General features: G+C 69.0%; 46 protein-coding genes and 3 pseudogenes (1 of these 49 running past the window's edge). 32 read left to right on the top strand and 17 right to left on the bottom strand.

Annotation, left to right across the window (positions count from 1 at the left end; all coding sequences use genetic code 11):
* Positions 1–120, bottom strand: the 5' portion of a protein-coding gene (locus tag FJ694_RS03395) for a methyltransferase domain-containing protein (RefSeq protein ID WP_157264320.1). 663 nt of this gene lie to the left of the window's left edge; the window shows 120 of its 783 coding nt (coding positions 1–120); the start codon lies at positions 118–120; the stop codon falls past the left edge of the window.
* Positions 121–869: 749 nt separating this feature from the next.
* Between FJ694_RS03395 and gcvA the strand changes: the two genes are divergently transcribed.
* A complete protein-coding gene (gene gcvA / locus FJ694_RS03390; protein ID WP_157264430.1) occupies positions 870–1,763 on the top strand; it encodes a transcriptional regulator GcvA in 894 nt (297 codons plus the stop codon).
* Here the strand turns inward: gcvA and FJ694_RS03385 are convergent.
* The 7 genes from FJ694_RS03385 to FJ694_RS03355 all read right to left on the bottom strand — a co-directional run bounded on the left by FJ694_RS03385 (position 1,726) and on the right by FJ694_RS03355 (position 8,197).
* Positions 1,726–2,976 (bottom strand): CaiB/BaiF CoA transferase family protein, encoded by a 1,251-nt coding sequence (locus FJ694_RS03385; protein ID WP_157264319.1) that lies wholly within the window; start codon positions 2,974–2,976, stop codon positions 1,726–1,728. The genes gcvA and FJ694_RS03385 overlap by 38 nt on opposite strands.
* Positions 2,977–3,018: 42 nt before the next feature.
* Complete coding sequence (locus FJ694_RS03380) at positions 3,019–4,014, bottom strand: tripartite tricarboxylate transporter substrate binding protein (protein ID WP_157264318.1); 996 nt, start codon at positions 4,012–4,014, stop codon at positions 3,019–3,021.
* 26 nt (positions 4,015–4,040) lie between these two features.
* Complete coding sequence (locus tag FJ694_RS03375) at positions 4,041–4,844, bottom strand: enoyl-CoA hydratase/isomerase family protein (protein ID WP_157264317.1); 804 nt, start codon at positions 4,842–4,844, stop codon at positions 4,041–4,043.
* Positions 4,845–4,855: 11 nt separating this feature from the next.
* On the bottom strand, positions 4,856–5,620 hold the full coding sequence (locus FJ694_RS03370; RefSeq protein WP_157264316.1) for an SDR family oxidoreductase: 765 nt from the start codon (positions 5,618–5,620) through the stop codon (positions 4,856–4,858).
* A gap of 2 nt (positions 5,621–5,622) precedes the next feature.
* Positions 5,623–6,768, bottom strand: a complete 1,146-nt coding sequence (locus tag FJ694_RS03365; protein WP_157264315.1) for a thiolase family protein — start codon at positions 6,766–6,768, stop codon at positions 5,623–5,625.
* A 21-nt stretch (positions 6,769–6,789) separates the two neighbouring features.
* Entirely contained in the window at positions 6,790–7,143 is a 354-nt protein-coding gene (locus FJ694_RS03360; protein ID WP_157264314.1) for a Zn-ribbon domain-containing OB-fold protein, read from the bottom strand.
* Between the two features lie 151 nt (positions 7,144–7,294).
* Positions 7,295–8,197 carry a LysR family transcriptional regulator gene (locus tag FJ694_RS03355; protein WP_157264313.1) on the bottom strand — a complete coding sequence of 301 codons (903 nt, stop codon included), beginning with the start codon at positions 8,195–8,197 and terminating at the stop codon, positions 7,295–7,297.
* A gap of 123 nt (positions 8,198–8,320) precedes the next feature.
* On the opposite strand from FJ694_RS03355, the gene FJ694_RS03350 reads away from it, so the two are divergent.
* The 10 genes and pseudogenes from FJ694_RS03350 to FJ694_RS03305 all read left to right on the top strand — a co-directional run.
* Positions 8,321–9,172 carry an oxidoreductase gene (locus tag FJ694_RS03350; protein WP_157264312.1) on the top strand — a complete coding sequence of 284 codons (852 nt, stop codon included), beginning with the start codon at positions 8,321–8,323 and terminating at the stop codon, positions 9,170–9,172.
* Between the two features lie 133 nt (positions 9,173–9,305).
* Positions 9,306–9,512 (top strand): hypothetical protein, encoded by a 207-nt coding sequence (locus tag FJ694_RS03345; protein ID WP_157264311.1) that lies wholly within the window; start codon positions 9,306–9,308, stop codon positions 9,510–9,512.
* Positions 9,513–9,618: 106 nt separating this feature from the next.
* Complete coding sequence (locus tag FJ694_RS03340; RefSeq protein WP_232539881.1) at positions 9,619–10,443, top strand: ABC transporter ATP-binding protein; 825 nt, start codon at positions 9,619–9,621, stop codon at positions 10,441–10,443.
* A complete protein-coding gene (locus FJ694_RS03335) occupies positions 10,436–11,149 on the top strand; it encodes an ABC transporter ATP-binding protein (protein ID WP_157264310.1) in 714 nt (237 codons plus the stop codon). Before FJ694_RS03340 ends, FJ694_RS03335 begins: the two co-directional genes overlap by 8 nt.
* Before the next feature lie 34 nt (positions 11,150–11,183).
* Positions 11,184–12,410, top strand: a complete 1,227-nt coding sequence (locus FJ694_RS03330) for an ABC transporter substrate-binding protein (RefSeq protein ID WP_157264309.1) — start codon at positions 11,184–11,186, stop codon at positions 12,408–12,410.
* 17 nt (positions 12,411–12,427) lie between these two features.
* Positions 12,428–13,315 (top strand): branched-chain amino acid ABC transporter permease, encoded by an 888-nt coding sequence (locus FJ694_RS03325; RefSeq protein WP_157264308.1) that lies wholly within the window; start codon positions 12,428–12,430, stop codon positions 13,313–13,315.
* Positions 13,312–14,286: a branched-chain amino acid ABC transporter permease gene (locus FJ694_RS03320; protein ID WP_157264307.1), complete on the top strand. Its 975-nt coding sequence runs from the start codon at positions 13,312–13,314 to the stop codon at positions 14,284–14,286. The genes FJ694_RS03325 and FJ694_RS03320 overlap by 4 nt, the downstream gene beginning before the upstream one ends.
* On the top strand, positions 14,217–15,185 hold the full coding sequence (locus FJ694_RS03315) for an NAD(P)-dependent oxidoreductase (RefSeq protein ID WP_232539887.1): 969 nt from the start codon (positions 14,217–14,219) through the stop codon (positions 15,183–15,185). Before FJ694_RS03320 ends, FJ694_RS03315 begins: the two co-directional genes overlap by 70 nt.
* A gap of 51 nt (positions 15,186–15,236) precedes the next feature.
* On the top strand, positions 15,237–16,673 hold the full coding sequence (locus FJ694_RS03310) for an aldehyde dehydrogenase family protein (RefSeq protein ID WP_157264305.1): 1,437 nt from the start codon (positions 15,237–15,239) through the stop codon (positions 16,671–16,673).
* A 143-nt stretch (positions 16,674–16,816) separates the two neighbouring features.
* Positions 16,817–17,039 (top strand): annotated as a pseudogene (locus FJ694_RS03305) (IS110 family transposase); the annotation flags it as partial.
* Positions 17,040–17,078: 39 nt separating this feature from the next.
* On the opposite strand, the pseudogene FJ694_RS03300 reads toward FJ694_RS03305, so the two are convergent.
* Positions 17,079–17,366: pseudogene (locus FJ694_RS03300) on the bottom strand (integrase core domain-containing protein); the annotation flags it as partial.
* On the opposite strand from FJ694_RS03300, the pseudogene FJ694_RS03295 reads away from it, so the two are divergent.
* Both FJ694_RS03295 and FJ694_RS03290 read left to right on the top strand, forming a co-directional pair.
* Positions 17,362–17,634: pseudogene (locus FJ694_RS03295) on the top strand (integrase core domain-containing protein); the annotation flags it as partial. The pseudogenes FJ694_RS03300 and FJ694_RS03295 sit on opposite strands and share 5 nt — an antisense overlap.
* Before the next feature lie 231 nt (positions 17,635–17,865).
* A complete protein-coding gene (locus FJ694_RS03290) occupies positions 17,866–18,837 on the top strand; it encodes a LysR family transcriptional regulator (protein ID WP_157264304.1) in 972 nt (323 codons plus the stop codon).
* On the opposite strand, the gene FJ694_RS03285 is transcribed toward FJ694_RS03290, so the two are convergent.
* Positions 18,825–19,757 carry a LysR substrate-binding domain-containing protein gene (locus FJ694_RS03285; protein ID WP_157264303.1) on the bottom strand — a complete coding sequence of 311 codons (933 nt, stop codon included), beginning with the start codon at positions 19,755–19,757 and terminating at the stop codon, positions 18,825–18,827. The genes FJ694_RS03290 and FJ694_RS03285 overlap by 13 nt on opposite strands.
* A 76-nt stretch (positions 19,758–19,833) precedes the next feature.
* Here FJ694_RS03285 and FJ694_RS03280 point away from each other — a divergent pair, with 76 nt between their 5' ends.
* Positions 19,834–20,499, top strand: a complete 666-nt coding sequence (locus tag FJ694_RS03280; protein WP_232539880.1) for a glutathione S-transferase family protein — start codon at positions 19,834–19,836, stop codon at positions 20,497–20,499.
* A 12-nt stretch (positions 20,500–20,511) separates the two neighbouring features.
* Entirely contained in the window at positions 20,512–21,561 is a 1,050-nt protein-coding gene (locus FJ694_RS03275; RefSeq protein WP_157264302.1) for a pyridoxamine 5'-phosphate oxidase family protein, read from the top strand.
* Positions 21,562–22,099: 538 nt separating this feature from the next.
* On the opposite strand, the gene FJ694_RS03270 is transcribed toward FJ694_RS03275, so the two are convergent.
* Positions 22,100–23,155 (bottom strand): ParB N-terminal domain-containing protein, encoded by a 1,056-nt coding sequence (locus FJ694_RS03270; RefSeq protein ID WP_157264301.1) that lies wholly within the window; start codon positions 23,153–23,155, stop codon positions 22,100–22,102.
* Positions 23,152–23,784 carry a nucleotide-binding protein gene (locus FJ694_RS03265; RefSeq protein WP_157264300.1) on the bottom strand — a complete coding sequence of 211 codons (633 nt, stop codon included), beginning with the start codon at positions 23,782–23,784 and terminating at the stop codon, positions 23,152–23,154. Before FJ694_RS03265 ends, FJ694_RS03270 begins: the two co-directional genes overlap by 4 nt.
* A 1,668-nt stretch (positions 23,785–25,452) precedes the next feature.
* Here FJ694_RS03265 and trfA point away from each other — a divergent pair.
* The 3 genes from trfA to wrbA all read left to right on the top strand — a co-directional run bounded on the left by trfA (position 25,453) and on the right by wrbA (position 27,458).
* Positions 25,453–26,307, top strand: coding sequence for a plasmid replication initiator TrfA (gene trfA / locus FJ694_RS03260; protein ID WP_157264299.1), 855 nt, complete (start codon positions 25,453–25,455; stop codon positions 26,305–26,307).
* A 185-nt stretch (positions 26,308–26,492) separates the two neighbouring features.
* Positions 26,493–26,723, top strand: a complete 231-nt coding sequence (locus FJ694_RS03255) for a cupin domain-containing protein (protein ID WP_157264298.1) — start codon at positions 26,493–26,495, stop codon at positions 26,721–26,723.
* Positions 26,724–26,858: 135 nt separating this feature from the next.
* Positions 26,859–27,458, top strand: a complete 600-nt coding sequence (wrbA, locus tag FJ694_RS03250; protein ID WP_157264297.1) for an NAD(P)H:quinone oxidoreductase — start codon at positions 26,859–26,861, stop codon at positions 27,456–27,458.
* 24 nt (positions 27,459–27,482) lie between these two features.
* Here the strand turns inward: wrbA and FJ694_RS03245 are convergent, their stop codons facing one another.
* Positions 27,483–29,201, bottom strand: coding sequence for an FAD-dependent oxidoreductase (locus FJ694_RS03245; protein WP_157264296.1), 1,719 nt, complete (start codon positions 29,199–29,201; stop codon positions 27,483–27,485).
* Between the two features lie 202 nt (positions 29,202–29,403).
* Here FJ694_RS03245 and FJ694_RS03240 point away from each other — a divergent pair, with 202 nt between their 5' ends.
* The 10 genes from FJ694_RS03240 (at position 29,404) to FJ694_RS03195 (ending at position 45,178) form a co-directional block, all read left to right on the top strand.
* A complete protein-coding gene (locus FJ694_RS03240; protein ID WP_198320707.1) occupies positions 29,404–32,100 on the top strand; it encodes a hybrid sensor histidine kinase/response regulator in 2,697 nt (898 codons plus the stop codon).
* A gap of 113 nt (positions 32,101–32,213) precedes the next feature.
* A complete protein-coding gene (locus tag FJ694_RS03235) occupies positions 32,214–35,195 on the top strand; it encodes a PAS domain-containing hybrid sensor histidine kinase/response regulator (RefSeq protein WP_157264294.1) in 2,982 nt (993 codons plus the stop codon).
* A gap of 112 nt (positions 35,196–35,307) precedes the next feature.
* Positions 35,308–36,354 carry a hypothetical protein gene (locus FJ694_RS03230; protein WP_157264293.1) on the top strand — a complete coding sequence of 349 codons (1,047 nt, stop codon included), beginning with the start codon at positions 35,308–35,310 and terminating at the stop codon, positions 36,352–36,354.
* Between the two features lie 174 nt (positions 36,355–36,528).
* On the top strand, positions 36,529–38,085 hold the full coding sequence (locus tag FJ694_RS03225; RefSeq protein WP_157264292.1) for a sensor histidine kinase: 1,557 nt from the start codon (positions 36,529–36,531) through the stop codon (positions 38,083–38,085).
* 37 nt (positions 38,086–38,122) lie between these two features.
* Entirely contained in the window at positions 38,123–39,613 is a 1,491-nt protein-coding gene (gene oxlT, locus FJ694_RS03220; protein ID WP_259373146.1) for an oxalate/formate MFS antiporter, read from the top strand.
* Between the two features lie 6 nt (positions 39,614–39,619).
* Positions 39,620–40,249: a hypothetical protein gene (locus tag FJ694_RS03215; protein ID WP_157264291.1), complete on the top strand. Its 630-nt coding sequence runs from the start codon at positions 39,620–39,622 to the stop codon at positions 40,247–40,249.
* A gap of 744 nt (positions 40,250–40,993) precedes the next feature.
* Positions 40,994–42,910, top strand: a complete 1,917-nt coding sequence (locus FJ694_RS03210; protein WP_198320706.1) for a sensor histidine kinase — start codon at positions 40,994–40,996, stop codon at positions 42,908–42,910.
* On the top strand, positions 42,885–43,526 hold the full coding sequence (locus FJ694_RS03205; RefSeq protein ID WP_157264289.1) for a response regulator: 642 nt from the start codon (positions 42,885–42,887) through the stop codon (positions 43,524–43,526). The genes FJ694_RS03210 and FJ694_RS03205 overlap by 26 nt, the downstream gene beginning before the upstream one ends.
* 177 nt (positions 43,527–43,703) lie before the next feature.
* Entirely contained in the window at positions 43,704–44,075 is a 372-nt protein-coding gene (locus FJ694_RS03200; protein WP_157264288.1) for a hypothetical protein, read from the top strand.
* Entirely contained in the window at positions 44,057–45,178 is a 1,122-nt protein-coding gene (locus FJ694_RS03195) for a GAF domain-containing sensor histidine kinase (RefSeq protein ID WP_157264287.1), read from the top strand. The genes FJ694_RS03200 and FJ694_RS03195 overlap by 19 nt, the downstream gene beginning before the upstream one ends.
* A 600-nt stretch (positions 45,179–45,778) precedes the next feature.
* Here FJ694_RS03195 and FJ694_RS03190 read toward each other — a convergent pair.
* The 4 genes from FJ694_RS03190 to FJ694_RS03175 form a co-directional block, all read right to left on the bottom strand.
* Positions 45,779–46,054, bottom strand: a complete 276-nt coding sequence (locus tag FJ694_RS03190; RefSeq protein ID WP_157264286.1) for a hypothetical protein — start codon at positions 46,052–46,054, stop codon at positions 45,779–45,781.
* Between the two features lie 49 nt (positions 46,055–46,103).
* Positions 46,104–50,588: a PAS domain-containing protein gene (locus FJ694_RS03185; protein WP_198320705.1), complete on the bottom strand. Its 4,485-nt coding sequence runs from the start codon at positions 50,586–50,588 to the stop codon at positions 46,104–46,106.
* A gap of 450 nt (positions 50,589–51,038) precedes the next feature.
* Positions 51,039–52,994 (bottom strand): putative bifunctional diguanylate cyclase/phosphodiesterase, encoded by a 1,956-nt coding sequence (locus tag FJ694_RS03180; RefSeq protein ID WP_157264284.1) that lies wholly within the window; start codon positions 52,992–52,994, stop codon positions 51,039–51,041.
* 101 nt (positions 52,995–53,095) lie between these two features.
* Positions 53,096–53,914, bottom strand: a complete 819-nt coding sequence (locus FJ694_RS03175; protein WP_157264283.1) for an alpha/beta fold hydrolase — start codon at positions 53,912–53,914, stop codon at positions 53,096–53,098.
* Positions 53,915–54,302: 388 nt separating this feature from the next.
* Here FJ694_RS03175 and FJ694_RS03170 point away from each other — a divergent pair, with 388 nt between their 5' ends.
* The 4 genes from FJ694_RS03170 to FJ694_RS03155 all read left to right on the top strand — a co-directional run bounded on the left by FJ694_RS03170 (position 54,303) and on the right by FJ694_RS03155 (position 57,218).
* Entirely contained in the window at positions 54,303–54,632 is a 330-nt protein-coding gene (locus tag FJ694_RS03170) for an MCP four helix bundle domain-containing protein (protein WP_157264282.1), read from the top strand.
* A complete protein-coding gene (locus tag FJ694_RS03165; RefSeq protein WP_157264281.1) occupies positions 54,616–56,058 on the top strand; it encodes a methyl-accepting chemotaxis protein in 1,443 nt (480 codons plus the stop codon). The genes FJ694_RS03170 and FJ694_RS03165 overlap by 17 nt, the downstream gene beginning before the upstream one ends.
* Positions 56,059–56,173: 115 nt before the next feature.
* Positions 56,174–56,461, top strand: coding sequence for a hypothetical protein (locus FJ694_RS03160; RefSeq protein ID WP_157264280.1), 288 nt, complete (start codon positions 56,174–56,176; stop codon positions 56,459–56,461).
* Positions 56,462–56,618: 157 nt separating this feature from the next.
* Entirely contained in the window at positions 56,619–57,218 is a 600-nt protein-coding gene (locus FJ694_RS03155; protein WP_157264279.1) for a hypothetical protein, read from the top strand.
* Positions 57,219–57,341: the final 123 nt, after the last annotated feature.

Here is a 57,341-nt window from a genome sequence, read left to right as displayed (position 1 = left end):
CTGCACCACCTGAGGCGTGACACCCAGCACCAGCAGCCGTGCCGGAAGCGGCGCGCGCGCGGCGAGCACTGGGCCGGCCAGCGCCAGGAGGTTGCGACCGTCCTCCGGTCCCGGACGCATAGGTGAGCCCAACTGCTGCCATTGCCGGGCATGGGCGCACCAGACGGCAGCCTGGGAGTGTTGCGTGGTCGCCGCTGAGAGAGACATGGCGGGAAAACCTTTCAGATCAAAAAGCACGGAGCGCAGGGCGGCAGCAATTCCGGATGGATTACCGGACCGGGTGCCTGCTACGGATGGGCAGCGAAGGTAACGCCCACCCGGCCAAGTCGGGCGCCGACTGCAGGGAGCTTCCCGGCGCTAGTGCCAACCAATTCCGCATTTCGGTCCGACTGACAGACCGCTGATGGCCTGGAGCAGAAAGGCAGTGCCTCCACTGCCGTTCCGAGGCTGCGTTTCAAGTACGTTTAGAACAGTTTCGGTAGGCACGCACGGACGCTGCCGACTGGAGCAAGCCGTGGCGGGCAGAGGAGCGTGGTGATATGCGCCGGCATAACCACGACGCGCGCTGCCCACGGGCAGTGCATCTCACTCTGTCGACAACATCACCATACTTGGCTGCTGATAACTTCAATCGGCCCAATTTATCCGCGACGGCACCTTGCGAATTGCCCCAGTTGAGCCAAGAGCTTTGTGTTTTGCCGCCGGGTAGCCCGTCCTCGTGTGGTCGAGGAAACAGTCACGGCTCGTCCTGGCCGAGCCCGATACGGCCCCGCCCCGCCGTGCCGTGCTGGCACGGCGGGGCGGGGCGGCGGCACGCGTAGTGGCTGTCTCGATTGATCCCGCCCCCCTTCACGCCTACCGTCACGGCCATGGACCGCCTGCCGCCGCTAAATGCCATCCGCGCCTTCGAGGCGGCCGCGCGCCACATGAGCATCACGCTGGCGGCCGATGAGCTGCACGTGACGCCCGGCGCAGTCAGCCGCCAGATCAAGACGCTCGAAGATGCCCTGGGCGTCCAGCTCTTCACCCGCGGCCATCGCAACGTCACGCTCACCCGTCAAGGGCAGGACTACTTCCGCGCCGTCACGCGCGCCATCGAGGTGCTGCGCGAGGGCACGCGCAAGCTCCAGCGCAGGCGCCAGCGCAAGCAGCTCAAGATCCGCGCCTACACCACCTTTGCCATGCGCTGGCTGATCCCGCGGCTCTCGGGCTTCCATGCCGCGCATCCCGACGTCGAGGTGCTGCTCAAGGCTTCGCTGGAGCCGGTGGACTTCCGCAACGAGGACATCGACGGCGCGATCCGCCTGGGCGACGGCAACTGGCCCGGCGCCCACGCCATCCGCCTGGTGGACAACGTCCTGGTGCCCGTGGCCAGTCCCGCGCTGCTCGGCGCCGGCCCGAAGCTCAGGCGCCCTGCGGACCTGGCCCACCACACGCTGCTGCACAGCAGCGCGCGGCCGGATGACTGGGGCTATTGGCTGGAGGCGGCCGGCGTGGGCGAGCAGATCGATGCCCGGGCCGGCATGACCTACGAAAGCTCGGCGATGAGCTACGCGGCAGCGGTCGAAGGCCAAGGCGTGGCCATCGCGCAGCGCTTCCTGGTCGAGAAGGACCTGCAGGAAGGCCGGCTCGTCACGCCGTTCAAGAAGGCCCTGGACATGGGCGACTTCACGTATTACCTGCTCACGCCTGCGCACCGCGAGGAGTCGCCCGACATGAAGCGGTTCAGGCTGTGGCTGCTGGAGCAGTTCCAGGCTGTTTGAGCGCCGTGCCGGCGGGCTCGGCGCAGTGCACCACCTGCGCGCAGTGCAGCGCCTCGATGTCCGCGTCGCTGAAGCCGCAGTCCTTCAACACCTGCCGCGTGTCCTGGCCGAGCGCGGGCGCGGCGCGATGCGCCTGCGCGTTGGCCTGGGCGCTGTTGACCGGGAAGCCGGGCTGCCTGATGCCGCCATGCCGCGCATGCCTCACTTCGGCCAGCATGCCGTTGGCGGCGACCTGGGGATGGCGCGCCACGTCCTCGTAGCTGGCCACGCGGGCGCAAAGGATGTCGGCGGCACCCAACAGCGTCAGCCACTCGTCGGTGCCGCGCGTGCGGAACGCGTCGGTGAGCAGAGGCACCAGGGCTTGCCGATGCGCCACGCGCAGCGGCGAGGTGGCAAAGCGTGCATCGGTGGCCAGGTGCGGCAGGCCCAGCAGCTCACACAGGCGCTGCCAGCGCTCGGGCATGTAGGCCGCCACCATCACCCAGCCGTCCCGCGTCTGGAACGCCTGGTTCGGCGCCGAATAGGGCGCGGCACTGCCGACCCTCTCGGGCAGCGCGCCATCGGCCAGCCAGCTCGTGAGCGAGGACTGCTGCAGCGCCAGCGCGCAGTTCAGCAGGTTCACGTCCAGGTGACCGCCCTGCCCGTCGCGCGTGCGCTGTGCCAGCTTGGCCAACACCGCCATGGCCGCCACGTAGCCCGTCATTACGTCCACCACCGGGGCCTGCACCTTGCACGGCTCCGAACCCTCCAGGCCGATCAGCCCCATCAGCCCCGAGTCCGCCTGGATGATGCCGTCCACGCCGGCATGTTCCGCACAGGGGCCGGACTGGCCATAGGCCGAGATCGAGCAGTAGATGAGCGCCGGATGCGCCTGCAGCAGTTGCTCGGCGCCCAGGCCCAGGCGCGCCATCACACCAGGGCGCATGCTCTCGACCACCACGTCCGCGCCGGCAACGAGGCGCCGCGCCACCGCCCGCCCCGCGTCACTCTTGAGGTCCAGCGCCACGCCCAGCTTGTTGCGGTTGAAGCCGTGGAACAACGCGGCGTCGTCGCCGATCCAGCCGGGCCCCAGGCCGCGGCCGAGCTCTCCTCCCGGCGGCTCGACCTTGATCACGCGTGCGCCCATGTCGGCCAGCAGCATGGTGCAGGTCGGGCCGGCGCCAATCTGCGTGAAGTCGATGACGGTCAGCCCGTCGAGTGCATTACGCAACATGTCGAGGCTCCTTCATGGGGGTGTCGTGCCGTGTCCTGGGCTTCATGGCGCCACCTTGATCCGGTTGTCGGCGATGACGCGCTCCCAGCGCTTGAGCTCCGTGCCGATGAAGGCCCTGAGCTCCGCAGGTGTCGAGGTCTGCGTCTCGAAGCCCTGCTGCGCCAGCTGCTTCGCCACGGCCGGGTCGTTGAGCGCCTGGACCATCGCCTCGTTGAGCCGGGCCACCACCTCCGGCGGCGTCCTTGCCGGCGCCAGCAGGCTGTACCAGAGGCTGGCGTCGTAGTTCTTCAGGCCGGCATCGCCGAAGGTGGGCAGCTCCGGCATGAGCGAAGTGCGCTTCTGGCCCGCGATGCCCAGCGCGCGCACCTTGCCGGACTGGACGTGCTGCGACACCGAGGCCAGCGTGGCGAATGACACCTGCACCTGCCCGGCGATCAGGTCCGTGATCGACAGGCCCGTGCCGCGGTAGGGCACGTGCAGCATCTCCGTCTGGTTGAGCTTGGCAAACACCTCGCCCGCCAGGTGCTGCGGCGTCCCGTTGCCGGGGCTGCTGTAGCTCAGCCTGCCGGGGTTAGCACGGGAGTAGGCCATGAACTCCTGCAGCGTCCTGTAAGGCTGCTCCGGGTGGCTCACCAGCACCATGGGCACCGAGGCCATGAGGCCCACGGGCTCGAAGTCGCGCTCGATGCGAAACGGCACCTTCATGCCCAGGAAAGGGTTCATCGTCACCTGGCTGGAAGCGACGACGAGGGTATAGCCGTCGGGCTCGGACCGAGCCACGAGCTCCGTGCCGAGGTTGCCGCCGGCGCCGGGCTTGTTCTCGATGACGATGGTCTGCCCCAGCAGCTGCCCCAGCCTGGGCGCGACGGCGCGCGCCAGGATGTCGTTGCCGCCACCGGGCGAGAAAGGCACGACGAGAGTGATGGGCTTGAGCTTCGGAAAAGCCGCCTGGCCCAGGGCCGGCAGCGCCAGGGACGCTCCCAGGCAGGCCGCGGCGGCGGCCAGGACGGTGCGGCGACGCAGTGTCGTGGTGGTCATGCTTGTCTCCTTCATCTCGTGCGGCCTCAGCGGCCGGTATAGACGGGCGCGCGCTTCTCGGCGAAAGCCTTGCGCCCCTCCAGGCGGTCCGCCGTGTCGCGCAGCACGCCCCAGGTCAGCTCGGTGAGCTGCTGGGCATCGGCGTCGCTCAGGTGCGGCGTCTGGCGCGACAGCCGCTTGACGGCCTGTACCGCCAGCGGCGCGTTGGCGGCGATGGCCTGCGCCAGCGCCAGGGCGCGCCCGCGCAGCGCCTCGGGCTCCAGCATCTCGCTGACCAGGCCGATGCGCCAGGCTTCGTCCGCGGCCACGCGCTCGCCCGTGAGCGCCATCTGCAGCGCGTGGGCCGACGGCACGGCGCGCAGCAGCCGGTGCAGCCCGGACACGGCCGGGATCGAGCCCACCCTCGCCTCCGGCAGCCCGAAACTGGCGTTGCTGGAAGCCAGGCGCAGGTCGCACTGCAGCGCAATCTCCAGCCCGGCGCCCAGGCAGTGGCCGTTGACGGCCGCGATCAGCGGCTTCCACAGGCTCAGGTCCGACAGGTCCATGAGCCGGATGTACAGGCCCAGGTCCGCGGCGCGCTCGGGGCTCTGGAACACCGCTTCCGGGTAGGTGGCCGGCGAGCCTTGCGTGCCCTTGAGGTCGGCACCCGCGCAGAAGGCCTTGCCGCCCTCCCCCGTGAGCACGGCCACGCGCAGGTCGTCGCGGTCCCGCACCGCGGCCAGGTGCGCGCGCAGTTCGCGCAGCGCCTCGACGTTCAGCGCATTGAGCGCTTCGGGGCGGGCGATGGTCAGCACCGCGACGGGGCCGATGGTCTCGAATCGGACGTTCATGGCCGCTCCCCTCACACGCTGGGCGAGGACAGGCTGCGCCCGCCGCACACGTACAGCACCTGCCCCGTGACATAGGACGCGGCAGGGTCCAGGAAGAAGGCCACGGCGTTGGCGATGTCCTCGGCCGTGCCGATGCGCTGCACCGGCACCGAGGCCTGCAGCCGCGCCTGCACTTCCGGCGCGAAGTTGCGGAACAGCGGCGTGTCCACGATGCCCGGCGCCACTGCGTTGACCGTGACGCCCTTGGCCGCGAACTCGATGGCCAGCGAGCGCGTGAGGCTGACCACGCCACCCTTGGCCGCCGAGTAGTTGGCCTGCCCGAAGCCGCCCAGCCAGGCGCGCGACGAGAGGTTGACGATGCGCCCGAAGCCGCGCTCGACCATGCCCGGCAGCACGGCGCGGCAGCACAGGAACTGCGAGCGCAGGTTGGTGTCGATGACGAAGTCCCAATCCTCGTCGCGCATCTTCAGGAAGCGCATGTCGCGCACGGCGCCGGCGTTGTTGACCAGGTGGTCGATGCGGCCGGCCTTGGCGACGACCTGCGCCATGGCGGCATCGACGGCGGCCGAGTCGGTGAGGTCCGCCGTGGCGCCCAGAACATCGAGATCCTGCGCGGCGAGCGCAGCAACCGCTTCCTGCAGCGCCGCGGCGTCCCGATCCAGCAGGGCGACGGTGAGCCCTTCGCACGCCAGGCGCCGTGCGATCCCCAGGCCGATGCCGCGGGCGGCACCCGTGACGACGGCCACCTGGCCGGCTTCGAATCGGTGGCTGCCCATGGTCAGACTCCCAGCAGGTGCACGGAGGAGGCCGCGTGGTCCACGCCGGCGATGCCGCCGCCGGTGCACTGCGTCAGGCCAATCCGGGCGCCCGGCACCTGGCGCGCGCCGGCACGCCCCTGCAGCTGCCACAGGATCTCCACCATCTGCGCCACCCCCGTGGCGCCCAGCGGGTGGCCCTTGGCCAACAGCCCGCCGCTGGGGTTGACCGGCACGCGGCCGCCCAGCGCCGTGGCGCCGGAGTGCAGCAGCGGCACCGCCTCGCCGCGCCGGGCCAGGCCCAGTGCTTCGTAGTACAGCAGTTCGGCAATGGTGAAGGCGTCGTGCAGCTCCACCACGTTCACGTCGCCCGGGCTCACGCCGGCCTGCTCGTAGGCCTGGCGCGCGGCGCGGGCCGTGATCTCGGCGTCCAGGATGTCGTCGCGCGCCTCCTCGCGCAGGCCCGACACCACGGACGAGGCCAGCACCTTCACCGGCCGGCGCTCGCCGCGCCGGCGCGTGCCCAGCACCACCGCCGCGGCGCCGTCCACCTGCGAGGGACAGCACTGCAGCAGCGTCAGCGGGTCGGCGATCATGCGCGAGGCCAGCACTTCCTCCAGCGTGGTCTCGCTGCGCTGCTGCGCGTACTCGTTGAGCGCGCCGTGGCGACGGTTCTTCACCGCGACGGCGGCAAGGTCTGCGGGCGTGGCACCGCGCTCGTGCAGGAAGCGCGTGCCGCGCATCGCGTACACCGCCGGCAGCACCATGCCGGCCCTGGCGTACAGCTCGGTCTTGTGGTCGTTGCGCTGCAACGGGATGGTGCCACCGCCCAGCGCCGTGAGCTGCTCGATGCCCAGCACCAGCACGGTGTCGTACTGTTGCGCCAGCAACGCATGGCGCGCCAGGTGCACGGCCGTTGCGCCGCTGGCGCAGGCGTTCTCGACGTTGTAGACGGGGATTCCCTTGAGCCCCAGGTCGCGCACGACGAGCTGGCCCAGGATCATGCCGCCCAGCACGTTGGCGCAATAGACGGCCTGGATCTCGCCGCGGGACACGCCCGTGTCCTCCAGCGCTTTGAGGATCGCCTGCTGCGCCAGCTCCGGGGCGAGTACGCCCGGGTGCTTGCCGAAGCGCGTCATCGCGCCGCCGTGGATGTAGATCTCTTGCATGGTGTGTTTCCTCGCGTGGCGTCAGGCCTGCACGGCTTCGAAGACGTAGCCGAAGCGTTCGTCGGGGCGGGCGGCGTAGCGCTCGCCGATGGCCGGGCGAGCCTGGCCGTTGAGGCGGCCGAAGACGCGCAGCGGGCCGGGCAGGTCCACGTAGCCCAGCGCGTAGGGCGCCTCGCCGCTCCTGGGGCTGGGGTGGATGACGGTGAAGCTGTAGACCTCCCCCACGGCAGCCACGGGCACAGTCTCGTGGAGCGGCGCCATCGGGGAGTCAGCGCTCAATACCGGGAAGACCAACTCGCCGGAATCATGGTCGCGGGAGGCCAGCAGCGCGGGCTCGGGCGCGTTGCGCCACAGGGGATAAGAGGGTTCAGACACGATGTCTCCTTGGTAGAGAACTCAGAACTTGCTGCGACTGCAGTGCTGCAAGTTTTCGTGCACGAGGGGGATCTACACAAACGAGAAATGCGGCGTGTTCGCTTGAGGTAAACGCAAGCGAAGGCAGCGTCTGCGCTGCGGCACCCAGTGTTCAGCCGCGGTCGCGCGCCTGCAGCCGCTCCACCGCGAAATCGATGAACAGCCGAGCCCGGGGCGGCAGGTGCGCACGCTGGGCGTAGTAGACGTACAGACCGAAACGCTCGGTGGTGTGGCGCGCCAGCAGGCGCACCAGCAGCCCCTGCGCCACCAGCGGCGCGGCCAGGTAGCTGGGCAGTTGCCCGATGCCGATCCCCCCGAGCACCGCAGCCACCTCGGCATCCACGTCGTTGGTCTCGAACTGCGCGGGCAGATCGGTGTGGACGGTGTTGCCCGCTTCCTGGTATTCCCAGGGCGCACGCCTGCCGGTGCTGACGTAACGAAAGCCCGTGCAGCGGTGCCGGGACAGGTCGTCCCACGTCTTGGGGCGGCCGTGGCGCTCGAGGTAGGCCGGCGCGGCGCAGATCCAGTGCTGCAGGTCCATCAGGCGCCGCACCACGACGTTGCGCTCCACGCCTGCGCCCATGCGGAAGCCCACGTCGATCTGCGCGGCCGTGATGTCCGTGTGGCGGTCCTCCAGTTCCAGGTCCACTCGCAGTGCCGGGTGCAGTTCCATGAACGGCCCGATCAGCGGCAGCACCAGGTGCTGTCCCACCGAGCGCGGCGCGGTCACGCGCAGCGTGCCGCCGACCTCGCCGCGCGCCGAGCGCGTGCCCTCCATGGCGGTGCGGATCACGGACAGCGCCGGCGTGACTTGCGCCAGCAGCCGCGCGCCCTCCTCGGTGAGCTGCAGCTGACGCGTCGTGCGGTGCAGCAGCCGCACGCCGAGTCGCCCCTCCAGCGCGGCGACAAGCTTGCTGGTGGCCTGGGGCGCCACGCCCAGCTCGATGGCCGCGCGCCTGAAGCTGCCCAGCTCCACCACGCGGGCGAAAGTCGAAAGCGCCTTCAGATCGTCCATGGCATTGGCAACCTGGGGTTGTGGATCAGTTGCCAATTATCGGCCTAGCAGGCGGCAATGCCGCCACCTAGATTTGCCCTCGTGCTCACCGCACACCCCCCACCCCTCACGAAAGGAAACGCCATGTCCACCTCGTCCAACAAGGTCTGGTTCATCACCGGTGCGTCCCGCGGCTTCGGCCTGGAAGTGGCGCGCGACGCGCTGCGGCGCGGCGACGCCGTGGTCGCCACCGCCCGCAAGCCCGAGGCCGTCACAGGCGCGCTCGGCGAGCACGAGCGGCTGCTGGCCGTGGCGCTCGACGTCACCGACGAGGCGCAAGCCGTGGCCGCCGCCGCGGCGGCAGTGGCCCGCTTCGGCCGCATCGACGTGCTGCTCAACAACGCCGGCTACGGCCTGCTCGGCGCCGTCGAGGAGGCCAGCGCGCAGGAAGTCGAGCGCCAGTTCGCCACCAACGTCTTCGGGCTGCTGAACGTGACCCGCGCGGTGCTGCCGCACATGCGCCGAGCGGGCCGCGGGCACGTCGTCAACATCTCCTCCATCGGCGGCTACGGCGCCTACACGGGCTGGGGCGTCTACGGTGCCACCAAGTTCGCCGTGGAAGGACTGACCGAGGCGCTGGCCCAGGAGCTTGCGCCGCTGGGCCTGCATGCCACGGTGGTCGAGCCGGGCTTCTTCCGCACCGACTTCCTGGACGACGCCTCGCTGGTGCGTACCCGGCGCGAGATCGGCGACTACGCAGCCAGCGTCGGCGTGATGCGCAGCGCCATGGCCTCAGCCAACCACCAGCAGCCCGGCGATCCGAAGAAGCTGTCGCAGGCGCTGCTCCAGCTCGCTGACGCCGCCCAGCCGCCGGTGCGGCTGCCCTTGGGTTCGGACACCGTGGCGCGCATCGGCGAGAAGCACCGCTTCGTCGAAGCCGAGCTGAACGCATGGCGGCACGTGGCCGTTTCGACCGACCACGACGACGCAGCCTGATGACGCCTTGCGCAGGCGCGCCGGCTTGAGCTTTCCGCAACGCTGGCGCGCGAGGAACTCGTTTGAGGGACGCCGAGCCCGTACCTAGATTCAGGGGGACAGGAGTTGTCGTCGAGTCAATCAGGAGCAGGCCATGACGTCTTCAAACCCCCAATCGTCGCCCGCGTACGAGTTGCGTTTCCAGCACTTGGTCAACCCGGAACGCTGCTTTGCCTTCCCCTGTGACGCCCAAGGCCGCGTCGACATGGATGCGCTGAGCGAGCGGGCCCTGAACAGCTACCTGTTTGCACGCGCGCTGATGGGACGCGACACCTCCACGCCCGTGGTATGCCAATGCTGATGCTCGGCCAGGTTGATTTTTTCTCAAACCAGTCCGCAGAAAAAGTCGATTGTCCGCGGGTAGGCGCATGGAGAACCATGCGCCTCATGCAACGGACGAGGTTCGCATGAACACACGGCAAGAACAGGTTATGGCGACAGTGAGCCCACGTTTGGTCGGGCCAGACTTCATCCTCGAAGCACGTGGACTGAGCAAGGCATTTCTCGGCTTCGTCGCTGTCGACGAGGTCGACTTCAAAGTGCGCCGGGGCTCGATCCACGCGCTCATCGGCCCCAACGGCGCCGGCAAGTCCACCTTCTTCAACTTGTTGACGAAGTTCCTGAAGCCTACCAGCGGCTCGATCCACTTCGAGGGCGAGGACGTGACGCACGAATCCCCGGCCCGGCTCGCACGCAATGGCTTGGTACGTTCGTTCCAGATCTCCGCCACGTTCCCCCACCTGACGCTGCTGCAGAACGTTCGCATCGCACTGCAGCACCGCCTTGGCGCGACCTTTGCGTTCTGGAAGCCGGCCCGCACGCTGCGGCGGCTGGACCCGCGCGCAATGGAACTGCTCGACGCCGTCGGCCTCGCCAGCCTTGCGCACGCGACGGCCGCGCAGCTGCCCTACGGACGCAAGCGCGCGCTGGAGCTGGCCACCACGCTGGCGCTGGAGCCGAAGCTGCTGCTGCTGGACGAGCCCACGCAAGGCATGGGGCACGAGGACGTCGGCATGGTGACCGAGCTGATCCAGCGGGTCGCTGCCGACCGAACGGTGCTGATGGTCGAGCACAACATGGCCGTCGTCTCGCGCATCGCCGACACCATCAGCGTGCTCCAGCGCGGCCAGATCATTGCCGAGGGGTCGTACGACGAGGTTTCGCGCAATCCGGCGGTCATCGAAGCCTACATGGGCAAGCGCTGCGACAACCTGGGGAGCCAGCATGGCTGACGACGCAACCGAAGTGCTGAGCGTGCAGCGCCTGCATGCGCACTATGGCGAATCGCACGTGCTGCACGGCGTGGACTTCAAGGTGCACGAGGGCGAGGTGGTGACGCTGCTCGGCCGCAACGGAGCCGGACGCACCACCACGCTGCGCGCCATCCTCGGCCTCACAGATCGCCGCTCGGGCTCCGTGCGCTTCAAGGGCCACGAAACCATCGCGCTGCCCACGCACCGCATCGCCGCGCTTGGCCTGGGCTACTGCCCCGAAGAGCGAGGCATCTTCGCCGGCCTGAGCTGCGAGGAGAACCTCACGCTGCTGCCGATGCTGGCTGAGGGCGGTATGCCGCTGGACGAGATCTACGCCATGTTCCCGAACCTGTGGGAACGCCGCGGCAGCCCCGGCACGCGCCTGTCCGGCGGCGAGCAGCAGATGCTTGCGCTGGCTCGCATCCTGCGCACCGGCGCACGCGTGCTGCTGCTCGACGAGATCTCGGAAGGCCTTGCGCCGGTGATCGTGCAGACGCTCGCCGATGCCATTACCGAGCTGCGGCGACGGCGCTACACGATCGTCCTCGTCGAGCAGAACTTGCACTTCGCCGCGCCGCTGGCCGATCGGCATCTGCTGATGGAGCACGGCCGCATCGTGGCCGACATCGCGCGCGACGAAGTGGCCCGCCGGGACGGCGTTTTCCGCGAATACCTCGGTGTCTGACCCCCACCCCAGTCCATACCCAAGGAGACAGCCCATGAAGATCGATGCACCCACGCGGCTTGCCGCATGCGCACTCGCGCTGGCCGGGGCGGCGCCCTGCCTGCATGCACAGACGCGCGGCCCGTCCGACGACGTCGTGAGGATCGGCGTGATGACGGACATGGCGTCGCTGTACTCCGACTTCTCCGGCAAGGGCTCGGTCGAGGCCGTGAAAATGGCCGTCGAGGACTTCGGCGGCAAGGTGCTCGGCAAGCCGGTTGAAGTAGTTGTCGCCGACCATCAGAACAAGACCGACGTCGCTTCGGCCAAGGCGCGCGAATGGTTCGACAGCAGGAAGGTCGATGCCATCGTCGGCCTGGTGTCGTCCGGCACGGCGCTGGCCGTCAACGAGGTAGGCCGCCAGAAGGGACGTGTCGTCATCGTGACCGCGGCTTACACCTCGCTGCTCACGCAGGAGCAGTGCGCGCCCTACACCATCCATTACCAGGTCAACACGACGGCGCTCACCAGCACGCCGCGGATGCTGGTCAAGCGCGGCGCGGACAGTTGGTACTTCCTGACGGCCGACTACACCTTCGGCCACACCATGGAGCGCGAGGCTGGCGAGGCCATCAAGGCCGGCGGCGGCAGGGTGGTCGGCTCCTCCCGGCATCCGCTCAACGCGTCCGACTTCTCCTCCTTCCTGCTGCAAGCCCAGGCTTCGGGCGCCAAGCTCATCGGCTTGGCCAACGCCGGTGGCGACACCATCAACGCGATCAAGTCGGCCAACGAGTTTGGCCTCACGCGCGGCGGCAAGCAGTCGCTGGTGGCGATGAAGATCTACGAGACCGACGTCAACGGCATGGGCCTGCCCGTGGCACAGGGCCTCTACACCACCGCCAGCTTCTACTGGGACCGCGACGACGCCAGCCGCGAGTGGGCCGAGCGCTTCTTCAAGCGCGCAGGCAAGATGCCCACCGAGGTGCACGCGGCCGACTACTCGGCAACGGCCAACTACCTCAAGGCCGTGGCCGCCGCCGGGACCGACGATGCAAAAAGCGTCGTGGACAAGCTCCGTGCAACGCCGATCAGCGACTTCTACGCCCGCAACGCCCGGGTGCGCGCCGACGGCATGCTGGTAAAGGACCTCTACGTCGTGCAGGTCAAGAAGCCGGCCGAATCGAAGCGCGCCTGGGACGTGTTCAACGTGGTTTCGACCATCCCCGGCGACGAGGCTTTCGCGCCGCTGCAGGGCAGCCGTTGCCCGCTGCTCAAGCCCTGAGCCGGAAGACGATGGCCATGGACACTCTGTTCGGTGTTCCCATCCCCGGCCTGCTGGGCCAAGTCGTGATCGGGCTGGTCAACGGCTCGTTCTACGCGATGCTGAGCTTGGGGCTGGCGGTGATTTTCGGCGTGCTGCGGGTGATCAACTTCAGCCACGGTGCCTTCTACATGTGCGGCGCCCTGCTCGCCTGGGCCGGCCTGGCCTGGGCCGGCATCGGCTACTGGATGGCGCTGCTGCTGGCGCCGCTGATTGTGGGCGTGGCCGGCGCCCTGGTCGAGCGGCATCTGCTGCGCAAACTCTACAAGGCGGACCCGCTCTACGGGCTGCTGCTCACCTTCGGCGTGGCGCTGCTGCTCGAAGGCGTGCTGCTCAATGCCGTGGGCTCCTCCGGCCTGCCCTACGCGCCACCGCCGGCCCTGGCCGGCGGCATCGACCTCGGCTTCATGGTGCTGCCGGTGTACCGCGCCTGGGTGGTGGCCGGTTCGCTCGCCATCTGCCTGTCCACCTGGCTCGTCATCGAGCGCACGAAGCTTGGCGCCTACCTGCGGGCCGGCACGGAGAACCCGCGCCTTCTCCAGGCATTCGGCGTGAACGTGCCCGCGCTCGTCACGGCCACCTATGGCGCGGGCGTCGCGCTCGCGGCACTGGCCGGCGTGCTGGCGGCGCCGGTCACGCAGGTCAGCCCGCTGATGGGATCGAACCTGCTCATCGTCGTCTTCGCGGTGGTGGTCATCGGCGGCATGGGCTCGGTGCTCGGCGCCATCGTCACCGGCCTGGCGCTGGGCGTGCTGGAAGCGCTGGCCAAGGTCTTCTATCCGCAGTTCGCGACCACCGTCGTCTTCCTGGTCATGGTGGTCGTGATCCTTGTTCGCCCCGCGGGGCTCTTCGGGAGGCAGGCATGACGTCCCCGTACACGTGGCTCGGCTGCGCCGCGGCAACCTTGGCGCTGCTGCTGGCCCCGACAGCCCTCTACCCGGTCTTCCTGATGAAGGCGCTGTGCTTCGCGCTGTTCGCCTGTTCCTTCAACCTGCTGCTGGGCTTTGCCGGGCTGGTGTCCTTCGGCCATGCGGCCTTCTTTGCCGCGGCGGCCTACACCACCGCTCACCTCGCCAAGGCATACGCCATCGCCATGCCGCTGGCTGTCGGCGCCGGCGTGCTGGTGGCCGCGGCGATGGGTTGGGCCATGGGCAGCCTCGCCATCCGGCGCCAGGGCATCTACTTCTCGATGATCACCCTGGCGCTCGCGCAGCTGGTGTACTTCTACTTCGTGCAGGCGCCCTGGACGGGCGCGGAGGACGGCATCCAGGGCGTGCCCCGGGGAACGCTGTTCGGCCTGGTGGCCCTCGACGACAACCTGTCCATGTACTACGTCGTCGCCGCGGTGGCCGCAGCGGGCTTCTGGTTCATTCACCGCATCGTCCACTCGCCCTTTGGCGAGGTGCTCAAGGCCATCCGCGAGAACGAGCCGCGCGCCGTTTCGCTTGGCTACGACGTGGACCGCTACAAGCTCCTCGCGTTCGTGCTGTCCGCGGCACTGGCGGGTCTGGCGGGCTCGATCAAGGTGCTCGCGCTGCAGGTGGCGTCGCTGCAGGACGCGCACTGGCACATGTCGGGCGAAGTGATGCTGATGACGCTGCTAGGCGGCCTCGGGACCATCGTCGGTCCGGTCGTCGGCGCGTTCTTCGTGACCGGCCTGGGGCACTACCTCACGGACGTCGGTTCGTGGATCGTCGCGATCACCGGCGCCATCTTCATCGCGGTCGTGATGCTCTTCCGCAAGGGCATCGTCGGCGAGCTCAACGAATTCCTGCGGCGCAAGCGGATGCGCGCGCTGCTGATCACCACAGTGCAAGGAAAGGAGACAGCGCAATGACAAAGGATGCCGTAGGTTTCATCGGCCTGGGTGCCATGGGGCGGCGCATGGTGCTGCACCTTCTGAAGGCCGGCTACGAGGTGTTCGTGTGCGACCCGGACAGCGATGCCGTCGCGGCGGTGGCGATGCATGGCGCGGCCCGCTGCGAGACGCCGCGCCACGTGGCTGACAACGCGGACATCGTGCTCGTGTGCGTCCCGACGCCGGACATCGTCGAGCAGGTGGTGCTGGGCAACGCCGGGATCCGCCACGGGCAGCGGGCCGCCATCGTCGTCGATCATTCGACGACCGGCCCTAGCGTTGCGCGCCGGCTCGCGCAAGTGCTTGCCGAGCAGGGGATCGCCTCGCTCGATGCGCCGCTGGCCGGCGGCGTGGCAGGTGCCCAAGCCGGGACGCTGTCGGTGATGGTTGGCGGCGACCTGGCGGCCTACAGGCGTTGCGAGCCCGTGTTCCAGGCTTTCGGGCGCAACGTGGTGCACGTAGGAGCTCGGCCCGGCATGGGCCAGGTGCTCAAGCTGGTCAACAACATGATCGTCGCCTCGACGCTCACCACCACCTGCGAGGCGGTGCTCTTCGGCATCAAGAGTGGGCTCGATGCGCAAGTGCTGCTGGACATGCTCAACGCCAGCACGGCGCGCAGCTTCGCCAGCGAAGCGATCGTGAGCAAGACGATCCTCGATCGGCAGTTCGACTTCGGCTTCCGCATGGACCTCATGCGCAAGGACCTGCGCCTGTTCCTGTCCGAAGCCGAGACCGTGGGCGTGCCCAGCTTCGCGGCTTCCGTGTCCAAGCAGTTCTTCGACCGCGCCATCGCGGCGGGCCACGGCGCCGAGGACATGACTCGCGTGGCCCAGGAGCTGGAGATGCTGGCCGAAGCGCGTATCGAGCGCACGGCATAGCGGCCGAGCCTGGCTCCCCGTCTCACACGATCCAGACCCGAGGAGATGACGATGCACGCCCGAATCCTGAACTTCGTGCACGGGCGGTCCGTGCCTGCCGCACAAGGACGCTACGTCGACAAGTTCGACCCGCGCACCGGCCAGAAGGCGGCCGAGGTCGCCTGCAGCTCGCCCGCAGAGGTCCACCAGGCGGCCGCTTCCTGCGCGGCCGCCTTCGAGGCCTGGCGCGAACTGCGTCCCACCGAGCGCGGGCGCCACCTGGTGGAACTTGCACGCGTGATCCGACGCCATGGTGGAAGCCTTGGCCACATCGAATCCCGCGAGACCGGCAAGCCAGGCCGGGAGATGGGCTCACTGATCGACCTGGTCGCCCAGTTCTTCGAGTACTACGGCGGGCTGGCAGGCGCCATGGACGGCGAATTGGTCGATGTCGGGGCCGCGTACCATTCGTACGTGCGGCGCGAGCCTTTCGGCGTGGTCGGCGTGATCCTGCCGTGGAACGCGCCGCTGCACCAGGCAGCCCGCGCCATCGCCCCGGCGCTGGCGGCCGGCAACACCGTGCTGGCCAAGCCGTCGGAACACACGCCGGGCTCGCTGGTTGAACTGGCGCGGCTGGCGGTGGACGAAGCGGGGCTGCCGCCGGGCGTGCTCAACGTGGTACTGGGCGAGGGACCGGACATCGGGCCGGCGATGGTCGAGAGCCCGCACCTGCGCAAGATCTCCTTCACCGGCAGCGTGCGCGCCGGGCAGGCCCTGGGACGCATCGCGGCCGATCGTATCCTGCCGCTGACGCTGGAGCTGGGCGGCAAGTCGGCCAACATCGTCTTCGACGACGCCGACCTGCAAGCGGCGGCGGCGGGCTCGGCACGCGCTTTCACCTGGAACAGCGGCCAGTGGTGCGCCGCGGGCACGCGGCTGCTGGTGCAGCGCTGCATCCATGACGACTTCGTCGCGCGGCTGGTGGAATCGGTGCGGCAGGTCCGGGTCGGACCCGAGTTCGACGCCACGGCCGGGCCGATCACCACGCGCCAGCAGTACGAGAAGATCCTGGGTTACTTCGACATGGCGGCCCGCGCCGGGCTCAAGCCGGCCATTGGCGGCCACCTGCCGCGCGAGGAGCGGCTGCAGGACGGCTGGTTCATCGAGCCCACCATCTACACCGGTGTGAGCAACGACATGCCGCTGGCGTGCGAGGAGATCTTCGGCCCGGTGCTGTGCGTGATTCCCTTCGAGGACGAGGCTGACGCGGTGCGCATCGCCAACGACTCGCCCTTTGGATTGGCAGCCGGCATCTGGAGCCGCGACGTCGGCCGGGTGCACCGCGTCGCTGCCAAGCTGGAGGCTGGACGTATCGTCGTCAACGAGTACGGCGGCGGCTTCGTGCAGAACCCGTGCGGGGGCTACAAGCAAAGCGGCTATGGCCGAGAACAGGGCCTGGACGCGTTGGCCCATTACACCCAACCGAAGTCCGTGATCATCCGGCTGTAGCGCGACGATAGGTGTAGCGGTCAGCAGCGGCTTTGGGTGCTTCCTGAGGACTGGCAGGCTGCAGGGTGCAGCGAACCGCCCTGCGGGGCGTGCGCCGAGCCGAACTATCGGCGTATCCCTTTCTCGCTCTTGGTAGACGAAATGTGTTGATAACGACGATTGGCCTTGACCTGGCCAAGAACGTTTTCTAAGTTCATGGAGCAAACGAACACGGCAAGCCTGTGCTGCGCAAGCAGCTGCGGCGCGATCAGCTCCTGCCGTTCTTCGCTAACCTGCCTGTCTGTGTCATCGGTATGGAGGCATGCGGCGGCGCCCACCATTGGGCATTGGGCCCGCAAACTGCAAGCGCTGGGTCATACGGTGAAGTGACCTTGCCCCTGTTTCCCGTAGTTCTTAGCCGTCGTTCTATGCGGCGTTCTTGTGCTGTGCCGCATGCCAGCGTTGCTCGTACTGCATAGGGCTCAAGTAGCCCAGCGAGGAATGCAGCCGGCGGTAGTTGTAGAAGGTCATCCAGGCAACGACCTCGTCCATTGCCTGGCGCAGCGTCGCGAAGTTGCGGCCGTGCAGTCTGCCCACCTTGAGGTGCCCCCACAAGCTTTCCGTCGGGGTGTTATCCCAACAGTTTCCCTTACGGCTCATGGATGAGCGCATGCCATAGCCACGCAGGACCCTCTGGAACTCGTGACTGCAGTACACCAGCGAAGACTTCCAGACGCTGCTTAAGGACCAGGGCATCACCTGCAGCATGAGCCGTCGCGGCGACTGCTGGGACAACGCCGCCATGGAAAGCATCTTCAGCACGTTGAAGACCGAGCGCGTGAGCCGCAAGGTCTACCGCAGTCGCGATGAGGCACGCGCAGACGTGTTCGACTACATCGAGCGCTTTTACAACCAGCAGCGCCGACACTCGACGCTGGACTTCGTCAGCCCAGTCCAGTTCGAACAGAAGCTACAGGGCTAACAAAGGCGTCCGGAGAACCGGGGGAAGCCCAGGCGGGGGCGGGTGTTACGGAAGCGGCATCTGTGCAGCTGCTCCATGCACGCCGTGCAACTCGTCCTGGCGGCTTGGTTCGCACGACCGCCGCGGCAAACAGGCTTAAGCCCTCCCCTTCGTCGTTCCGGCAGCCGGCGCGTTGGGTAGAAGGTGCATCGGCACATTGCAGCCCGTTCGATTCGCCAACGCGGGGGACCGGTGAACCTTGACCGCATCGACTTGAACCTGATCCGGGTCCTCGACGTCATCCTGGAGGAGCGCAACCTGGCCCGTGCCGGACTGCGCCTGCATCTGAGCCAGTCGGCCGTGAGCCATGCCCTGGCACGCATGCGCGAAGCAATCGGCGATGAGTTGTTTGTACGGACAGGCAAGGGGCTGGAGCCCACGGCACGCGCGCTGGCGATGGCGCCCCTGCTGCGTGAGGCCCTGACCCGCATCAAGCAATCGCTGGGCGTACAGCCATTTGATCCTCAGCGGTCGACGCGGCGCTTCACCATCGCTGCCAACGATCACATCACCGCGGTGTTCGTTGCCCGATTGAGCCGACGCCTCGGGACAGGGGCGCCAGGCATCACGCTGGTCGTCCAGCCGTCAACGCGGCTCGACCTGGCCGAGCAGCTCGATGTCGGGTGCATCGACCTGGCGATCGGCTTATTTGCCGAAGTCCCTGGTCGCCTGCGCTGCCACAGCTTGGCCACGCTGAAGGAAGTGGTGGTAATGCCCAAGGGACACCCTGGCGCGCGTCGCCGTTTCACGCTGGAGGATCTGGCCCGATACCCGCTCCTCGCAGTCTCTGTCGGCGGCGACGATGAAGGTGCCGTCGGTGGCTTCATCGTGGAGAGAGGGCTTGCGCGCCAGTCGGAAATGTTCGACCGCCGTTCGCTGGAGGAAGCCCTGAAGGATGCCGGCCTGGCGCCCAACATTCGGGTCACCGTGCCGCATTCGCCCGCGATCCCGAGCCTGCTCATCGACTCGGACATGCTGTCCATCGTTCCAGAAACGTTGGCGCAGGAGTTTGCCGCGAGCAGCCGGATACTGGTTCGCCAGCTGCCCTACGACGCGCCTGGAACAGTGCTCCGGGCGGTCTGGCATCGGCGCAACGATCACGATGCCGCGTGCCTCTGGCTGCTGGGCGAAGTTCGTGCCGTGGCGCAGGCCTATGCATCGTGATGGCCCAGGCCCGGCCCATGCAGCGCCGGCTCCGCACGCAGCCGCTGTGCTGCGAAGTCAACGAAGGCCCGCACCTTGGCGGCCGCCTTGCGCCCGGCCGGATAGACCAAGTGCACCGGCACGGGCGGCGGCTCCCAAGCCTGCAGCACCGCGCGCAGCTGCCCTTGCGCCAGCGGCCGGGCCACCTGGTATGAGAGCGCCCGCGTCAGCCCGTGCCCGGCCATGGCGGCCTCGATGGCCACCTCACCCAGGTTGGTGATCCACGGCATGTGGGGCTGTACGGTGTGCGAGCCGCCGCCTGGTTGCGAAAAGGTCCAATGCGTGCCGCCCACGCCGGTTTGCGTGAAGCCGATCGCCTGGTGGCCGGCCAGCTCCTCGGGCGCAAGCGGCTCGCCGTGCGCTTCAAGGTAGGCCGGCGAAGCGACGGTCACTCGCCGCACCGATCCCACCTGGACGGCGGTCATGCCGGAGTCGGGCAGTTCGGCGATGCGCACCGCGACGTCGAAGCCCTCGTCGACCAGGTTCACGATGCGATCGACGAACAGCGTGCGCACGCTGACCCTGGGATGCTGGTGAAGGAAGTCCAACAGGATGGGGGCGACGTGCAGGCGCCCGAACAGCACCGACGCCGTGATCGACAGCAGCCCCTGAGGCTCGACATGCGCGCCGCGCGCCACGGCTTCGGCCTCATCCAGTTCGGACAGGATGCGCTTGCCGTCGGCCAGGAAACGCTCGCCCACCTCGGTCAGGCGCACGCTGCGCGTGGTGCGCTCCAGCAGCCGTGCCCCCAGGTGCCGCTCCAGCGCCGCGATGGAGCGCGTGACGGCAGGCGCGGACAGGCACAGTTGGCGCGCAGCCGCCGCGAACCCGCCCGCCTCGGCCACGGCGACGAACACGCGCAAGTTCATCAGTTCGGACATTGCATCATTTCAGTGATTGAAATAGTGAAGTGTCCGTGACGGCCGTTCAGTTCATCAGCCGCAACGGATACCTTGGATGCCTGTCTCAGCTTTCCTGGAGGTCGTCATGGACAACCACCGCGTCATCCGGCTATACGGGTATCCGCTATCAGGCCACGCCCATCGCGTCCGGCTGTTCCTGTCGCTGTTGGGGCTGCCGCACGAGGTCATTGACGTGGACCTGGCACGCGGTGAGCACAAGCGGCCCGAGTTCCTGGCCTTGAACCCGCTGGGACAGGTACCGGTGATCGATGACGGCGACTTCACGCTGGCCGACAGCAACGCGATCCTGGTGTACTTGGCCAGCCACTACGACCAGGGCGGGCACTGGCTGCCCACCGAGCCGCAAGCCATGGCCCAGGTCCAGCGCTGGCTCGGCATCGCGGCCGGACCGCTCCATGCAGGGCCCGGGCTGGCGCGGGTGGAGGTAGTGTTCTCGCGCCCCCGCGATCCCCAGCGCCACGAAGTCGCCGCGCAGCTGTTCGCCATGATGAACGCGCACTTGGCCGCGCAACCCTTCCTCGTGGGCCATGGCCCCACCATTGCCGACGTGGCGCTCTACACCTACACGGCGCACGCGCCTGAAGGCGGCGTGTCACTGCAGCCTTATGGGCACGTGCGAGCCTGGCTAGAACGCATCGAAGCCCTGCCCCGCTTCGTCGGCATGGTTCGCAACCCGACGGCCGAGCCGCCGGCAGCCTGAGGAGCTTCTGCGATGAGCGAGACTTTTCCGAACACCGGCCGGCCGCAAGGTGATGCCCCCTTCCACGCCGGCGAGCAGGCCCTGCAGGCGCGCGTCGGGGTGCTGGATCGCATGCAGCAGATTGGCCGCCGCGTCATTCGCGACCACATGCCCGAGGAGCACCGCGAACTGTTCCAGAAGCTGCCCTTCATGCTGCTCGGTGCACTGGACAGCGCGCAACGCCCCTGGGCATCGATGCTGGCTGGCGAGCCGGGCTTCATCACCGCGCCCGATGCCTACAGCCTGCGCATCGCCGCGCTGCCGCATGCGCAGGACGCGCTGACCGATGCAGTGCAAGCCGGCGTGCAGGTTGGGCTGCTCGGCATCGAGCTGGCCACCCGGCGTCGCAACCGGATGAACGGCCCGGTGGTTGAGCGTGGCGAGGGATATTTCGGCGTCCAGGTGCAGCAAAGCTTCGGCAACTGCCCGAAGTACATCCAGGCGCGCGAGCTGCGGCTGCAGCCGGAAACCCCGGCATCCGGCCCGGCCCTCGTGACGACCGGGCCGTTGGCTGCCGAAGCCGCGGCTTGCATTGCGCAGGCAGACACCTTCTTCATCGCCACAGCCGCAGCCGATGCGGCTTTGGGGTCCACGGCGGCCAACGGCGGCGTTGACGTGTCGCATCGTGGGGGCAAACCGGGCTTCGTGCGCGTCACGCAGGAGAACGGGCACACCGTGCTGACCTCACCGGACTTCGTGGGCAACTTCTTCTTCAATACGCTGGGCAACCTGCAGGTGAACCCGCGCGCCGGCCTGCTGTTCGTGGATTTCGCGCAGGGCCACCTGCTGCAACTCACCGGCGAGGCGCAAGTGATCTGGGAGGGCAAAGAGCTGGCGGCCTTCGCCGGCGCGCGACGCCTGCTGAAGTTCCGCGTAGATGAGGCCCGGTGGCGGCCACGCGCATGGCCGCTGCGCGCGGCGAGCGTGGGCTATGCCGCGCAGCTGGCGTCGACAGGGTCATGGGATGCCATGGCGGTTGCCGCTCCCGGCCGCACTCTGCAAGACCTTGGCGGCGCCAGCTAGAAGGTAGCGCCCAGGCGATAGCCCGGAGACTGTGTCGCCGCGGTGGGAAGCGGCGACGCAGCAGTCGGCAGCGGTTGAGATGCTCCGTCGGGATAGGCGCTGACGTTTTCGCGATAGCAAGGTCCAAGGCAAACATTGATTATGAGAATTGATAAGGCGCATTATCATTACCATGAAAAAACATCGTCAGCAGTACGTGCCGCTGCTTTTCCCTGCCCATTGGGCAGGCTTGACAAGGGGTTGGCACAGCACGGTCGGTTCATCACGCCTGTAGCTTCGCACCTCACGGCATGTGACTCCAGTCTGCGGCCCTGGCACACAGCTTCCGCCGGCATGGGCCGGCATGAGCGTGCTCGCAGCGGCGGATCGGGACAGGACTGGCGCCACGGGCGCCGCCCCCATGCACCGGGCACTCACTGGCGCGGGACGGCGGTTTGGCCGCCCCTCGCGTCCCTGCAATCGAGCAACGGGAACCGGAGGCTCGCCCCGCAGCACCCGCTTCTGCGAGCGGCCCGATGGAAACGCATCCGGCGCCGCTTCAGGCCTTCAACGCCTTCTGCAGCCGCTGCTGCAGCTCGCGGGCCTCGTCGGCATTCAGGCCCTCGATCAACAGCTGTATGCGCCCGTCCTCGAACGTCTTGATCTCGCCGCGACCGCCGCCGAAAGCGACCTTCTGCCGCGAGGCATGCGGGCGCCGGGTCGGGCCCTTCTCGGCCGCCTTGCGCAAGTTGTCGATCTCGCGAAAACCCATGCCGCGGCTGCGCGCCTGCGCCACCAGTTCCAGCGTGCGGTCGTCGCCGCAGCTCTCCCAGTAGGCGCGGATGGACGCCAGCGTGCGCGCGTGCAGCAGCGCCGGCACCTCGGCCAGCGCCTGCAGGATGCTTTGCGGCATGCGCGACAGCGACAGCACCCGGCTCACATCGCCCTCGTTGATGCGAAGCGCCGCGGCCAGGCTGCGCTGGCTCGGATAAACGCCGCTGTCGAGCAACTCCTTCCAGCGCAGCGCCTCGTCCAGGTTGGACGGGTTCGTACGCGCATCGTTGGCCGCGCGCGCCGCTTCGTACAGCGCCTGTACGCTCTCGGGTCGCGGACGGATCTCGATGCGCAGCGTCGGCCAACCCAGCTGCTGGCTCGCCTTCTGGCGCGTCTGGCCTTCGATCAGCACCACGTGCTCGCCTTCCACGTAGCCCGTGGCCGCCGTGGCCTGCCCCTCCGCGCGCAGCGATTCGGCCATGCGTGCCACCGCCTCGGCGGTGTAGAAGAAGCGCGGGTTGACCGGATTGGGTCGGATGCGCTCGTGCGGCACCTCGTACACGCCGCCGACCTGCCATGACGCGTCCGGCATCGTGGCCGTGCCGGCTTGGGACGTCCCAAGCGCGGGTGCCATGGGGGCGGCCACCGCCTCGGACCCGCCGCCCTCGGCGGGCGGCTCGGTGGGCACCACGGCAGGCAGCACAACCGGTGCGTCCTGTGCTGGCAGCGGCACCTCGACGACGATGGCGTCGGCCGCGCCGACCTCCGCGCCCAGAGCCTCGGCTCGGGCCACGCGCTGCGGATCGAGCCGGATCGGCCGGAATTTCTGCTTCAGGCTCATGCCGCCTCCGTCGCGTCGATGCGGCGCACGACCTCGTCGTACACCGCGCGCATCTCGGCCACCGCGGCCTCGGCGCCGGACAACTCGTGGATCGCCAGCCCGTTGCCGGTGGCCTCCCACACCTTGCGCCGCGGCAGCACCGCGTCGAACACCCGCACGCCCGCATCGCGGAACTGCTGCCGCACGAACTGCGTCTCCTTGGCGCGCGGATGCAGCGCCACGCGGTTGAGCAGCACGAACACGGGCACCTGCACGTCCTGCAGCAGCGACAGCGTCTGCACGGTGCGGGCAATCTCCGGCTGCATCGGGCCGCAGGGCAGCAGCACCAGGTTGGAAATCTCGGCGCATTCACGGATCACGGCCTTGTTGCCCGCGCCGATGTCCACCACCACCAGATCGTATTCGCGCGCCAGCGCCGCGATGGTGCGCGCGCACTGGCGCATCACGCCCACGACGTTGATGGCCGGTTCCACTCCGTCCTCGCTGCGGGCGTTGCCCCAGTCGGTCGAGGTGCCCTTGTCGTCAGCATCCACGATCACGACCGAGGCCCCCTCGGACGCCGCCATCGTCGCCAGGCACACCGCCATGGTGCTCTTGGCCACGCCTCCCTTGATGTTTGCAATCGTCAATATCACCTTGACCTCCAGTGAGCCGGATTTTGGAGCGCCATGCCGCGGCGGCAGTGCCCGCTTGCGCTGGATGTCGACAAAAACAGCGTTATCGCTCCAATTCTGTCGCCTGGGCGCGACGCCTTGGGACGTCCCAAGGCGTCGCGCCCAGACTCCCGCCAACGGTAACAAGCGACGGCGCAAGCCGGGTCCCGGCAACCGCACCGCGCAGAGGCTTGGGACGTCCCAAGCTGCACCGAGGGCGGCCCCGGCTTCGTGGCAGCTGGGGCAGTCGGATGGAAATGTGGCCGTGACCACGGCCGAGCGCCGGGCACGCTCCGGGCAACGGAGACGGCAACCCGCGCGACGGAACCTTTCAGCCTGCCATCAGGCAACAGGTTGCCGTGAGCGCATGGACGCCGCTGCCTCGCCGGCCCGGATCGGCCACCGGCCACCGGCTACCGGCTACCGGCTACCGGACAATGCCAGGCCACGCTGGAGTTGCACTGTGCAACGCCCGTGCACAGGGAGCAGCGCCATCGTCGCGGGCCACGCGGGCGAGGCTGCCGCCGTGCTCCCCGGGCAGGCGTCACGCACGGCGGCAGACCGCAGTTATCCACAGCCACGCCCGCTGACTCCCGTAAGGCCGCCCGCTGACTCCCGCCGACGGCATGCAGAAGCACGCCGTCGCCCGCCTGCTGACTCCCGGTCCTCTCGCCCTTTGACTCCCGCCCGTCACGTCCCCTGACTCCCGCGGGCACGCCTTCCGACTCCCGGGTGGGAGTCAGAAGCACTTTGTACGACAAGCACTTGCCTGGCTTGTCCACAGCATCGAATCCTCTTGAATCCTCCTTGAATCCTTCCTGAATCGCCGGCCACCGGGAGCGAGAAGGCGTGTTTCCCACCGAGTGACGCCCCGGCCAGGCCACGCCGGGCATCCAGAAGGGGCCTTGGCCGTGACGGATTCGGGCTTCGGGCTGCAATGGCTCCCATGCCGCGGTCGGGTCGCGACGCCGCGGCAGCCGGCACGAAGCCACCGGGAGTCAGGAGGCGTTGCTGGGACCTGTCCGCGCCGACGGACACCCGCGCGGGCCTGTCGCGGCGGCGCCGACATTCGCCTTCTGGCTCCCTGTGTTCCGCTTCCCCGGGCCCGGCACGGCATCGGCCGGCGCAGGCCGAGGTGGCTGGGAGCCGCAAGGCGAGGCCCAGGGAGCCCCGCCATGGCGCTGCGCCGGGAGTCAGCAGGCGTGGACTCGGCTGCGCCGGCACGCTGGCGGGAGTCGGCGGGCGTGGGAGGACGCTGCCGCACCGCGGCAGGGGCTTCCCCAGGCGCCCGTGGTGGGCCGCGCCGCCGTGCAGCGGGAGCCAGGGGGCGTGAACACGCGGTGCCGGGCGCACAGGCGGGAGTCCGAAGGCGTGCCCGCGGCTTGCAGCCGGCCGTGCCGGGAGTCAGCAGGCGTGCATCGGGAGTCAGCGGGCGACGTTGTAGGCTTGCGGCTCGCTCCAGCGCTCCCCGACACTCGGCCGGCGTCCCCGGTGCCTGGGGTGTTCGGGCGATGCCGCTGCCGCCGCTCGCCTTCGGACTCCCACCCCGGGACGGCGGCGGTGGATGCCGCGCTCACCGCCAGGGGCCGCATCGCCTCCGGACTCCCACCCCGAACCCGCCCGCGCCGCGTCACCGCCCACGCCATGCCACAGGACCGAAGCTCACCGCCGAACCCGCGCCTGCCCGTGGCCGTGCAGCCGACACAGCTGCCGCTGTGGCACGACCGCGTGCGCGGCCTGCCCAACCCGATTGCCCGGTCCTCGCTGTTCACGGTAGGCAACCAGAACGAGCCGCGCAGCTTCTACCGCGAGCACCGCACCATCCAGACGCTGGCCGGCTGGGTGCTGACGGTGCGTGGCGAGGAGCTGCGCCAGGACGACGAGGACGTGTTCCTGCAGCTCATCCACCTGGCGCGCTGCCGGCCGCTGGGCGAGGCGGTCAGCTTCACCGCGTACTCCTTCCTCAAGGAGCTGGGCTGGAAGCGCAGCGTCGAGGGCTACAACCGCCTCAAGGCCAGCTTCGACCGGCTGCAGTTCACCAGCATCCGGCTCAGCTCCGACGCCGGCGGCAGCGACGGCTTCTACCTCTACCAGGGCGCGCTGCTGCGCAAGTTCACCGGCAAGTCCGCCGGCGCCGACGAGCCCAAGTCGAAGTGGACGGTGTGGCTGGAGCCGGAAATCATCAAGCTGTTCGGGCCCAGCACCTACACGCAGGTCTGGTGGGAACAGCGGCTGCGCCTGCGCAGCGCCCTGGCCAAGTACCTACACAGCTACTTCTCCACCCACGAGGCGCCGTACCCGCTCAAGGTCGAGACGCTCAAGGGCCTCACCGGCTCGCGCGCCGCCCGGCTCACCGACTTCCGCAAGGCGCTGCGCGTGGCGCTGCAGCAGCTCGTCACGGAAGGCTTCCTGGACGCCTGGACCATCGACGGCAGCGACATCGTCCACGTCACGCGCAGCACCAAGGGCAAGGCGGCCAGGGTCCTGCCCGTGGCCTGATTCCGCGTCCGACGCCCGGCTCCCAGGCCGGGTTTCTTTCGGCCCGTCGCCACGTTCGAAGCGATCGAACCTGAGCATCGAAACGGCTCGCGTTCCAGCTTGATGGACGTCAACACAATGGCGCCATGCCGCAAGGAAACGGCCTTGCGGGCCTTCATCGAAAGCGCCGAACGAAAGGAGCCACCATGCTCGCGCTGCGCAAGTCGTCGGACCGGGGCCACGTCCACCACGGCGGGCTCGACAGCCGCCACGGCTTCTCCTTGGCCGACCACTGCGACCCGGCGCACATGGGCTTGGGCACGCACGGGCACCGCGACGCAGAGATCGCCAGCCACGTGCCTGACGGCGAGACGCGGCTGGAGCCCGCGCGCGGGCAGGGCACCGGGGTGCCGGTGTTTGACCTGGCGCGGCTGTAGGCGCAAGGGTCGCGGCGCGGCTTGACCCGCGCCGCGTTCTCCGGTCCGATGGCGCGCGGGCGCGGGGCTTGCCCCAAGCCGCGTCGCACTTGTTGCGGGCGCAAGCGCCCGCGCTTTTTCCTCAGGAGGTTTCCGATGGCAAAGGTCCTGGTTCTCTACTACTCCAGCTACGGGCACATCGAGCAGATGGCGCAGGCCGTGGCCGAGGGCGCGCGCGGCGCCGGCGCCACGGTGGACATCCGCCGCGTGGCCGAGACGGTGCCGGAGGAAGTGGCGCGCAAGTCGCACTACAAGCTCGACCAGGACGCGCCGGTGGCCAGCGTGGCCGAGCTGGAGCAGTACGACGCCATCATCGTGGGCACGCCCACGCGCTACGGGCGCATGGCCTCGCAGATGGCAGCCTTCCTGGACCAGACCGGCGGCCTGTGGGCGCGCGGCGCGCTCAACGGCAAGGTCGGCGCGGCCTTCACCTCCACGGCCACGCAGCACGGCGGGCAGGAGACGACGCTGTTCTCCGTCATCACCAACCTGCTGCATTTCGGCATGGTGGTGGTGGGCCTGCCCTACAGCTTCCAGGGCCAGATGAAGCTCGACGAGGTCGTGGGCGGCGCGCCCTACGGCGCCACCACCATCGCCGGCGGCGACGGCTCGCGCCAGCCCTCGCCAACCGAGCTCGACGGCGCGCGCTTCCAGGGCGAGCTCGTGGCGCGCACGGCGGCGAAGCTGTTCGGCTGAGGCTGTTCCTCCCGCGCGGGGCGCTCAGCCCCGCAGCACTGCCAGCGCCTGGTGGATCTGCGCCACCGCCGCGGCGCCTTCGCCGATGGCCGCGCCCACGCGCTTGACGGAGCCGGCGCGCACGTCGCCCACCGCGAACACGCCCGGCACGCTGGTTTCCAGCGGCGCGCGCGCGGTGCCTGCGCCCGCCGTCACGTCCGGTCCGGTGCGCACGAAACCATGGCCGTCGAGCTCGACGCAGTCGCGTACCCAGTCGGTCTCGGGGTCGGCGCCGACGAAGAGGAACAGGTGGCGCAGCGCGTGGCGGTGCTCCGCGCCGCTGCGCCTGTCGCGCCAGGTGACGGCTTCGAGCCCCTGGCCCTCGCTGCCGTCGCCGTGCAGCGCGGCCACCTCGGTGTGCGGCAGCAGCTCGATGTTGGGCGTGGCCTCGATGCGGTCGATCAGGTAGCGCGACATGGTCGCCGCCAGGCCCGGTCCGCGCACGAGCATGTAGACGCGCGCGGCATGCTGCGACAGGAACACGGCGGCCTGGCCCGCGGAGTTGCCGCCGCCCACCAGCGCCACGTCGGTGTTGGCGCAGCTGCGCGCCTCCACCGGCGAGGCCCAGTACCAGACGCCGCGGCCTTCGAAGCTTTCCAGGTCCGGCACGGCCGGGCGGCGGTAGCGCGCGCCGCTGGCCACCACGACGCAGCGCGCGCGCAGCCGCCGCCCGTCGGTGAGGGAGAGTGCCAGTGCGTGCCCCTGTGCCTCGCGCGCGCACCGCAGCCCCGTGGCCTGCGCCGGGATCAGCATGCGCGCGCCGAACTTCTGCGCCTGCACGTAGGCGCGCCCGGCCAGCGCCTGGCCGGAGATGCCGGTGGGAAATCCCAGGTAGTTCTCGATGCGGGCACTGGCGCCGGCCTGGCCGCCGAAGGCGCGGCAGTCCAGCACCGCCACGTCCAGCCCCTCGGACGCGGCGTACACCGCGGTGGCCAGGCCTGCCGGGCCGGCGCCGACGATGGCCACGTCGAAGATGGCGTCGAGCCCGGCGTCGTCCACCATGCCCAGGCAACGTGCCAGCGCTTCGGCTTCCGGACTGACCAGCACCGAGCCGTCCGGGCACACCACCAGCGCCTCGTCGGGCGCCGCGCCCGACTGCGCCATCAGCGCCGCGGCGCCGGCATCCGTGCCGGCGTCGAGCACCTGGTGCGGATGGCCGTTGCGGCGCAGGAAAGCCTGCAGCCGCAGCACGTCGGGCGAGGACGGGCGGCCGATGAGCACCGGGCCGCTGGCGCCGGACTCGATCAGCCCGACGCGGCGCAGGATCAGCGCCCGCGTCAGCCGCTCGCCCAGGTCGGCCTCGGCAATGATCAGCGCGCGCAGCTGCTCCGGCGCCAGCAACAGCGCCTCGACCTCCTCCTCGGCGCGCGCGTCCACCAGCGAGGGCCGGCCGGTGAGCGAGCCGACCTCGCCCACGAAGTGGCCCGGCCCCATGCGGATGATCGGCACCACGTGGCCCAGGCCGTCGCGCTGGCACACCTCGACGGCGCCGCGCAGCACCACGAACAGCCCGGCGCCGGGCCGGCCGGACTCCAGCAGCAGGCTGCCTGGCGCCCAGGCGCAGGGCGCGCCGAAGCGGCGCATGCGCGCGATTTCCGCCGCCGTCAGCAGCGGGAACATCTGGTGGCGCCTTGAGAGCAGCTCGCTCGGGGCGGCCTCGGCCTGGGCCTGAGGCAGGGGAGAGGGGGGAATGTCTTCGGTCATGCGCGCGCCTCCTGGCGCGGGCATCGTGCCGCAGCGCCAGGAGGCGCCGCGGCAGCGGCCCCACTCCGGGAAGGGAGCTGCCCGCGTCGCACTGCGCCGGGCGCGACGGCACCCGGTTTGCCCGTCGCCCCGGGTTGAACGGCCCGGGACTTTCCGGCGATGTCCAGGGAGACGCCCGGCCCAGGGGCCGCCACGACCACGCATGAACGACGATTCCCCGAGCCTGCCTCATACGGCCACCGAGCTGCAGCAGCGCTTGGCGGCGCTCGAGGCCGAGAACGAGCGGCTGCGCCGGGCCTGCGCCATGGGCCAGCTCGGCACCTGGGAGTTCGACGTGGGCCACCAGGCGCTGCACGGCGACGCGCAGTACCTGCGCATCCTGGGCTTCGAGCCGCACGAGGCGCCCACGGCGGCGCAGGTGATCGCGCAGTTCGTGCCGTCGGACCAGGCCACGATTGCCGACGCTTTCGCCCGCTGCCTGCGCGAGGGCACGGCCTACGACCTGGTGCTGCAGTTCTCCAGCCGCCACGGCCGCGCGCTGTGGACCCGCTCGGTCGGCCACGCGGTGCGCGGCGCGGACGGCGCGGTGGTGGGCGTGCACGGCATCTTCCAGGACATCACCGAGCACGTGGAAGCCGTCGAGGCCGGGCACGAGGTGGGCAACCAGCTCGAAGCCACGCTGGAGCGCATCAGCGACGCCTTCTACCTGCTCGACCGCGAGTGGCGCTTCCTCTACTTCAACGCCGCCGCCGAGCGGCTGCTCGGCCAGGACCGCGGCGCGGTGCTGGGCCGCACGGTGTGGGAGGCGTTCCCGGCCACGGTCGGGTCGGCGCTGGAGCGCATGTACCACGCAGCCCTGGACAGCGGCCGCACCGGGCGGCTCGACTACCACTACCCGCCGCAGAACCGCTGGCACGACGTCACCGCCTACCCCTCGGCGCAGGGACTGGCCGTCTACTTCCGCGACGACACCGAGCAGCACGTGCAGATGCAGCGCTGGCGGCTGCTGGCCGAGTCCATGCCCATCGTGGTCTGGACCGCGCGCCAGGACGGCGTGCTCGACTACGCGTCCTCGCTGCTGGCGCGCTACACCGGGCGCCCGGTGTCCGAGCTCATTCCCGACGGCTGGCTCGGCCTGGTGCATCCCGACGACCAGGCCGAGGTGGTGGCGCGCTGGGGCCGCGCCTGCGCCGCGCTGCAGCCCTTCGAGATCGAGTACCGGCTGCGCCGCGCCGACGGCGCCTGGCGCTGGCACCTGATCCGCGCGCTGCCGGTGGCGGTGGATGCGGTGGGCACCAACGCCTGGTACGGCTCCTCGGTGGACATCGACGACAACAAGCGCCTGGAGCACGAGGCGCGCGCGCTGGCGGATCGGCTGTCGGCCACGATGGAGAGCATCACCGACGGGCTGTTCTCGCTCGACGGCCAGTGGCGCTTCACCTACGTGAACCGGCAGGCCGAGGCCTTCCTGCAGCGCCGGCGCGAGGCGCTGCTGGGCCGCAACATCTGGCAGGCCTTTCCCGACGCCGTGGGCTCGCGCTTCCAGGCCGAGTACGAGCGCTGCATGGCCAGCCGCTCGGTGGTGCGCTTCGAGGAGCCGTACATGCCGCTGGGCACGCTGTTCGAGGTCACGGCCTACCCGTCGGAGGGCGGCATCACGGTGTACTTCCGCGACGTCACCGAGCGCGCGCAGGCCGAGCAGGAGCGCGCCGCGCGCCGCGCCGCGGAGCAGGCCAGCGCGGCCAAGAGCCGGTTCCTCGCGCGCGTGAGCCACGAGCTGCGCACGCCGCTCAACGCCATCCTGGGCTTCACGCAGATGATGGAGATGGACACCGAGGCGCCGCTGCCGGCGGCGCAGTCGGGCCGGCTGCACAAGGTGCACGCCGCCGGGCGCCACCTGCTGGCCATGATCAACGAGATCCTGGACCTCACCAGCGTCGAGTCCGGCGGCATGCCGCTGGCGCTGCAGCCGGTGCCGCTGCGCGGCGTGGTGCGCGCCAGCCTCGACAGCCTGGAGCCGCAGGCCGCCGCGGCCGGGGTGCGTCTCATCGACGAGGCCGGCGCCGCGGGCCTGGTCGTCACGGCCGACCGGCTGCGGCTGCAGCAGGTGCTGCTCAACCTAGCCTCCAACGCCGTGAAGTACAACCTGCGCGGCGGCTGGGTGCAGGTGTCGGCGCGCGCGGCCGCGGGCCGGGTGCTGGTCGAGGTCGCCGACACCGGGCGCGGCCTGAGCGACGACCAGATGGCGCACCTGTTCCAGCCCTTCAACCGGCTGGGCGCGGAAAAGACCGACATCGAGGGCGCGGGCCTGGGCCTGGTCATCGCCCGTGGCCTGGCGCAGCTCATGGAGGGCGAGCTGCGCGCCGCGCAGCGCGAGGGCGGCGGCAGCGTGTTCACGCTGGAGCTGCCGCAGGCGGCCGGAGCGGCTGAAGTGCCCGAAGCGCCCGAAGCGGCTGAACCTGCCGAAGCGCCCGGGGCCCGCCCGCAGTCCGCCGGGCCGGCGCCGGCCGTGGCCGAGCCGGTGCCCGCCGCGACGGTGCTCTACATCGAGGACGACCCGGTCAACGCGCTGCTGGTGCGCCACATCCTGGAGCTGCGCCCGGACTGCACGCTGCTGGAGGCGGCCGACGGTGCCGCTGGCCTGGCACTGGCGCGGCAGCTGCGGCCCGACCTGGTGCTCATCGACATGAACCTGCCCGACATGTCGGGCGTCGAGGTGCTGCACCGGCTGCGCGCCGACGCCGCCACGCGCGCGCTGCGCTGCATCGCGCTGTCGGCCGACGCCATGCCCGACAACGTGGCGCGGGCGCGTGCCGCCGGCTTTGCCGACTTCTGGACCAAGCCCATCGACGTGCCCGAGTTCCTGCAGCGGCTCGACGCGCTGCTTGGGCGGGGCTGAGTTGGGCCGCGCCGCGGATCGGCCCGGCGGGTCCGGGGATTGCCCGGGGCTTTGCGGGGCCGGCGGCAGGCAACGCCGCTGGTCGGAGTGGGAGCACAACAAGCGCACGCCGCATGTCAGTACATCCTCATGACCCACATGCCGGGGCGGCATACCCGGCCGGCCGCCACGGCGCGGACGCCGGCCCGCCGGACGCGGCCGGTCCGCACACGGACGCCGGCGAGACGCGCTGGCGCGCCCTTGCCGACACGGTGCCCGGCCTGGTGATGGAAACCGACGCGTCGGGCGCGGGCACCTGGTTCAACGCCGCATGGGAGCGTGCCACCGGCCTGCGCCGGGCGCAGCTGGCCGGCCCGGGCTGGCGCGCCGCCGTCCATCCCGGCGACCTAGCCCCGGACCCGGCGGCCTGGCCGCGCCCGGCGGGCGCGCCGGATGGCGCCGCCGAGGCGCGCTGCCGCCTGCGCCGCCCCGACGGCACGTGGCGCTGGCACCTGCTGCGCGCCGTGCCGCGGCGCAATGCCGGGGGGCTGGTGTCGGCCTGGACCGTCTCGGCCACCGACATCGACGAGCTCGTGCGCGGCCACGAGGCGGCGCAGGCGGCGCTGGTGCGCAGCCGCGACGACGCGCGCGTGGCCGCGGAGCGGGTGCAGCTGGCGCTGGCCGCGGGCGCCATCATCGGCACCTGGATGTGGGACCTGCCCACCGACGCCTTCACGGTGGACGAGCGCTTTGCCGAAAGTTTCGGCATCGACCCGGCGCTGGGCCGCAGCGGGCTGTCGCTGGAGCAGGTGATCGCCACCGTGCATCCCGACGACCTGGAGGGGCTGCGCGCGGCCATCGCCGAGGTGATCGGCCGCGGCGGGCCCTACAGCCACGAGTACCGCGTGCGCGGGCGCGACGGCGTGTACCGCTGGATCCAGGCCAACGGCCGCGTCGAGCTGGGCCCGCGCGGCGAGCCGCTGCGGTTCCCCGGCGTGCTGCTCGACGTGGGCCAGCGCCGCGCGCTGGAGGCCGAGCGCGACCAGGCGCTGGAGCGGCTGCGCGCCTTTGCCGAGGCCGTGCCCGGCGTGGTCTACGCCAAGGACCGCGACGGCCGGATGCTGGTGGCCAACCGCGGCGTGGCCGCGGTGGTCGGCAAGCCGCTGGAGGCCATCCTCGGCCGCACCGACCTGGAGTACCTCGACGACCCGGCGCAGGCCGCGGCCATCATGGCCAACGACCGCCGCGTGATGGACGGCGGCGCGGCCGAGCAGCTGGAGGAGCAGGTCGATCTGCCCGACGGCACGCCGGCGGTGTGGCTGTCGACCAAGGCACCCTTCCGCGATGCCCGGGGCAACGTCATCGGCATCATCGGCGCCTCGGTGGACATCACCGCGCGCAAGGCAGCCGAGGCGCGGCTGGCGGAGCTGGCCGCCACGCTTGAAGGGCGCGTGCAGCGGCGCACGGCCGAACTCGCCGCCGCGCGCGACGCGGCCGAGGCCGCCAGCCGCACCAAGGGCGCGTTCCTGGCCAACATGAGCCACGAGATCCGCACGCCCATCAACGCCATCCTGGGCCTGACGCACCTGCTGGGCCGCGAGGCCACGACGCCGCGCCAGGCCGACCGGCTCAAGAAGATCGAGGGCGCCAGCCGCCACCTGCTGTCGATCATCAACGACATCCTCGACCTCTCGAAGATCGAGGCCGGCAAGCTCCACCTGGAGGAGCACGACTTCTCGCTGGCCGCGATGCTCGACCACGTGACCTCCATGATCGGCAGCGCCGCGGCGGCCAAGCGCCTGTCGGTGACGGTGGACGCCGCCGCGGCGCCGCCGTGGCTGCACGGCGACGAGTCGCGCGTGCGCCAGGCGCTGCTGAACTACGCCGGCAACGCCGTGAAGTTCACCGGCCGCGGCGGGTTGACGCTGCGCGTGGCACCGCTGCGCGAGGAAGCGGACGGGCGGGTGCTGCTGCGCTTCGAGGTGCAGGACACGGGCGTGGGCATCGCGCCGGAGGTGCTGCCGCGGCTGTTCGAGTCCTTCGAGCAGGCCGAGGTGTCCACCAACCGCCGCTTCGGCGGCACGGGGCTGGGCCTGGCCATCACGCGGCGCTTCGCGGCGCTCATGGGCGGGGAGGCCGGCGCCCGCAGCGCGCCGGGGCAGGGCAGCACCTTCTGGTTCACGGCCTGGCTGCGGCGCGGCCAGCCGGTGGCCACGGCCACGGTTGAGCAGGCCGAGGCCGAGTCGCGGCTGCGCCACCGCCACGCCGGCGCGCGGGTGCTGCTGGCCGACGACAACGAGATCAACCGCGAGGTGGCGGTGGAGCTGCTGACGGCGGCGGGCATCCAGGCCGACGTCGCGCCCGATGGCCAGGTGGCGCTGGAAATGGCGCGCAGCGGCGGCTACGACCTGGTGCTCATGGACGTGCAGATGCCGGTGGTCGACGGCCTGGACGCCACGCGGCTGCTGCGCGCCGAAGCGCGCTTCGCGACGCTGCCGATCCTGGCCATGACGGCCAACGCCTTCGACGACGACCGCCACGCCTGCCTGCAGGCCGGCATGAACGACTTCGTGCCCAAGCCGGTCGAGCCCGCCGCGCTGTACGCGGCGCTGGACCGCTGGCTGCCGGAGACGGCCGGCGCCGAGGCCGCGGCCGATGCGCCACCGGCCGCGCCGGCAACGGCCCGGCCCGTGTCCGAGCCTGAACCCGAGCCCTGGGGGCACCTGTCGCGGGACGACGCGGTGCTGGCCCGGCTGGAGCGGCTGCCGCAGTTCGACGTGCACGAGGCGGTGGCCAACCTGCTGGGCATGAAGGATCGCTACGTGGCCGTGCTGCGCGTGTTCTGCGAGCACCACGGCGGCGACGCGCAGCGCATCGCGCGGCTGGCCGGCGGCGGCGACACGGCGCAGGCGCGGCGTCTGGCGCATTCCATCAAGGGCGCGGCCGCGACGCTGGGCGCGCGCGGCATCGCGGCGACGGCGGCAGCGCTGGAAAGCAGCCTGGCGGATGCGGCGCCGGGCCAGCCGGTGCCCGCGCCGGCGCTGCAGGCCCTGGTCGAGGACCTGGACCAGCGGCTGGCGGCGCTGGTCGAGGCGGCGCACGGCCAGGAGGGGTAGCGCAGGCGGCGCCGCGCGCGCTTCCCGCCTTGAACCCAAGGTTTTTCATGCCCGCCGCGGTGGCGAGGAACTGTATATTCATACAGTTTCCTGACTCTTGCGAGAGTGAACCATGGACGAGAAGTCCTCCCGCATCCGCTGGGACGACCAGGAGCTGGCGCGGCTGGCCGCCGTGATGGCGCCGCGCCTGCTGGCCGACCCGGCATTGCAGCCGCTGGACGCGGCGCGCGCCGCGCAGGACGTGGCGCTGGAGCCGCACCGCCGCCGCGAGCTCAAGGCCTGGTCGATGCTCGAAGCCCGGCTGCAGCCGCGGCTGGAGGCGGCGCTGGCGCGGCTGCGCGCGCAGCCGTCGCTGCCCGAGGTCGATGCGCCGGCTGGCGACGGGGCGGCCGCCGCTGCGGCGCCGCGGCACGAGGCCGCAACGGTTGCGTGTGAAATGGCCTTCGCCGTGGCCGGAACGCCGGCCATCGAGGCGGACGCGCCCACGCCGGACCTGTTCGGCGCGCCGGCCGATGCCGGCGGCAAACCTTCCCTCAATGCGGCACCGGCACCGGCACCGGCGTTCCTGGGCCGCATCGAGCTGCTGGACGAGGAAGACGACGAAGCGCCTCAGGCGCGGACGCGGGCGCCGGTGGAGGACGCGCAGTCATCCTTCCTGCCGGTGCGCCACGAGCCGCGCCCGGCGGCGGCCCGGGCCGCCGCGGCCGGGCTCGACCCGCTGCGCCTGGAGGCCGCGCTGGTGGCGGCGCTGCAGAGCCCGGCGGTGGAGGCGGTGCTGGTGGAGCTGTTCACGCGCACGCTGGCGCAGGCGGTGGCGCGGGTGGGCATCGCGCCGGTGCAGGCCGCCGAAGAGGCGCCGGCACGCGCGGTCGTGAATGGCGCCGGCGGCGGCGGCCAGCGCGTGTTGCTGGCGGGCTTTCCCGAAGCGCAGCAGCGGGCGCTGTCGGAGGCGCTTGGCGGCCGCTTCGAGGTGCGCGCGTGGCGTCCGGCGCAGGGGCCGCAGCTGTTCGAGACGCTGGCGCGGCTGTGCGGCGTGGTGGTCGTGCCCGAGGACGCCGACGACAGCGTCGATGCCGACCTGAAGCACCTGGACGTGCGCGTGGTGCGCCACGCCGGCCAGGCCAGCCGGCTGGCCGAGCGCATCGGGGCGCTGGGCTGACGCGCCGTGCCGGCGGGCACCGGGGCGTGATGCTTTCCGTCACCGTGTTGCGCCCGGCTTGCTTCGGGAAACAGCCGGGGCGCCGGCGCGGTGCTTCATGCTGAAAAGTGCCGGAGCTTCAGTCCATTCACCAATGGACAGCGGGAAACCAGGGGCCAACATGCGCCCCCAACGATGTTCCGCAGTTTCCGTGCCCTGAATCCCAAGCGCAGCCTGGCCACCGCCGTGGCCTGGTTCGCGGTCGTCCTGTCGCTCACCGTTGCGCTGGCGCTGGTGGCTGTCGGGGACTATGCCGCCGGCAGCATGCTGGCGCAGCACGACGCCACGCTGAAGCGCTTTGCCGGCGAGGTGGCCGCGGAGCTGGAGCGCGTCGTAGCGAGCACGCCGCGCGCCAAGGGCGCCGCGCCGGTGCTGCCGTCGCAGGGCTGGCTCAACGCCGTGGTCGATGCGGTGCGCGAGCGCACCAAGCCTGGAGCGCGCGCGCGCGTGCTGCTGATCGACGAGCGCCGCGGCGTGGTGTTCGAGCGTCCGTCCGGCGCGGCCACGGCCGCTGCCGACGCGGGCGACATGCCGACCGCGCCCGCCTTGCCGCCCCTGCTGCCCGGCGTGGCGCTGCTGCCCGGTGACGACGGCCGCCGCACCGTGATGGTGGTGGCGCCGCGCGAGACGGCGCCGTCGCTGGCCGCGCTGGGCGTGCAGGTCGCGGTGCTGCAGCCGGCCGAGGAGCGCGGCATCGGCGGCGGCAGCCTGCAGGAGAAGCTCACCGCCATCTCCATCCTGCTGAGCATCACGGCCGCGCTGGTGGGCGCCATGTTCGCGCGCCGCCTCACGCGGGGGCTGGGCGCGCTCACGGCGCAGGTGCGGCGCGTGGCGCGGCAGGAGGCCGAGGGGATCGTCGAGCCGCAGGGCCGCGACGAGGTGGCCGTGCTGGGCCGCGCCTTCAGCCGGCTGCTGCAGGCGCAGCGCCGCGAGCACGACGAGCTTGACCGGCTCACGCGCGAGCTGGAGCAGCGGGTGCAGGCGCGCACGCGCGAGGTCGAGCGCCTGGCCGCCGACAGCCGCTACGCGGCCGTGGTGCGCGAGCGGCTGCGGCTGGCGCGCGACCTGCACGACACGCTGGCGCACTCGATGATGGAAATGCTGGTCGAGGTGCGCACGCTGCGCATGCTGCATGCGCACGATCCGGCCAAGCTCGGCGCGGAGCTGGACCGCGCCGAGGAGGTGGCGCGCCAGGGCATCAAGGAAGCGCGCGAGGCCGTCAGCCAGCTGCGACTGAACGCCGTGCGCGACCTGGGCCTGGGCGCGGCGCTGGGCGGCGCCGCCAACCGCTTTGCCGAGCGCACCGGGCTGGACGTGCGCTTCAGCGCCGACCCGCAGGCCGCCACCTTTGCCGACGCGCGCGCGGAGACGCTGTTCCGCATTGCCGAGGAGGCGCTGCGCAACATCGACCGCCACGCGCAGGCCAGCCGCGCGGACCTGGCGCTGAGGAACCTGGCCGACGGCACGATCGAGCTGGCCATCACCGACGACGGCATTGGCTTCGACGCCGGCGCGGCGCATCCCGGCCACTACGGGCTGGTCGGCATCCAGGAGCAGGCCCAGCTCATCGATGCCGAGTGCGAGCTGCGCAGCGCGCCGGGCCAGGGCACGGCCGTGCGGCTGCGCCTGCGCGTCGGGCCCGAGATGAGCGCGCCCGGCGAGGGCGGGTGCCGGGCCGCGCAGCTGCATTGAAGCGACATTGAGTAAAGACCCGGAAGGACGACCTCCCATGCAATCCGTCCTCGACGGCCCCACGGTCGACGGCCGCAACGACATGCTGAAGACGGCGCAGCCCGCGCTGCCCTGGCTCGACGACCTCGCCGACGACACGCCGCCGGGGCCGCGCTTTCGCTGGGGACAGCTGGCGATGGCGATGGTGTGCATGGCCACCATCGCCAACCTGCAGTACGGCTGGACGCTGTTCGTCAACCCGTTCTCGGAGCGCTACGGCTGGAGCCATGCCGCGATCCAGGTGGCGTTCTCCATCTTCGTGCTGACCCAGACCTGGCTGGGTCCGCTGGAGGGCTACCTGGTGGACCGCTTCGGCCCGCGCCCGGTGGTGCTCGTGGGCGGGCTGCTGTGCGCCATCGGCTGGGTCATGAACGCCTTCGTCGATTCGCTGGCGCTGCTGTACGTGGCCTCGGCCATCGCCGGTACCGGCGCGGGCGCGGTGTACGGCACCTGCGTGGGCAGCGCGCTGAAATGGTTCCCGGACCGGCGCGGCCTGGCGGTGGGGCTGGTGGTGGCGAGCTTCGGCGCGGGGTCGGCGCTGACGGTGGTGCCGATCTCGATGGTGATCGCCTCGCGCGGGCCGGAGGTGGCGTTCCTGTACTTCGGCCTGGGCCAGGGGCTGCTGGTGATGCTGCTGGCCCTCGGCCTGGAGGACCCGAACCGGCTGCTGCCGCACGTGGAGACGCCCGCGCCGCCGCCGCACCTGCGCCAGTCGCGCCGGGACTACACGCCCGCGCAGGCGCTGCGCCAGCCGGTGTTCTGGGTCATGTATGCCATCTTCGTGCTGGTGGCCGCGGGCGGGCTGATGGCCACGGCACAGCTCGTGCTCATCGCGCGCGACTTCGGCATCGCGGACGCGGAGCTGCACCTGGCCGGGCTGGCGCTGCCGGTGCTGACCTTCGCGCTGGCGCTGGACCGCGTGCTCAACGGGCTGTCGCGGCTGCTCTTCGGCGGGCTGTCGGACCGCATCGGGCGCGAGCAGACGATGGTGATCGCCTTCAGCCTGGAGGCGGCGGCGATCCTGGCGCTGTACGAGCTGGGCGCGCAGCCGCTGGGCTTCGTGCTGCTCACCGGCGCGCTGTTCCTGGCCTGGGGCGAGATCTATAGCCTCTTTCCGTCGGTGTGCGCCGACACCTTCGGCTCGCGCTTCGCCGCGGCCAACGCGGGCTTCCTCTACACCGCCAAGGGCGTGGCGTCGCTGGCGGTGCCGCTGTCGAGCGCGCTGGTGCTGGCCACGCGCGACTGGCACGCGGTCTTCCTCATCGCCTGCGCGATGAACGTGGCCGCGGCGCTGCTGGCGTGGTTCGTGTTGCGGCCAATGCGGCTGCGGTTGCTGGAGGAGGGAGCCTCCGCCATTCTTGTCTATGAAAAATCGCCCGTGAAACACTGCTACCCATCATGGGACCCATCAATTCCCAAGGCGGTTGGAGAGCAGGTCAGCAAGAGACCCGGTTGTGTAGGTGTGTCCGCTCACAACGAGAGTTCCTGAGATGGCATGGAAGCTGTCGTTGGCGTTTCACCCATAAAGTTATTGAGCCTGCAGCAACTGGCACTTTGCCAGTTCGGGGTTCATAAATTGTCGATGACAATTGCTGTTATCAATGAAGATGCTGTGAAGCTGGACTACGGGCTCTGCGAATTCTCGCAGCGCAAGGTAATTGCAAAACACAGCGTGGACGACTCCACCGTCAGCCTCAAGGCCAGGACGCTGGGCTGGACGGACAACTTCACCCTGACCGTCAAGCTGGTCACCAAGACGGCGCTCCTCGAGGCGGCGAAGCGGCGCGCCGAGGAAATCGACGCTGAGGTCGGTGCGGAATCGGAGCGCGAAACTGAGGGTGCCATCAAGGCCGCCGTCTCCGAGAATGTGGCCATCGTGATGGGTCACCGCAAGTGGCTGGCCGACTTGGCCACGGCGGTGGATGAGGACAAGGCGCGGCTGCTGGAGTTCGGGCCGCAGTCCATCGACGTGCGCGAGGCCGCCGTGTTCGTGCAGGCCGTGGGCAACCCGGCCAACGCCACGAAGGTGCTCATCGAACAAGAGCGCAAGGTGCACGGCCTTGATGACCAGACGCAGCAGCACTCCGGCTACGAGGACCTGCTGGCCGCGGTGCTCGCTGCATGATCAGTTGCGCTATTAGCGACATCGCTATGCCGCCTGCGGCGTAACGTTCAGCGTAACTGGAGCGCAACCTGACCGAAAACCACGGTGGCCATGACAAAAGATGAAGGCGACGCCAAGGGCAGGAAAAGCCTGTACGACACCCCGTGGGCTCACTTGCCGCTGCCTGGGGTTCCCATCGGCCCGAGCTCCTGGCTGACTGTTAGGACAGCAAGCGAGCGGCAGGCCAGGCGGCTTGCCGCCGCCAACCTTGACGACGCCGAAGAAATCATGATCCCGGCGCATCTTCGTGAGCCCAAACCCCTAAAGCCGCCGCCGCCGCCAGCCCCAACTACCAGACAGCGGTTGAAGCAATGGTTGCGCCTTGTTCTGCTGCGCCAGACCTCGTAGCCAAGCTGGCGCAGGTGCCGACGGCATGATCGCTGCCGGCCCCCACGCTGGCGTCCAAGTCCCAAAAAAGCTCACATGAGGACATGGCGGGCCCGCCTGTCTGGCTCGCGTTGGTGGCCGCTGCGCAGGTTGCTGGGCCCCTATGGCACGCGGACGCGATAGACGGCCCAAAGCTGCGCAGGTGCCTGCGGCTGTAGGGTCTCCAATGCATCCAGGCATCCAGACCAGCGCCTCTTCGCAGACACTGCCCCGCAAAATAGCTCACCATCCCAGTTGGCACTCAGCACTGCAAGTGCTCAGCGATCCTTCATGTCATGCACCATGGCTTTCTCTCCACTTGCAGCGCCCGGCACAGCCATGGCTAGCTCGACATCGCACGACGACCTCTCCCGAACAGAAGCCTGGTACCGCACTACGTTCGAACACGCGGCCGTAGGCATTGCACACGTCGCGCTGAACGGCCGCTTCATGGCGGTCAACGACCGCTTCTGTGCGATCGTGGCGCACTCTCGCGAGGCACTGCTGCACGGCGGTTTCCAGCGCATCACGCACCCGGCCGATCTGGCCCAGGATGAGGCCAACGTCGCTGCACTGCTGGCCGGCCGTATCGAGTACTACGTGATGGAAAAGCGCTACGTGCGCGGCGACGGCTCGACGGTCTGGGTTGAGCTCACCGTCGGACTGGCCCGCGCCCCAAGCGGCAGCCCTGACCACTTCGTCTCGATTGTCCAGGACATTTCGTCTCGCAAGGCCTTGGAGGCGGCACGGGCAGAAGCTGCACGGGAGCGCGAGGCGGCGCTGCAGCGCTTGCGTGAAAGCGAAGCGCAGGCTCGGCACACCGCCACCGTACTGGAGGAGGTGATCGAGACCATTCCCGACCCCATCTGGACCAAGGACCCGCAGGTTCGCTGGACCTTGTTGAACTCGGCGGCTGCGGCCCTGATTGGCCAGCCTCGGCAAGCGCTACAGGGCCGGCGCTGGAGCGACGTGTCCTCGGCACCCTCAATTCATGAGGCCGAGAGGGAGGACATGCGCGTGCTGCGTGGCGGGGAGCGCATTGAGATGGAGAAAGCATTTTTCGATGCCAGCCACGGCGAGACGCGCCATTTCATCAGCGTGAAGATACCGATGCGCGCCAGCGACGGGCGCATCACGGGAATGCTCGGCGTAGCGCGTGACATCACCGAGCGGCGTGCTGCCCGTGAGCAGTTGCGTATTGCTGCCGTGGCGTTCGAGGCGCAGGAAGGGCTCACCATTGCCGACGCCAGCATGACCATGCTGCGGGTTAACAAGGCTCTGTGCGATCTGACCGGCTACTGCCAGGAAGAACTTGCTGGCTGCCATGTCTCTACCTTGATTCCCGATGAGCCCAAGGTGCTGGCCCATGCAGCCGGCATGGAAGCCATCGAGCATGATGGACACTGGCAGGGCGAGGTCTGGAGCCGGCGCAAGGACGGCACCAGATTCCAGGCCTGGATCAGCGTCACGACGGTGAAGGAAGACAGCGGGGCAGCCACCCACTACGTCGTTTCGCTCACCGACATCAGCCAACGCAAGCGTTCCGAAGCCGAGCTGCTGCAGTCGCAGCTGGATCTGAGCCGGCTCACACAGCGTCTCATGGAGCAGGAACAGGCCACGACCCGGCATTTGGCACAGCTGCTGCACGACGGGCTCGGCCAGACCATCAGCGCGCTGCAGCTGCAGCTCGACGCGCTTGATGCCGCCGGCATGCTGCAGCACCTGCCAGCGTCTTTGCTGCCTCGCGCCGCAGCCGTGCGCGAACTGGCAAGACAGGCCACGGCCGAGGTGCGCAGCGCCCTTGTAGAGCTGCGTCCGGCATTGCTGGAGGATGAGGGGCTGGTCGCTGCCCTGATCCACCACCTGGACCGGCTCGGCCACGATGCCAAAGCGGTGACGCTGACGATGACGGCCGCGCCCGGACTGCAGTCGCTGCGCTGGGCACGGGATGTGGAGTACGCCTTCTTCATGGTCGCTCGCGAGGCGTTGAGCAACGCGCTGCTGCACTCGGAGGCAAGGCGTATCGAATGTAGCCTGGGCGGCGCGGCGCACTGGCTGCGGCTGCTGGTGCGCGACGATGGTACGGGTATGCCCGACGAGCCACGGCGTCCCGGCCATCTGGGCATCGTCGGCATGCGCGAGCGCGCGTTTGCTATCAATGCCCGATTCGAGGTCAAGGGGCGTCCTGGCAAAGGCACGTGTATCGAGCTGGAATGGGAGCAGGAGGACGATGACGCGGATCTATCTGGTGGATGACCACGCCATCGTCCGGGACGGGCTGCGCGCAGTGCTGCAGGCCGCTGGGCACGAAGTGGTGGGCGAGCAGGAGCACCCGGACGCAGCATTGGCCGAGATCACGGCACTGGAACCCGAGCTCGTGCTGCTGGACATGAGCCTGGGCCCACACTCCGGGCTGGAACTGCTGTCAGCGCTGCGCTTGCGCGCGCTGCCGGTGCGCACGCTGGTGCTGACGATGTCGGCACTGCCGCGCAACGTGTCCGAAGCGCTGCAATTGGGCGCATTGGGTTATGTGCTCAAGGGGTCGCCGGCGCGGGACCTGCTGCAGGCGGTCGAAGCGGTGACCCGCGGGCAGCGTCACCTCGGCCCTGGCGTGGCAGACCTGATGGTGCAAGCGATGGCGACCACACCGCGCGACGATCCCATGGCGGCGCTGTCTCCACGCGAGAGGCAGATCGTGCGCCTGGTAGTGCAGGGCCGCTCCAGTGCCGCCATCGGGCAGCAGCTCCATCTCTCGCCCAAGACGGTGGACACGTACCGCAGCCGGCTCATGGCCAAGCTCGGGGTGCCCGATGTTCCGTCGCTGGTGCGGCTGGCCGTGCGCACCGGGCTGGTGGACGACAACGGACAGTGATGTACGCACCCGGCAAGCCGGGGGCACGAGCCGGAACGATCGAGAGCGCGCCACAGCCGTTGTCAAGAACTCCCTACAGCGACTGTCCATATCGCCTTGCAGACGGCCCCGCCGTGCTACGGCCACACTGCCGGGCATCGGCTGCGAGTCCGCGGCCAGCTGAAAGCGCCTTTTTCCATGGCTCAGACCCATCATGCCGCGATCCTGGTCACGAAGTTGACTAGAGGCATTGCCCTGCTGCCCGCTTTGGCGCAGCGCCGTCCCGATCTGCGGTGGCAACTGTGCAGCACTGTCGCACAGGGCGTGTTCGACATCTGCGCAGGCGGCTTCGCGCTGGCCGTGGTGGATGCTGACCATGCCGAGCCGGACTTCGACGTGATGCTGCGCCAGGTGATGCGCTCATCCCCCTCCACGAGGCTGCTGATTCACGCCGACGATCCCCGCAGCCCCTCACACGCTGACATCGCCAGTTGTGGCTGGATCGAGTTCGTGAACACCAAGGCACTGCTCGATGCGCTGGGAGAACTCGAATGCATGCAACGACGCTAGAAGAAGCACTGTCTGCGACGGACGCCGTGCTCAATGGCTTGGCACGGTGTGCCGCCATGGTTGCGAACTGCTCGATGGCGATGGTGGCCGTGGTCCACGCTGATCAGGTCTGGTTCCGGGCCCGCCATGGCCTTGACGTGCCCGCAGTTCCGCTGGAGTTGTCCTTTTGCCGCCATGCCATGGCTTCAGCCGGGCTGTTTGAGGTCTTCGACGCCCAAACCCATCCCCAGTTTGCCGCCCATCCGCTGGTTGTGGACGGCCCCCGGCTTCGCTACTACGCCGGCGTGCCGATGGCCGTCGACGGCCAAGTCGTGGGATGCCTGTGCGTGGCTGACACGCAGCCGCACCGGCTGGAGCGGGCACAGGTGGATCTTCTACAGCAGCTTGCGCACACGGCCGCACATTGGCTTGGCGAGCGTCGCGCACTGATCCAGTCCCTGGGCCACCTGGGCCACGAAATGCGCACACCGCTCAATGCGGTGATGGGTTTCACACAGCTGCTCTCGCAAAGCGCCGACGCGGTGTTGCCGCCGCGCGAGCAGGCATGGGTGGGACACCTGCTACGCGGCAATCAGCATCTGTTGTCCCTGGTCGAGGACATGCTGCAGTTCAGCCGCCTGGAGCTCGACCCCGTACCTCTGAACATCCAGGCGCTGCCGCTGCGCCGGATGCTCGACCGCACCATCGGGCTGATGCAACCCCTGGCAGCACAAGCCCAGGTGGTACTGCACTGCGTCGCCTGCCCCGACGATGCACATGTCGCAGCCGACGAACGCTCGCTGCAGCAGATACTGGTGAACCTGGTGAGCAACGCGATCAAGTACAACCGCCGCCATGGCACCGTGACCATCCGCGTCGAGCCCGGTGCATCCGAATGGCGAATCGACGTCAAGGACGAAGGCCCCGGCATGTCGCCGCAGCAGCTTGCCCGGCTCTTTCGACCATTCAGCCGTGTCGGGACCGATCGCAGCATCCCGGGCAACGGGCTCGGACTGGCCATCGCCCGTTCGCTGGCCGAGCGCATGCAGGGCAGCCTGCGCGTGCATAGCGCGCCAGGCGACGGCTCGGTCTTCAGGCTGCACCTGCAGCGTCCCGCGAGATAGCGGCTGGCCGATTGGGTGAACCGACTCGAACTGGCTGCCACAGCGGTGCGGCGCGCACGCAGTCGAAGCAGCCAGACCCCGGAGCCCCATCGAGAAGCGGTGCACAGGATCGCAAATGGACCGGCGTAAACGAATTGCGACGCAGATCCTTGATGAAAGCCGAGGAACGCCGACCATGGACACCTGCCACGCCGCTGCAGTCCTTGCTGGTGTCAATCTCCCAGATGCCGATGAGTGTGACGACGGGGCCTGCTGCTGTCCGCGCTGCCCTTGGCGGCTGACCGCACGCAATTGGCGACCGAACCGCGATGGTGAACCATGACACGCGCGGTCGTAGAAGGCGCACAGCGGCTGTGGTGGCCGGGGATCGAAGGCGTCGGCCAAGCCACAAGATTGCCATGCTGTCGCGTCGCAGGCATCATGCCGCTTCGAGTGTTCGGACTGTTGGAGTCGGGCCAGAATTGAGCCGATTTCTGTCGACTTGCCTACGATCAGTCGATCAAGCGCGGTCATGAAATTCGTTGATCGAGCAAGTAACGTCTCGATCAATGGCGGCGCAGTACCCGTCCGGCACGGCGGCTCATTCTAGCGTTGGCGTCATCAGGTCACCGCAACGGGCGCTGCGTTAAAACCGTCATGGCTTTCATCGAGCCGGAACACGGACACGACATGCATCAGGCGCTGAGCTTGCTGGCGCAACGACTCCGCGGCTGCGGCCGAATCTTCCACCAGGGCGGCGTTTTGCTGCGTGACTTGGTCCAGGCTGCTCACCGCCCCGTTGACGTGACCGATGCCATCGCGTTGCTCGCTGGCTGCCATGGCGCTCTCCTTGATAAGTTTGGACACGCGCTCCACGCTGGCCACGATGTTGTTCATCGTAGTGCCGGCCTGCTGGCGCGGCTTGGATCCCGAGACCCCGCACCTGTCAGGCCTCGGCCAGGTCTCCCAGTAGTATCCGAGCGGCGTCGAAGTCCAGGTCGGCCATGGCTTGCTGGAGCTTTCCGAAGTTGTGGTCGCCCAGCGCTGCACGAAGCTGCGGGGCGAGCTCCTGGAACAGGTCCTCGCCGTTCAAGCTTTGGCTACGCAGCAGCTCCAGGAAAGCCTTCTTGTCTGCCATGCTGAGGGGCACAGCGCTGGTCTGCGGCGCCGGCACAGCCGCATCTGGCGCCATCACCGCTGCGCAAACCCAGCGCATGCGCTGCAGTGTCGCGGCGAGCTCGGTGCACAGCGCAGCCGATTCCGATGCCTCCAGCGGCCCGGAGCGCAATCCCACCTCGAGCGACTGCGCCGTGGCTTGCAACGCCTGCATGCCCAAATTGGACGCGCTGCCGCGCAGGCGGTGCATGCGCGCCGTGAAGGCGCCAGCGTCGCTATGCAGTTGCTGCTGCGCCTGGCGTTCATCCTCAAGATCGGCAAACTCGCGCAGCAACCGCTCGACCATCGACTTGAACAGCATCAGGTCATGGCCCAGGCGTTGCGCCGCCGTTGTGGTGTCAACGCCCTCGATGACGGGCCACGGCTGCGAGGCTGCTGCCGTGGTCTTGACTTTGGGCAGAGCGTCGTAGGGCAGGGGCTGCCCTTGGGCACGCTCGACGTGCCAGCGCACGCTGCGCACCAGGGCCTGCGGGTCCAGCGGCTTGGTCAGAAAGTCGTCCATGCCTGCGGCCCGGGCGCGCTCTCGTTCGCTCACGAGGGCGCCAGCGGTCAGCGCAAGCACAGGTAACTGTGTGAGCCCCAGGTCAGCGCGCAGCCGCTGTGTGGCTTCCAACCCGTCCATCAGCGGCATGTGCACGTCCATGAGCACCACATCGCAGCTGTCGCTGTGCTCGCGCAGCCATTGCAGGGCCTGCACGCCGTCGCCGGCGTTGCTGACCAGGGCGCCCTGCAACTCCAGGATGCGTGTGGCGACCGCGCGGTTGATGTGGCTGTCGTCCACTACCAGCACGCGCACGCCCGGCAGCGCGCGGCTGCCTTCGGGCAGCGGTGTGCTCGACAGCGCCGCCTTGTCGGAACCAGCTCCATGGCTGGCCATGGCCTGCGTGACGGCGCCGAAGACGCTGGAGGTGCTCGCCGGCCAGGACAGGTGCCCGTGCGGGCGCAATGCTGTGTCTCTCGGCGCCCGGGGGTCAGCCGCGTTGTCGCTGAGCACGATTACCACGGGCTTGCCGTTGATGCGGTGCACCGCCAGCGCCTCGGCCACCAGGGCCTGCGCATTCCCACTCGGCGTCGTCTGTGCCTGTTCGTCCACCAGCAGCACGTCCGGCAGCGTGCCGGGGACAGCAGGCGCCTGCAGCCGGGCTCCGGCCTGCGCTGGGGGTACTGCCCGGGCGCGCCAGCCCATCGAGTGGCACATGGCCAGCAGCGTCTCGCGGCGTTCGGGGCGCTCGCTCACCAGCGTCACCTGTAGCTCACTGTCCTGCTGGCCCGGTCGCAGTCCCAAGCCCATCTCCACGGTGACGAAGAACTGGCTGCCTTTTCCGGGCTCACTGGTTACCGCCGCCGTGCCGCCCATGAGTTCCGCCAGGCGACGCACGATGGACAGGCCCAGCCCCGTGCCGCCGAAGCGTCGAGTGGTGCTGGCGTCGGCCTGCGTGAAGGGCGAGAAGAGGCGCTCCTGCACCTGTGGCGTCATGCCAGGGCCCGTGTCCTGTACTGTGCAGTGCAGCCGCATTCGCTGGCTGCCCAGGCTCTCGCCGCTCACACGCAGCGCGACTTGCCCAGCCTCAGTGAACTTCAGTGCGTTGGACAGCAGGTTCACCAGGATCTGGCGCAGCCGTGTGTCGTCACCCACGAGCAGCTCCAGCGTCGGCGGTGCAGGCTCGATCAGCAGCGCCAACCCCTTGGCCCGGGCCTGTGCAGCGAAAAGGTCATGCAGGTCCCGCAGGAGGTGGCGCAGATCGAACGTGCGCGACTCCAGCGCGATCTCGCGCGCCTCGATTTTGGCCAGGTCCAGCACGTTGTTGATGACGCCCAGCAGCGTGCGGCTGGCCACCTGGATCTGCGCCACCGATTCCTTCTGTGCCGCGTCCAGCCGGGTCTGCTCCAGCAGGTATGCCATGCCCACTACCGCGTTGAGCGGCGTGCGGATCTCATGGCTCATGTTGGCCAGGAACTCGCTCTTGGCCGCACTGGCCGCCTCGGCGGCCTGGCGCGCTTCCACCAGCGCCGCGGCGGCAGCGTGGCGGGCGCTGACGTCCTGTAGCGTGCCCACCAAACGCACCGGCGCACCCTGCGGGTCGGTTGGGTCGTACTGGGGCTCGCCCACCGTGCGCACCCAGATCGAGCGCCCGTCCATCGTGGTGTAGGGCACTTCCAACTCGTAGGGCACCCCTTGCTCAATAGCTATCCGCGCCGCCGCGGCTACCTTCTGTCGCGCCTCGCCGGGATAGCTGGCAAGCGCCGTCTTGGCACTGAGCTTGCGCCCGGGCTTAACCCCGGTGATGCGATGCATCTCGGCGCTCCACTGCACCTGGCCGCTGCGCAGGTCCACCTGCCAGCCGGCCACGCCCGAGACTCGGCTCACGCGCTCCAAAAAGGCCTGGCTTTCCGCCTGCGCCTGCTGGGCCTGTCGGGTGAGCGTGACGTCCTGGTGGATGCCGTGCATCCACTCCGGCGCCCCGTCGGCGCCTCGGGTGGCCACGCGGCCGCAGGCTTGCACCCAGACCCAAGAGCCGTCGCGATGGCGCATGCGCATCTCGCAGTCGTAGTGCTTGTCTTCGCCGTGCAAGTGGCGCTGCAGCAGCGCCTGCGCGCGCGGTAGGTCCCTGGGGTGTACCAGCTCAGCCCAGGTGTCGACAGTAGTCGCGCCCAGTTCCGCAAGGGTGCAGCCCACAATGGCCGCCCAGCGCTCGTCGAAGCGCGTCTCGCCGGTGCGCACGTTCCACGCCCAGGTGGCCACGCGGGTGTCATGCAGGATGTCCTGCAACCGCTGGCGCTCGGCCGCGAGCGCCAGCCGACTCGCGGTGAGCTCGGTGACGTCGTGCACGAGCGAGTAGAAGCCCCGCACCTGGCCGTCCACCATGTCGGGCACGTAATGCGTGATCGAGTGCCGCACGCCGCTGCCGTCGGGCAGCGGGTACGTGCATTCGAAATGCTGCGGCAGTCCGCTCAACGCCGCCTGCACGTAGGGCAGGCTGACCTCAAACAGTTGGGGGCCCAGCGCCTCCCGGAGGTGAGGCCGCGGCTGAGCATCGGGGTCCCGGCCAAGCCAGGACACGGCTGCTTGGTTGGCGAAGCGGTTGATGAGGTCGCGGTCCCAGTAGCTCACCAGCGAGGGCAGGGCATCGAGCACGCTGCGCAGATCACGCCGTGCACCCTCCAGCTCGGCCGTGCGCTGCTCCACGCGCTGCTCTAGGCTGGCGTTGAGGCGGCGCAGCTCGCTGGCCTGCAATTGCTCGCGATCACGCAGGGCGTGCAATGCCTCAGCCAGCTCACGCGCCTCGCGGTAGGCCGGGTCCTGCAGTTTGAGTGACTGGGGTTGTGCCAGTGCCAGCCAGTGCATGAGTTGCAGCAGCGGGCTAGCCAGCCGGTGCGCCAGCGCTGGCGTGGCCAAGCCGATAGCCAGGACCACCAGCAACGTGGCCAAAGCCAGTTGCAGGCGCAATTCGGCGTATTGCGCCAGTGCCAGCGGCGTGGGCTGGCGCACCACCACCACCCAGCCCAGCCCAAGGTAGCGTCCGCGGCCCTGGGTAGCCACCACGGCTGTGAGGTGTGGGCTGCTGGCGAACCAGCCCGGGTCGGCGGATGCAGCCGCACGCAGCGCCGGCAGGTCCAGCTTCGTTTGCGTCGTGCCCGGCGTCCCGACCAGTACTTCACCATCGGCGCGAGTGATGAACACCTCGATGCCACTGCGTGCGGCTTCCGGCGAAAGCAGCTCGCGGCCGAGCTGACGCGCCCATTCCCAGCTGAGGTGGCCGCCCAGCACGCCGCGCACCTTGCCGTCCACCACGATAGGAGCGGCCACGTCCACGAAACGCCAGGGTTCGGCCTGGGCGGGCAGCAGTTTCTCCAGCAGCACGGCCGGATGCACGTCGCCCACGTAAGGACCGCCGAGTGCGCCTTTGAACCAGGGGCGCTTCGACACATCCTGCCCTTCGAGCAGTCCATCAGCAGCGGCCAGCACCCTGCCATCGACGTCCGTCACGCCGACCCAGGCGTACAGCGGCAGCTTGTCGCGCAGCCCCTGTAGCCCGTCGCGCACGGGGTCCAAGGTATCCAGCGAGCGCAGCGGCTTGGACGCAGCCAGCGCCACCATCTCGTTGAAGCGCTCGGCCATGCCGCGGTCGAGCTCATCGCGCATTTGCCAACCCACCTGCGACAGCGCCGCGCGCGAGCGCGTGATCTCATGGTGGCGCGCGAAGCGCTCGATGACCAGTCCCAGCACCAGCGCCGTGACCAAAGCTGTGCCCACGAGCATGGCTGCAGCCCAGAATGACAGCGGCCGGGCTGGAGACTGCTGCGACAACGGAAAATCAGGAAATTTCATTGGATGGTGGGCTGAAACCAGTTCAGCCGGGAACCGTGCATCTCGCGCACGTGGCCTAGTCCTGGAGGAAATGAACCCGTGGCACGGTCAGCGGTCTCTATGGAACTGCAGCGCTGAGCGAGCTCAGTTAGCCGCGCAGCCGGCGTGTCAGTGCGCGGATCAGCCATTGGCAATGGCCGAACGACAGACTTGGCCCTTGGGTGGAGCCGTGCGGCGGAGTGGAAGCTCAAGTGATTTTTCATGGAAAGCGGAAGCTGCGAGAGCGATGGCAGCAACCGGTGAATGGCTGGCCCAGCGCTGCAGTCAGTTCGTATGCAATGGGCAAGACCGAATGCCCCATCCGGGACACCGTCGCCGCGACGCACCAGACCACATCTAGGACGCGCGCGGCAGCTGCCGCAGCGAGGCGGCGGCATTGTCTGCGTCCAGCGCTTTTGAGTACAGCCAGCCTTGCGCGCGAGTGCATCCCAAGGCTGTCAAGGCTTGCGCCTGCGACTGTGTCTCCACGCCCTCAGCCACCACCTCCAGGTCCAAGGCGCGCGCCACTTGCAGTGCCGCCATCACGACCGCTTGGTGGTAGGCGCTTGCGCCGATTTCGCTGATGAAACTGCGGTCGAGCTTGACCTGTTGCACCGGGAGCCGGTGCAGTGCTGCGAGCGACGAATAGCCCGTACCAAAATCATCCAGCGACAGCCGGCACCCCATGGCACGCAATTGCGCGAGCACTTCCAGCGAGCCGTCGTCAGTCATGGCCAAGCTTTCCGTCACTTCCAACTGCAGATCTTCATGGGGCATGGCCAACTCGACCAGCAGGCGCTGCACGCGCCTTGGCAGCGCCGGGTCGTGCAGTTGGGCGCGGCTGAGGTTGACGGAGAGGTACAGGCCGTGGGCCAAGCCCTTCTTGCGCCAAGCCATGAACGTTGCACAGGAGCGTCGCAGGATTTGCTCACCCAGTGTGGCGATGAGGCCACTGTCCTCGGCAACAGGAATGAAAAAGGCCGGGCTGACATGACCGTTGACCGGATCATGCCAGCGCGCAAGCGCTTCGAACCCGCAAGTGCGCCCGCTGCCGATGTCCACGATCGGCTGGAACATCGGATAGATATGGCCGTTGGCCAAGGCATGGCGCAGCCTCTCCTCCATGGCCATGCTGGCTGCCACGCACTCTTGCATCGCGGGTTCGAACAGGACCCAGCGGCTGCGACCACCGCGCTTGGCTTCGTACATCGCCGTGTCGGAGTCCCGCAGCAGCTGTTCGGGATGGCTGTGCTCCGTGGCCAGCACCACACCCATGCTCACGGGAAGTACGAACTCGTGCTCCCCAACTTGGTAAGGCTTGGACATGGCTTGCACCAGCCGGTCGGCCAGCTCGGCAGCTTCAGCCGGCGTGCTTACGTCGTCTGAGACGACGACGAACTCGTCGCCCCCCAGGCGGGCTGCCATGCAGCCGCTGGCAGCGCTTGACCACTCCGTGTCCATGACATCCTGTGGACGCAGGCATTGGCGCAGTCGGCGCGCCACACACCGCAACAGTTCATCGCCGGTGGCATGGCCCAGGCTGTCGTTGACCTGCTTGAACCGGTCGCAGTCCATGTACAGCACGGCAAAACCACGCCGCTGCTGCAACAGCTCCGCCATGTGTGCCAGCAGCCGGCTGCGGTTAGGCAGCAGAGTCAGCTCGTCCGTCTCGGCTCGCCTCGTCAGCTCGGCCAGCAGCCGCTCGCGCTCGGACACGTCCGTGAGCACACAGTGCCATGGACCCCGGGGCGTCTCCCGCTGCGCCGACAGCTCGATGCGCCGCTGGGGCTCCCGTCGCAACTGCAGCACTATCAGGAAGCTCATGGCGCCCGCCTGCTCCGCCGTAGCCAGGCTGCTCTGGAACATCTGCTCGCTCGCGGGGGCGAGACTGAGCAGCACACGCAGGGGATCGCTCATGGCTTGGTGGCAGGTCACGCCCAGCAGATCCAGCAACCGGCCGCCGGCGTACGGAAACTGAACCGTGCACCCGTTGCGTCGCACCTGCAAGATGGCGCCCGGCATCGCGTCCAGGCTGTCCTGCGCTTGCCGAAGCCGGGCCAGCAGCCGCCCTCGTTCGGTCCCTGGAACTGCCATCACGCGGTATGTTTGACCATGGGGTCCCGGGCAGGCACGCCAGTATGTCAACACCGCAACCGTTGCGAGATCGCCGCGCAACTCCAGCACCACCTCGTCGAGTTTGCCGGCCGCCTGCAGCGCTGGCCATATCGTGAGCTCCCACAGCACCCGGTAGGCTGGCGCAAGGATGTCCTTCACAGAACCAGGCAGCAGCACGCGCGTGGCGTCGCCAGGCACGGTAGTTGGCTCCAGCAGCTCACCCCGGCCGTTTACTGTCCAGAAAGCCGCTGGCAGGGAGTACTCCGTGCCAGCCGCGGACAGGAACTTATCACGCGCGGTCACTGCTGGCCACGCCAGTGCCGGAATTCCAGGAGCTGCTGCGCAACTTCCTCAGGCTCACTGACCTGCGGACAATGGCCCGAGGCCTGCAGCTGCACGAGGCGTGAGATCCGGAGATTGCGCTGCAGCCACGCGCCGACTGCAGGCGGCACCAAGGCATCGTCGCGGCATTGCAGTACCAGGGTGGGCACCTTGAGCTTGGCAATGGCCGGACGCACATCGGTCAGGAACGTGGCCTTGGCCCAGCGCACGGCGATGTCAGGGTCCATCTGGCAGAACTTGTGCTCCAGGCTCTGCGCCAGGGCAGGGCGGTCGGTGTTGCCCATCACCATCGGTGCCACGGCATGAGACCAGGCGGCCTGTCCTTCGGCCAGCCCGCGCAGCAGCGCATTCAACTGCTCCAGCTCGAAGCCGCCTTCATATTCGGGCAGCTCGTTGAGAAAGCACGGCGAAGGCGCCAGCATTGCCAGTTGCCCAAACAGCTTGGGGGTGCGCACAGCCGCCAGTGCCCCGATGGAGGCAGCCACCGAGTGGCCCACGTAGATGAGGTTGGGTATCCCGAGCTCTTCCATGAGGGCGGTCAGGTCATCCGCATAGCCCGGCAGCGCCTGATGCCGTACGTGGTCGTAGGCTGAGATATCGGCCTGGCCGGCGCCTGGCCAATCGAAAAGGATGCACCGGGCATCGTGCATCAACTCGGCAGCCGGGTACCACATGGTCTGGTCACAGCCGTAACCGTGGGCCAGCAAGAAAGTGGGCGCATCCGTGTCGCCAGCCCGTCCCATCTCGCGGACGTTCAACTTGTTCTTCAGCGACATGACAGTCGTTATTCCTGTTGCTCGCGCCTTCGAGTGAAGGCTCAACTGTCCTGCGCAGTCTTGCAGCAGGCTGTCACCTGCTCGTTCGGCGAACCGCAGGACTGATGAAGGCGGCGGGCTCCGAAAGTCACAAAAAGTGTGACTTACAGCACGGCAAGTGATTGCGGTACTCAACGACTGCACGTCCATTACGACAGTCGGGCTGGCTCACCCGCGACGTTCATCTATTGGTCTTGGCAGTGGTCGTTTTTCACACGGAAGGGTTGGTCGAAAGATGCGTTTGACTCAGCCACGAATTTTTGGCCGCCACACCTTTCATGATGTCAACGTCGGCTCAATGAGTAAGGCACACCGACCTGAGCTCCCTGACATCCCAAAGGCTCCCTTAATGAACAAGAATTCCGTGAAGCTCGGCACCCGCCTGAGCTTGGCCTTCGCTGCACTGGTTTTGCTGACCATCGCGGTAGGTGGGCTAGCGCTGGTTCAGCTCTCAGGCATGAACACTCGTACCCAGGACATCGCTGAAAATTGGCTGCCCAGCATCAAGATGCTTGGCGAGATGCGCACTGCAGCCAACCAGCTGCGTCGGCAGGAGGCCGATCACGTGCTGTCAGTGGAAGCAGCCGAGATGGCCGCCATTGAAGGCCGCATGGCCGAAATCCAAATCTGCCTGGGCGGCCAAGCAAAAGGCTTACGAGCCAATGATTGCCACAGCTGAAGAGCGGTCTGGCTACGAGGAGTTCAAGAAGCAGCGCGATGCCTACCTCGCCATCCAGGCGCGACTGCTTGACATATCGCGCGGTGGTGACAGGACCATGCAGGAAACCAAGGCACTGTTCCGGGGGGAGTCGCGCAGCGCTTTCAATGCCATGGCAGCGCAGCTGGGAAAGCTCGTCGACATGAATGACAAGGGCTCCGTCGAGTCAGCTGCCGCTGCGCGAGACACCTATGCATCAGCCAAGCTGTGGACCATGCTGCTGGTTGGCGCGGCCGCAGTGCTGGCCGTAGGCCTTGCCGTAGTGATCGTGCGCAGCATCACCCGGCAGCTTGGCGGCGAACCTGCGGATGCCGCCGCACTGGCACAGCGGGTGGCCGATGGCGACCTGAGCGTGTCGATCGCCGTGCGCCCTGGCGACCAGGATAGCCTCGTCGCGGCACTCAAGCGCATGCAGGACAGCCTCTCGGGCATCGTGACTACCGTGCGGGCCAACGCGGAGAGCGTGGCGACGGCCTCGGCGCAGATCTCCCAGGGCAACAGCGACTTGTCCAGCCGTACCGAGGAGCAGGCCTCGGCGCTGGAAGAGACGGCAGCGTCTATGGAAGAGCTCTCGGCCACCGTCCGGCAAAACGCCGACAACGCCGCGCAAGGCAACCAGCTCGCCGTGGACGCGTCCAGTGTCGCCGCGCAAGGCGGCGAGGTGGTGGGCCAGGTCGTCGAGACGATGAAGAACATCAACGCAAGCTCGCAGAAAATCGCCGAGATCATCGGCGTTATCAACGGCATCGCGTTCCAGACCAACATCCTGGCCCTCAACGCCGCGGTGGAAGCTGCGCGCGCTGGCGAGCAGGGCCGGGGCTTCGCCGTCGTGGCCACCGAGGTGCGCAGCCTGGCGCAGCGCAGCGCGGAAGCCGCCAAGCAGATCAAGGACCTCATCCACACCAGCGTCGAGACGGTGGAGCAGGGCACTGATCTGGTGGACCGCGCCGGCACGACGATGGGCGAGGTGGTGACGTCGATCCGCCGAGTCACGAGCATCATGGGCGAGATCAGCACAGCCAGCGCCGAGCAGAGCTCCGGCGTGGCGCAGGTCAGCGAGGCAGTCGCGCAGATGGGCAAGGCCACGCAGCAGAACGCGGCGCTGGTCGAGCAAAGCGCGGCTGCTGCGGAGAGCCTGAACTCGCAGGCCAGGCAGCTGCTCAGCGCCGTAGCGGTCTTCAAGCTGGCGGGCCAGAACGCGGCTGCGGTGGTACAGCCTGCAGCACAGGCAGGCCCGGCCACGGCCTGGAAGGGAAGCGAGCGCAGGGGACCCGGGCGGGCTGCCAACGTGGTGCGACCCAGCTTCAAGGCGTCGCCTGCAGCACTGCCGGTCAAGCCGGCGCAGGCCGCGGCCGCGACAGGCACCGATGACTGGACCTCTTTCTGAGGCTGCGTAACTCAAGTTGCCAGGACTGCGTCCACCTTCATGAGCCGCGCCCTGCTTGGTGGATGCCGACCTGGCCATTTCGTGAAAACAGTGAAGCGACAAGCCGCTATCTGTCATGCCTGCCAGTCTTGATGTGCTGCACGGGCTTGCGCAGCAGGATCCCGTGGAATCTGAAATCCAACGGCGTGCCCGACTCGAAGCTACATTTGCCGAGATGCCTGCAACCGTGGAGTCCAAGGCGCGGGTGATGTTGGCTCAGCTGCAGATTGATATGGCCAGCGCTCGAAACGACGAAGAACGACTGGCGCTTTCGCTGTCTTCCCTGACCGTAGCCATACAGCAGCTGGGCAAAGTCTGGAACGGGTTGCAAACGGAAATCGACCTCTGGCGCGCGCAGCAATAGCGATCGCAAATTGGAGCCGTTGGGTGGGTTCGGTACCGGCAGGGTCTGCCCGCCGTAGCGGCTGAGACTCCTTTTTGCATCGGCGCCACTCTTCGCCGACCAAGCTGCCTGGGCAGCGAAACCCACTGGGCTTGTGCTTGATATCCAGACAGCTTTCGTGACGATGCTCGCCGGCGTGTTTGCCGGTGCCGTCGCACTTCCGATCCTGGTGGGCTGGCGCAGCAGTGCCGGCGCACGCTGGATGATCAGCGCCGCCGTGACGCAGGCCCTGGCCTGGGCGGCATTGCTGCTGGCGCGCGCGGTGCACGACCGGCTTCTGTCAACCTTGTGGATCGCGCTGCTGGGTGCGAGTTTCGTGTCGATCTGGCATGCCATCGACTGCCGGCTGGATCGTCGTCCCGGGCGTGAATTCGTACGCGCTGTGGCGTTCCTTACCACCATGGGCTACGGCCTGGGCTTTGACAGCTATGCCTGGCGCGTGGGCTGGTCCAATGCCGGACTCGCCGCGATGTTGGGAGCCATCGTGCTGGCCTGTGCCTGGCCAGCCCAGAGGAAGGGGCGTCGCTGGCGCGGCGTGGTCCTGGCCGCCGCCGCCGCGTTATTGGTGGTGACGCTGGGCCGCGGCATCCTGGGGGCCTTCTTCACCTCGCTGTACCCCGAGTTGCGCACCCCGCACCCGCTCAACGTCGCCGGGGCGATCCTGCAGCACGTGACGTTGGCACTGATCACGATGGCGCTGCTAGCCGCCTGGCAGTAAGCGGCCGCTGCGCGGCGTCCTTGCCTAAACGCTCACGCCGTGCAAGGCCGAACGCAGCGGGCTGGCGGCGAAGTGCTGCTTCCACAGCCGTGGCGTGAGCTCGGCCACGCGTGCTGCCGGGTG

The sequence above is a fragment of the Azohydromonas aeria genome, assembly GCF_009760915.1.
GTDB classification, from domain to species: Bacteria; Pseudomonadota; Gammaproteobacteria; order Burkholderiales; family Burkholderiaceae_C; genus Azohydromonas; species Azohydromonas aeria.
Note: the sequence above shows the minus strand (reverse complement) of the source record. Positions and strands in the feature narration are given on the sequence as shown.

What these genes read in the sequence shown, in the direction of transcription:
- gcvA (WP_157264430.1), top strand. Translation starts at nt 870, where the DNA reads ATGGACCGCCTGCCGCCGCTAAATGCCATCCGCGCCTTCGAGGCGGCC.
- FJ694_RS03385 (WP_157264319.1), bottom strand. Translation starts at nt 2,976, where the DNA reads ATGTTGCGTAATGCACTCGACGGGCTGACCGTCATCGACTTCACGCAG.
- FJ694_RS03380 (WP_157264318.1), bottom strand. Translation starts at nt 4,014, where the DNA reads ATGACCACCACGACACTGCGTCGCCGCACCGTCCTGGCCGCCGCCGCG.
- FJ694_RS03375 (WP_157264317.1), bottom strand. Translation starts at nt 4,844, where the DNA reads ATGAACGTCCGATTCGAGACCATCGGCCCCGTCGCGGTGCTGACCATC.
- FJ694_RS03370 (WP_157264316.1), bottom strand. Translation starts at nt 5,620, where the DNA reads ATGGGCAGCCACCGATTCGAAGCCGGCCAGGTGGCCGTCGTCACGGGT.
- FJ694_RS03365 (WP_157264315.1), bottom strand. Translation starts at nt 6,768, where the DNA reads ATGCAAGAGATCTACATCCACGGCGGCGCGATGACGCGCTTCGGCAAG.
- FJ694_RS03355 (WP_157264313.1), bottom strand. Translation starts at nt 8,197, where the DNA reads ATGGACGATCTGAAGGCGCTTTCGACTTTCGCCCGCGTGGTGGAGCTG.
- FJ694_RS03350 (WP_157264312.1), top strand. Translation starts at nt 8,321, where the DNA reads ATGTCCACCTCGTCCAACAAGGTCTGGTTCATCACCGGTGCGTCCCGC.
- FJ694_RS03345 (WP_157264311.1), top strand. Translation starts at nt 9,306, where the DNA reads ATGACGTCTTCAAACCCCCAATCGTCGCCCGCGTACGAGTTGCGTTTC.
- FJ694_RS03340 (WP_232539881.1), top strand. Translation starts at nt 9,619, where the DNA reads ATGAACACACGGCAAGAACAGGTTATGGCGACAGTGAGCCCACGTTTG.
- FJ694_RS03335 (WP_157264310.1), top strand. Translation starts at nt 10,436, where the DNA reads ATGGCTGACGACGCAACCGAAGTGCTGAGCGTGCAGCGCCTGCATGCG.
- FJ694_RS03330 (WP_157264309.1), top strand. Translation starts at nt 11,184, where the DNA reads ATGAAGATCGATGCACCCACGCGGCTTGCCGCATGCGCACTCGCGCTG.
- FJ694_RS03325 (WP_157264308.1), top strand. Translation starts at nt 12,428, where the DNA reads ATGGACACTCTGTTCGGTGTTCCCATCCCCGGCCTGCTGGGCCAAGTC.
- FJ694_RS03320 (WP_157264307.1), top strand. Translation starts at nt 13,312, where the DNA reads ATGACGTCCCCGTACACGTGGCTCGGCTGCGCCGCGGCAACCTTGGCG.
- FJ694_RS03310 (WP_157264305.1), top strand. Translation starts at nt 15,237, where the DNA reads ATGCACGCCCGAATCCTGAACTTCGTGCACGGGCGGTCCGTGCCTGCC.
- FJ694_RS03285 (WP_157264303.1), bottom strand. Translation starts at nt 19,757, where the DNA reads ATGTCCGAACTGATGAACTTGCGCGTGTTCGTCGCCGTGGCCGAGGCG.
- FJ694_RS03280 (WP_232539880.1), top strand. Translation starts at nt 19,834, where the DNA reads ATGCCTGTCTCAGCTTTCCTGGAGGTCGTCATGGACAACCACCGCGTC.
- FJ694_RS03275 (WP_157264302.1), top strand. Translation starts at nt 20,512, where the DNA reads ATGAGCGAGACTTTTCCGAACACCGGCCGGCCGCAAGGTGATGCCCCC.
- FJ694_RS03270 (WP_157264301.1), bottom strand. Translation starts at nt 23,155, where the DNA reads ATGAGCCTGAAGCAGAAATTCCGGCCGATCCGGCTCGATCCGCAGCGC.
- trfA (WP_157264299.1), top strand. Translation starts at nt 25,453, where the DNA reads ATGCCACAGGACCGAAGCTCACCGCCGAACCCGCGCCTGCCCGTGGCC.
- FJ694_RS03255 (WP_157264298.1), top strand. Translation starts at nt 26,493, where the DNA reads ATGCTCGCGCTGCGCAAGTCGTCGGACCGGGGCCACGTCCACCACGGC.
- wrbA (WP_157264297.1), top strand. Translation starts at nt 26,859, where the DNA reads ATGGCAAAGGTCCTGGTTCTCTACTACTCCAGCTACGGGCACATCGAG.
- FJ694_RS03245 (WP_157264296.1), bottom strand. Translation starts at nt 29,201, where the DNA reads ATGACCGAAGACATTCCCCCCTCTCCCCTGCCTCAGGCCCAGGCCGAG.
- FJ694_RS03240 (WP_198320707.1), top strand. Translation starts at nt 29,404, where the DNA reads ATGAACGACGATTCCCCGAGCCTGCCTCATACGGCCACCGAGCTGCAG.
- FJ694_RS03235 (WP_157264294.1), top strand. Translation starts at nt 32,214, where the DNA reads ATGTCAGTACATCCTCATGACCCACATGCCGGGGCGGCATACCCGGCC.
- FJ694_RS03230 (WP_157264293.1), top strand. Translation starts at nt 35,308, where the DNA reads ATGGACGAGAAGTCCTCCCGCATCCGCTGGGACGACCAGGAGCTGGCG.
- FJ694_RS03225 (WP_157264292.1), top strand. Translation starts at nt 36,529, where the DNA reads ATGTTCCGCAGTTTCCGTGCCCTGAATCCCAAGCGCAGCCTGGCCACC.
- oxlT (WP_259373146.1), top strand. Translation starts at nt 38,123, where the DNA reads ATGCAATCCGTCCTCGACGGCCCCACGGTCGACGGCCGCAACGACATG.
- FJ694_RS03215 (WP_157264291.1), top strand. Translation starts at nt 39,620, where the DNA reads ATGGAAGCTGTCGTTGGCGTTTCACCCATAAAGTTATTGAGCCTGCAG.
- FJ694_RS03210 (WP_198320706.1), top strand. Translation starts at nt 40,994, where the DNA reads ATGGCTAGCTCGACATCGCACGACGACCTCTCCCGAACAGAAGCCTGG.
- FJ694_RS03205 (WP_157264289.1), top strand. Translation starts at nt 42,885, where the DNA reads ATGACGCGGATCTATCTGGTGGATGACCACGCCATCGTCCGGGACGGG.
- FJ694_RS03200 (WP_157264288.1), top strand. Translation starts at nt 43,704, where the DNA reads ATGGCTCAGACCCATCATGCCGCGATCCTGGTCACGAAGTTGACTAGA.
- FJ694_RS03195 (WP_157264287.1), top strand. Translation starts at nt 44,057, where the DNA reads ATGCATGCAACGACGCTAGAAGAAGCACTGTCTGCGACGGACGCCGTG.
- FJ694_RS03190 (WP_157264286.1), bottom strand. Translation starts at nt 46,054, where the DNA reads ATGAACAACATCGTGGCCAGCGTGGAGCGCGTGTCCAAACTTATCAAG.
- FJ694_RS03175 (WP_157264283.1), bottom strand. Translation starts at nt 53,914, where the DNA reads ATGTCGCTGAAGAACAAGTTGAACGTCCGCGAGATGGGACGGGCTGGC.
- FJ694_RS03170 (WP_157264282.1), top strand. Translation starts at nt 54,303, where the DNA reads ATGAACAAGAATTCCGTGAAGCTCGGCACCCGCCTGAGCTTGGCCTTC.
- FJ694_RS03165 (WP_157264281.1), top strand. Translation starts at nt 54,616, where the DNA reads ATGATTGCCACAGCTGAAGAGCGGTCTGGCTACGAGGAGTTCAAGAAG.
- FJ694_RS03160 (WP_157264280.1), top strand. Translation starts at nt 56,174, where the DNA reads ATGCCTGCCAGTCTTGATGTGCTGCACGGGCTTGCGCAGCAGGATCCC.